Annotated in this window: 43 protein-coding genes, 2 tRNA genes and 1 pseudogene (1 of these 46 only partly in view); 33 read left to right on the top strand and 13 right to left on the bottom strand. The window is 73.3% G+C overall.

Translation table 11 applies throughout. The annotated features are described in order from the left end of the window. On the top strand, positions 1-507 hold the 3' portion of the coding sequence (locus tag KBZ10_RS06725; RefSeq protein ID WP_210986572.1) for a GNAT family N-acetyltransferase. 333 nt of this gene lie to the left of the window's left edge; 507 of the gene's 840 nt are visible here — the last part of the coding sequence; its start codon lies off the left edge, out of view; it ends in the stop codon at positions 505-507. Positions 508-778: 271 nt separating this feature from the next. Here KBZ10_RS06725 and KBZ10_RS06720 read toward each other — a convergent pair whose 3' ends face one another. Continuing rightward, the gene (locus tag KBZ10_RS06720; protein WP_210986571.1) at positions 779-1303 is read right to left on the bottom strand and encodes a DsbA family protein; all 525 of its coding nucleotides are present in this window, start codon (positions 1301-1303) and stop codon (positions 779-781) included. Between the two features lie 210 nt (positions 1304-1513). Between KBZ10_RS06720 and KBZ10_RS06715 the strand changes: the two genes are divergently transcribed. Together KBZ10_RS06715 and KBZ10_RS06710 are read left to right on the top strand one after the other, a co-directional pair. Next, the gene (locus KBZ10_RS06715) at positions 1514-2008 is read left to right on the top strand and encodes a hypothetical protein (protein ID WP_210986570.1); all 495 of its coding nucleotides are present in this window, start codon (positions 1514-1516) and stop codon (positions 2006-2008) included. 127 nt (positions 2009-2135) lie between these two features. Then, the gene (locus KBZ10_RS06710; RefSeq protein ID WP_210986701.1) at positions 2136-2321 is read left to right on the top strand and encodes a hypothetical protein; all 186 of its coding nucleotides are present in this window, start codon (positions 2136-2138) and stop codon (positions 2319-2321) included. Positions 2322-2386: 65 nt separating this feature from the next. On the opposite strand, the gene KBZ10_RS06705 is transcribed toward KBZ10_RS06710, so the two are convergent. Together KBZ10_RS06705 and KBZ10_RS06700 are read right to left on the bottom strand one after the other, a co-directional pair. Continuing rightward, positions 2387-2947: a CGNR zinc finger domain-containing protein gene (locus tag KBZ10_RS06705; protein WP_210986569.1), complete on the bottom strand. Its 561-nt coding sequence runs from the start codon at positions 2945-2947 to the stop codon at positions 2387-2389. 225 nt (positions 2948-3172) lie between these two features. Beyond that, entirely contained in the window at positions 3173-3586 is a 414-nt protein-coding gene (locus tag KBZ10_RS06700; RefSeq protein ID WP_003959770.1) for an SsgA family sporulation/cell division regulator, read from the bottom strand. Positions 3587-3892: 306 nt separating this feature from the next. Between KBZ10_RS06700 and KBZ10_RS06695 the strand changes: the two genes are divergently transcribed. The 7 genes from KBZ10_RS06695 (at position 3893) to KBZ10_RS06665 (ending at position 9828) form a co-directional block, all read left to right on the top strand. Then, a complete protein-coding gene (locus KBZ10_RS06695) occupies positions 3893-4324 on the top strand; it encodes a TIGR02611 family protein (protein ID WP_210986568.1) in 432 nt (143 codons plus the stop codon). 135 nt (positions 4325-4459) lie between these two features. Next, positions 4460-4534, top strand: a tRNA-Val gene (locus KBZ10_RS06690). A 204-nt stretch (positions 4535-4738) separates the two neighbouring features. Continuing rightward, complete coding sequence (locus tag KBZ10_RS06685) at positions 4739-5284, top strand: hypothetical protein (protein ID WP_210986567.1); 546 nt, start codon at positions 4739-4741, stop codon at positions 5282-5284. 330 nt (positions 5285-5614) lie between these two features. Then, positions 5615-6622, top strand: coding sequence for a Stk1 family PASTA domain-containing Ser/Thr kinase (locus KBZ10_RS06680; protein ID WP_210986566.1), 1008 nt, complete (start codon positions 5615-5617; stop codon positions 6620-6622). Between the two features lie 227 nt (positions 6623-6849). Then, positions 6850-7422 (top strand): dihydrofolate reductase family protein, encoded by a 573-nt coding sequence (locus KBZ10_RS06675; protein WP_210986565.1) that lies wholly within the window; start codon positions 6850-6852, stop codon positions 7420-7422. Between the two features lie 190 nt (positions 7423-7612). Beyond that, positions 7613-8833, top strand: coding sequence for an RNA-guided endonuclease TnpB family protein (locus tag KBZ10_RS06670; RefSeq protein ID WP_210986700.1), 1221 nt, complete (start codon positions 7613-7615; stop codon positions 8831-8833). Positions 8834-9366: 533 nt separating this feature from the next. Beyond that, on the top strand, positions 9367-9828 hold the full coding sequence (locus KBZ10_RS06665) for a peptidoglycan-binding protein (protein ID WP_210986564.1): 462 nt from the start codon (positions 9367-9369) through the stop codon (positions 9826-9828). Between the two features lie 415 nt (positions 9829-10243). On the opposite strand, the gene KBZ10_RS06660 is transcribed toward KBZ10_RS06665, so the two are convergent. Next, complete coding sequence (locus KBZ10_RS06660; protein WP_210986563.1) at positions 10244-22894, bottom strand: Ig-like domain repeat protein; 12651 nt, start codon at positions 22892-22894, stop codon at positions 10244-10246. 654 nt (positions 22895-23548) lie between these two features. Between KBZ10_RS06660 and KBZ10_RS06655 the strand changes: the two genes are divergently transcribed. Beyond that, complete coding sequence (locus KBZ10_RS06655) at positions 23549-24031, top strand: ATP-binding protein (RefSeq protein ID WP_210986562.1); 483 nt, start codon at positions 23549-23551, stop codon at positions 24029-24031. A 105-nt stretch (positions 24032-24136) separates the two neighbouring features. Here the strand turns inward: KBZ10_RS06655 and KBZ10_RS06650 are convergent, their stop codons facing one another. Next, entirely contained in the window at positions 24137-24355 is a 219-nt protein-coding gene (locus KBZ10_RS06650) for a DUF397 domain-containing protein (RefSeq protein WP_210986561.1), read from the bottom strand. Further along, the gene (locus KBZ10_RS06645) at positions 24352-25254 is read right to left on the bottom strand and encodes a helix-turn-helix transcriptional regulator (protein ID WP_210986560.1); all 903 of its coding nucleotides are present in this window, start codon (positions 25252-25254) and stop codon (positions 24352-24354) included. Before KBZ10_RS06645 ends, KBZ10_RS06650 begins: the two co-directional genes overlap by 4 nt. Before the next feature lie 313 nt (positions 25255-25567). Between KBZ10_RS06645 and KBZ10_RS06640 the strand changes: the two genes are divergently transcribed. Next, the gene (locus tag KBZ10_RS06640) at positions 25568-26809 is read left to right on the top strand and encodes a PP2C family protein-serine/threonine phosphatase (protein ID WP_210986699.1); all 1242 of its coding nucleotides are present in this window, start codon (positions 25568-25570) and stop codon (positions 26807-26809) included. A gap of 421 nt (positions 26810-27230) precedes the next feature. On the opposite strand, the gene KBZ10_RS06635 is transcribed toward KBZ10_RS06640, so the two are convergent. Beyond that, positions 27231-30365: an SCO7613 C-terminal domain-containing membrane protein gene (locus tag KBZ10_RS06635; protein WP_210986559.1), complete on the bottom strand. Its 3135-nt coding sequence runs from the start codon at positions 30363-30365 to the stop codon at positions 27231-27233. 379 nt (positions 30366-30744) lie between these two features. Here KBZ10_RS06635 and KBZ10_RS06630 point away from each other — a divergent pair, with 379 nt between their 5' ends. The 4 genes from KBZ10_RS06630 (at position 30745) to KBZ10_RS06615 (ending at position 34305) form a co-directional block, all read left to right on the top strand. Further along, positions 30745-31206: an SRPBCC family protein gene (locus KBZ10_RS06630; protein ID WP_210986558.1), complete on the top strand. Its 462-nt coding sequence runs from the start codon at positions 30745-30747 to the stop codon at positions 31204-31206. Between the two features lie 63 nt (positions 31207-31269). Beyond that, positions 31270-31341 (top strand) — tRNA-Val (locus tag KBZ10_RS06625). Between the two features lie 286 nt (positions 31342-31627). Next, the gene (gene thrS, locus KBZ10_RS06620) at positions 31628-33607 is read left to right on the top strand and encodes a threonine--tRNA ligase (protein WP_210986557.1); all 1980 of its coding nucleotides are present in this window, start codon (positions 31628-31630) and stop codon (positions 33605-33607) included. 140 nt (positions 33608-33747) lie between these two features. Further along, the gene (locus tag KBZ10_RS06615) at positions 33748-34305 is read left to right on the top strand and encodes an HIT domain-containing protein (protein WP_210986556.1); all 558 of its coding nucleotides are present in this window, start codon (positions 33748-33750) and stop codon (positions 34303-34305) included. A 79-nt stretch (positions 34306-34384) separates the two neighbouring features. Here KBZ10_RS06615 and rpsR read toward each other — a convergent pair whose 3' ends face one another. Genes rpsR through rpmG form a run of 4 tightly spaced genes read right to left on the bottom strand, consistent with a single transcriptional unit; the run spans position 34385 to position 36288 of the window. Beyond that, entirely contained in the window at positions 34385-34633 is a 249-nt protein-coding gene (gene rpsR / locus KBZ10_RS06610; protein ID WP_210986555.1) for a 30S ribosomal protein S18, read from the bottom strand. 56 nt (positions 34634-34689) lie between these two features. Beyond that, entirely contained in the window at positions 34690-35850 is a 1161-nt protein-coding gene (locus KBZ10_RS06605; protein ID WP_307847240.1) for a GTP-binding protein, read from the bottom strand. Beyond that, positions 35847-36113, bottom strand: coding sequence for a type B 50S ribosomal protein L31 (locus KBZ10_RS06600; RefSeq protein ID WP_210986554.1), 267 nt, complete (start codon positions 36111-36113; stop codon positions 35847-35849). Before KBZ10_RS06600 ends, KBZ10_RS06605 begins: the two co-directional genes overlap by 4 nt. Positions 36114-36123: 10 nt before the next feature. Then, positions 36124-36288, bottom strand: coding sequence for a 50S ribosomal protein L33 (gene rpmG / locus KBZ10_RS06595; RefSeq protein ID WP_210986553.1), 165 nt, complete (start codon positions 36286-36288; stop codon positions 36124-36126). A gap of 98 nt (positions 36289-36386) precedes the next feature. Here rpmG and rpmB point away from each other — a divergent pair, with 98 nt between their 5' ends. Continuing rightward, positions 36387-36623, top strand: coding sequence for a 50S ribosomal protein L28 (gene rpmB / locus KBZ10_RS06590; protein ID WP_210986552.1), 237 nt, complete (start codon positions 36387-36389; stop codon positions 36621-36623). Then, complete coding sequence (gene rpsN / locus KBZ10_RS06585; protein ID WP_210986551.1) at positions 36623-36928, top strand: 30S ribosomal protein S14; 306 nt, start codon at positions 36623-36625, stop codon at positions 36926-36928. The genes rpmB and rpsN overlap by 1 nt, the downstream gene beginning before the upstream one ends. A gap of 124 nt (positions 36929-37052) precedes the next feature. On the opposite strand, the gene KBZ10_RS06580 is transcribed toward rpsN, so the two are convergent. Then, entirely contained in the window at positions 37053-38699 is a 1647-nt protein-coding gene (locus tag KBZ10_RS06580) for a hypothetical protein (RefSeq protein WP_210986550.1), read from the bottom strand. Positions 38700-38853: 154 nt separating this feature from the next. Next, positions 38854-41082 (bottom strand): elongation factor G-like protein EF-G2, encoded by a 2229-nt coding sequence (locus KBZ10_RS06575; protein ID WP_307847239.1) that lies wholly within the window; start codon positions 41080-41082, stop codon positions 38854-38856. 209 nt (positions 41083-41291) lie between these two features. On the opposite strand from KBZ10_RS06575, the gene pgsA reads away from it, so the two are divergent. The 15 genes and pseudogenes from pgsA to KBZ10_RS06500 all read left to right on the top strand — a co-directional run bounded on the left by pgsA (position 41292) and on the right by KBZ10_RS06500 (position 57607). Next, positions 41292-41963, top strand: coding sequence for a phosphatidylinositol phosphate synthase (gene pgsA / locus KBZ10_RS06570; protein WP_210986548.1), 672 nt, complete (start codon positions 41292-41294; stop codon positions 41961-41963). Continuing rightward, positions 41960-42892 carry a phosphatidylinositol mannoside acyltransferase gene (locus KBZ10_RS06565; RefSeq protein ID WP_210986547.1) on the top strand — a complete coding sequence of 311 codons (933 nt, stop codon included), beginning with the start codon at positions 41960-41962 and terminating at the stop codon, positions 42890-42892. Before pgsA ends, KBZ10_RS06565 begins: the two co-directional genes overlap by 4 nt. After that, entirely contained in the window at positions 42889-44112 is a 1224-nt protein-coding gene (locus KBZ10_RS06560; RefSeq protein ID WP_210986546.1) for a glycosyltransferase family 4 protein, read from the top strand. The genes KBZ10_RS06565 and KBZ10_RS06560 overlap by 4 nt, the downstream gene beginning before the upstream one ends. Before the next feature lie 446 nt (positions 44113-44558). Further along, on the top strand, positions 44559-45104 hold the full coding sequence (locus KBZ10_RS06555; RefSeq protein ID WP_374223315.1) for a hypothetical protein: 546 nt from the start codon (positions 44559-44561) through the stop codon (positions 45102-45104). A gap of 306 nt (positions 45105-45410) precedes the next feature. Further along, the gene (gene pdxS, locus KBZ10_RS06550; protein ID WP_210986545.1) at positions 45411-46328 is read left to right on the top strand and encodes a pyridoxal 5'-phosphate synthase lyase subunit PdxS; all 918 of its coding nucleotides are present in this window, start codon (positions 45411-45413) and stop codon (positions 46326-46328) included. A gap of 236 nt (positions 46329-46564) precedes the next feature. Then, on the top strand, positions 46565-47167 hold the full coding sequence (gene pdxT, locus KBZ10_RS06545) for a pyridoxal 5'-phosphate synthase glutaminase subunit PdxT (protein WP_307847251.1): 603 nt from the start codon (positions 46565-46567) through the stop codon (positions 47165-47167). Positions 47168-47211: 44 nt separating this feature from the next. Next, positions 47212-47973 (top strand): YebC/PmpR family DNA-binding transcriptional regulator, encoded by a 762-nt coding sequence (locus KBZ10_RS06540; protein ID WP_210986543.1) that lies wholly within the window; start codon positions 47212-47214, stop codon positions 47971-47973. A gap of 109 nt (positions 47974-48082) precedes the next feature. After that, positions 48083-48652: pseudogene (gene ruvC / locus KBZ10_RS06535) on the top strand (crossover junction endodeoxyribonuclease RuvC); the annotation flags it as partial. A 110-nt stretch (positions 48653-48762) separates the two neighbouring features. After that, positions 48763-49386 carry a Holliday junction branch migration protein RuvA gene (gene ruvA / locus KBZ10_RS06530; RefSeq protein ID WP_210986541.1) on the top strand — a complete coding sequence of 208 codons (624 nt, stop codon included), beginning with the start codon at positions 48763-48765 and terminating at the stop codon, positions 49384-49386. A gap of 71 nt (positions 49387-49457) precedes the next feature. Further along, a complete protein-coding gene (gene ruvB, locus KBZ10_RS06525) occupies positions 49458-50537 on the top strand; it encodes a Holliday junction branch migration DNA helicase RuvB (protein ID WP_210986540.1) in 1080 nt (359 codons plus the stop codon). A gap of 165 nt (positions 50538-50702) precedes the next feature. Next, positions 50703-51164, top strand: coding sequence for a preprotein translocase subunit YajC (gene yajC, locus KBZ10_RS06520; protein ID WP_210986539.1), 462 nt, complete (start codon positions 50703-50705; stop codon positions 51162-51164). A gap of 189 nt (positions 51165-51353) precedes the next feature. Continuing rightward, entirely contained in the window at positions 51354-53138 is a 1785-nt protein-coding gene (gene secD, locus KBZ10_RS06515) for a protein translocase subunit SecD (protein ID WP_210986538.1), read from the top strand. Between the two features lies 1 nt (position 53139). Then, on the top strand, positions 53140-54318 hold the full coding sequence (gene secF / locus KBZ10_RS06510) for a protein translocase subunit SecF (RefSeq protein ID WP_210986537.1): 1179 nt from the start codon (positions 53140-53142) through the stop codon (positions 54316-54318). Positions 54319-54322: 4 nt separating this feature from the next. Beyond that, entirely contained in the window at positions 54323-54883 is a 561-nt protein-coding gene (locus KBZ10_RS06505; RefSeq protein ID WP_374223314.1) for an adenine phosphoribosyltransferase, read from the top strand. 216 nt (positions 54884-55099) lie between these two features. Beyond that, entirely contained in the window at positions 55100-57607 is a 2508-nt protein-coding gene (locus KBZ10_RS06500) for a bifunctional (p)ppGpp synthetase/guanosine-3',5'-bis(diphosphate) 3'-pyrophosphohydrolase (protein WP_210986536.1), read from the top strand. Positions 57608-57671: the final 64 nt, after the last annotated feature.

The raw sequence follows: 57671 nt of genomic DNA, 5'->3' as shown, positions 1-57671 counted from the left end.
CGCAAGCGGGTCCCCGCGGATCCGCCGCCTCTCCCGCCGGGAAGCGAGATCCGCCCCATGAACGCCACCGAGTTCACGGCCTGGCAGCGGCAGTCCGAGGAGGGCTACGCGCGCTTCTGGACCGGGCGCGGCATTCCGGCGGAACAGGCCCGCGCCACGGCCCGGGCGGACCACGCGCGGCTGCTCCCGGACGGGGTCCGCACCTCCGGAACCCGGCTGCGGATCCTCTCCCACGAGGGCACGGACACCGGCGTGCTCTGGCTCGCGCTGGGCGAGCGCGCCCCGGAGGGCGTCGACGCCCACGTCTACGAGGTCGAGGTGGCGGAGGAGTCCCGGGGACGCGGCCACGGCCGGTCGCTGATGCTCGTGGCCGAGCACGAGTGCCGGGCGGCCGGCGCGGAGACCCTCGGCCTGCGCGTCTTCACGGACAACACCCCGGCCGTGCGCCTCTACGCCTCCCTCGGCTACGCGACGGCCCTCCACATCCTCGCCAAGCCCCTGCTCTGACCCGGCCCGCCCCGGCCCCGGCGCCCCCCCCCGGGGAGCGCGGCGGACCGTACGGCCGGGAGCCGCCGGCGCGCGCGGTGACGGGCCTGCGGCGCCGTTCTGCCCGCACGACCCGTGGGGGTGGGGTGGGCCCCGTCGTACCCGTGCGTCCGCCCTGTTCCGGAGCGCCGGCGGACCGGGCCCGCCGGCGGCCCGGATCATCCCGGGGAGAGGGGAGCGACGACGCCCGGGACGCACCGGCCGGTCGGGAGACCGGGCCCGGCCCGGGCGGTCAGGGGGCGTCCGTGCCCGCCGCGAGCAGCCGGTCCGCGATCTCCTCGATGCGCTCCCGCAGCCCTTCCTGGCTCCGGCTGCCGTCCAGCCGCTCACCGCCGATCACATACGTCGGTGTGCCGGTCACCCCGATCGCCCTGCCCTCCGCCTGGTCGGCGTCCACGATCAGTGTGTGCCGGCCGTCGACCAGCGCGGTGTCCATCTCCTCGGCGTCCAGGCCGAGTTCGCGGGCGACCTCCACCAGCAGGGGCTCACCGCGCCGCCCCAGCTCCTCGGCACGCTCCAGAACCGCTTCGGCGTAGCGCTGGCCGTCACCCTGCGCGGCGGCCTCCTCGGCGGCCTGGGCCGCGGCGTGGGAGTGCCGGTGCTTGTCCAGCGGGAAGTGGCGCAGCCGGGTCTCGAGGGCGTCGCCGTAGCGGGCGCGCAGGACGCGGAGGTCCGCCAGGGCGGTGCGGCAGTCGGGGCACTGCAACTCGCACCAGACGTCGAGGACGACGGTACGGCCGGTGGTGGTGTCACTCATGGTGCCAGTCTTCCAGCCCGCCCGGACGGCCACGACCGGCACCTGAGGAGGACGCCACCCGGGAAAGTCCCCGACTCCGGTCCGCCGGCATGGCCGCGCCGGCCCGACCGGGTGCAGGATGGGGAAGGAACCACGAGAACCACGGAACGAACGGACGAACGTGCGGGGGATGGGAGTGGCAATGTCCGCGATCGCCGGTGGGGGGCCGCCATGCTGACCACGACCGTCTGCGTCGCACTGTCCGCGGCGGGCCTGGCCGTCGCCCTGCTGACGGCCTACCGGAGGCGCTTCCTGGCCGCGACCCGGATCGCCGCCCTGGCGCTGATCCCGGTCGGCCTGGCGATGGCCGGTCTGGCCGACCTGGCCGGGGACATCGCGGCTGCCACGGCGGACTGGGCCGCCGGTCTGGTACTGAAGCCGTCCGTCTGGGCCGGTTTCGCGGTCCTGGCGGTGTCCGCGGTGCTGCTCGTCGTCACCCGGATCGTGGGCAGACGCCGTGGTCCGTCCCGTAGGGAGCGCCGGGCGGCCCCCGCGGGGGAGCGGCGTGGGGCGGTGGCGCCGGGTGCGCCGGCGCCGGCCCTGGAGACGGGACGGGCGCCGGGCCGGGTGGAGCCGTCCGGCAGGAGCGGCGAGCGGGGCGGCGGGGACACCGGGCTGGAGGACTTCGAGGACATCGAGGCGATCCTCAAGAAGCACGGAATCTAGAAAGTAAACCCGAGAACATTTGAACTCCGGGTGAATTCCGGCGTCTTGGCGGTGTGCGCGACCACGGGTGCGTCATCATCTGCCCGAGATGAAAGACGACCTTGCCCTTCGGGCCACCGAACCACCCCTGACCTGCGCAGAGCCGAGCCCCCGGAGCCCCGTTCCGGTCGCCGTCGAGCCCGCGGCGCCCCCCGAGAGCCGCGGCTGTCTCTATGCGCTGTCACAGCCGCCGCTCATGCTCTTCCTCACGGTGATCGGCTCCCTGCTGCTTTTCGGCGCCGTCTACGACCTCTTCGGCCTCCACCGGTGGTGAGGCGCCCCGGTGTGTCCGCCCCCGGCGTCCGCCCCGCGCCCCGCCGCCCGGACGGGCCCCGGGGCTCACTGCTCCGCGGCCTCCCGGCGCCGGGCCCGGTACGCGGCCACATGCAGCCGGTTGCCGCAGGTGCGGCTGTCGCAGTAGCGCCGCGAACGGTTCCGGGAGAGATCGACGAAGGCCCGGCGGCAGTCCGGGGCCTCGCAGCGCCGCAGCCGCTCCCGTTCCCCGGCCACGACGAGGAAGGCCAGGGCCATGCCCCCGTCGGCGGCGAGATGGTCCGCTATCGAGGAGCCCGGCGCGAAGTAGTGGATGTGCCAGTCGTAGCCGTCGTGGTCGGTCAGCCGGGGCGTGGTGCCGGCGGCCGCCACCATGGCGTTGAGCAGCCGCGCGGCCTCCGCGGTGCCGCCGGCGGCGAAGACCTCGGCGAAGCGGGCGCGGACGCCCCGTACCGCGGCGAGGTCCTCCTCCCCGAGGGTGCCCACGTCGCTGATGGCGTGGCGGCGGACGAAGCGGTGGAGGTCCGCGAGGTCCTGGAGGGCGTCGGGCTCGTCGCCCTCCCCCGAGGTGTTCACGAGATCGATGACGCTGTCGAGCGCGCACCGGGTGTCGTGGTTGATCAGCACGGATCGCTCCCTGGCCGGTGGTCGGCGGCTTCCTCTTCGGATGCCGGCCGACTCTAGCGGCTCGCCGGGCGCGACGGCGCCCTCCACCGCGGAGCCACCGTGGTGGAGGGCGCCGTCCCCTTCGGTCCTGTGCTGGTCCGGGCCCGAGCCGTCGCCCCGAGTCGGACGGCTGCGAGCGGTGAGCGGTTGCGTTGCTGCGGGTGGCTGACCCGCGTTCCTGCCTCCTCAGCTCTCCGCGAGAATGTGGGAGAGTTCGGTGTCGAGGTCGAAGTGCCGGTGTTCGGTGCCGGGCGGCACCGCGGCGTCCGTCCGCTTGAGGAAGGATTCCAGCGCCCGCGCCGGGGCTTCGAGCAGTGCCTCGCCCTCCGGTGAGCTGAGAGCGATGCAGACGACCCCCTGTCCGTGGCTGCGGGACGGCCACACCCGGACGTCGCCGGTGCCGGTGGGCCGGTGCAGCCCCTCGGCGAGGAGGTCGCGGGCGAACACCCACTCGACGGTCTCCTCGGCTCCGGTGTGGAAGGTGGCGTGCACGGCGTAGGGATCGGCCGTGTCATACCGCAGGCCCGCCGGGACGGGCAGGGAGGATTCGCTCGACACAACGAGGCGCAGGTGCAGCTCGCAGCTGACCGTGGTGTTCATAAGCGCCATGGCCTTTCGCTCAGTGTGCGCTCGGGGATTCGCACGTCGGCGAAATCGACATGCCACCGAGAGTCCGGTTGTAAACCCCTCTGACCCTTTTACGGGCCTTTGCGTAACCCGTATGGAGGAGTCTTCGGTCATACTCGCGAGCGTTCCGGCCATCCCGGGGTGTCCGGTAGGTTGGCGCTCATGGATGCGGAGAGTGACGGGCGCCGGGGGGCCGCCGCTCCGGCGCCGGCCGGCGGGCCGGCGGGCGCCGCGGCCGCCGAGGTGCGGAGCGGGGCCCGGAGTGCGACGGTGGTCGGGATGAGGACGGAGTCCGGGCCGGAGGCGGAAGTGGGGTCTGATCCGGTGGATGAGGACGAGCCGCGGCTCGGCTCGCGGGCTCCGCGCTTCATCCGGGCCTCCCGGCCGCTCCATCTGAGCTGGCAGGTCGGGGTGTTCCTGGTGGGCCTCGCGGTCGTGGCCGCGGGAGCCGCCATGCTCGTGCTGCCCGGGCCCGGCTGGGTGGTGATATTCGCCGGTATGGCGATCTGGGCGACCGAGTTCGTCTGGGCCCAGCTGGTGCTGCGCTGGACGAAGCGCAAGGTCAAGGAGGCCGCCAAGAAGGCGCTCGACCCCGGGGTGCGGCGGCGGAACATCATCCTCACCGTCGTCGGCGGTGTGATCGCCGCGATCGGCTGCGGCTACTACGTCTGGGAGTTCGGCTTCCAGCTGCCGTGGAGCGTGGGCTCCTGAGGGCCGGGCCGGGCCGCCGTCGCCGCCCGGGCCCGGGGCCGGCCCCGGGCCCCGCGCCGGTACCGGTGGGACGGCCCCCCGGGCGGCGACGGTCCGGAGCAGGTGCTGACATGCGGTAATGTGGGGCCCGCGCCCGGGCGATTAGCTCAGCGGGAGAGCGCTTCGTTCACACCGAAGAGGTCACTGGTTCGAACCCAGTATCGCCCACCACCGGCCGCGGGCCGGGAGACGGACAGTCTCCCGGCCCGCGGCCTTTCGCGTGGGTGCGGGCCGCCCCGGGGCGCGGTCCCTCTGCTCGGTCCCGCGGCGCGGGTTCACCGGCCGCGGCAGATTGGCCGGTATGCCGGGCAACACTGCGCGGGAGTCACCCGTCTCACTGTATGCAGAGGTACAGCGAACTACTGGGGGGTAGTCATGCGACGACTGAGCAGCACGCTGGCCGTGCTGATCCTGGCGGTCGCCGGTCTGGCGGCCGCCACGGCACCGGCCGCCGGCGCGGCGCCGGCAGCGGCCGAGGAATGCGCCGTGACCTGGGGGAGCACGGTCAAGGCCAGGTGGGACTCCGACTACAAGCCGCTGGTGGGCATCAGGAGCGGACGGCACGACTGCTACGACCGTCTGGTCTTCGATGTCGACGGTACGGCGGCCGACGAGATCGGCTACTACGTCCACTACGTCAGCCAACTGCGCCAGGACGGATCGGGTGATCTGGTTCCGGTCAAGGGCGGCGCGATCCTGGAGGTCGTGGCGTTCGCGCCCGCCTACGACCCGGAGACGATGGAGCCGACCCTGCCGGAGACCGAGGTGAACGTCGACGGATACCGGACCTTCCGGGACGTCGTGGTCGCCGGCAGCTTCGAGGGCCAGACCCAGGTGGGACTGGGCGTCCGCGCCCGGCTGCCGTTCCGGGTCTTCCGGACGGCCAACCACCTGGTGGTCGACGTGGCGCACACCTGGTGAACCGGAGCCCGGTCCCGCCGCCACCGGGATACCCGGGCGGCGGGACCGGGCGCGCGGGGGGGGGGCACGGGCACCGCCCGGCCCCCGGCGCGGCCGCTTGCCCGCGCGGCGGCTGGGGGGTTGGCGTCGGCCCGCTGTCCGCCGCCGTGAACGGCCTCGCGCGCCGGTGGGCCGGCGGGCGCTTTCGCGGGCCGCCGCGCTGCTTCTCGCCCTGCGGCGGCAGGCGAAGGTTTGTTGACTTCACGCATATTGCCTCTTGACTGTGTCAACAGAGCTAAGCTGCACCGAAGTTCACTACAGCTGTGTTGAGGCATCAGGGGGGCATGCGTCATGACGGACCTTCACACCGGGCGGAACGCGACGCGCGAGGAGCGGGACCGCCAACTGCCTGGGGAAAGCCGCTTCTCGGAGCAGGCGCGGCACATAGCCGGCCGTGCCGCGAGCCGCGGGAGATCCGCCGCCCTCGGCGTACTGGCCGTCGCCCTGCTCGGGGCCTGCTCCGGGGGAGACCCCCGGGCCGAACCCCGGGAAACGGTCACCGCGACGGTCACCACCACCGTGACGGCCGAGCCGGAGCGGATGCCGTCCCAGAAGGGGACGGCGCTCGGGGATGCGCGGAAGGCGGCCGAGGCCGCCGGCTACACCGCGTCCGCGCACAACGCCAACAAGGGCGACGCCGAGCCGTCCGGGAGCTGGAAGGTCTGTTTCGAGGACATCGGCTACGGCACGGTCGACTACGGAGCGGTGGCGGAAGGCGCCCTCTGCCCGAAGAAGGACGGCGGCCCGCTGACGTGGCCCCAGGCCCCCGACGTCACGGGCACGGTCTACGCCAAGGCCGTCACAGCGCTCACCAAGGCCGGGTTGAGCGAGGACGACATCAGTGTCGACTCGGCCTACAAGGACGTCACCGTCGCCTCCTCCGACGCGGAGAGCGACCCGGACGGCTACAAGGTCTGCTTCCAGTCGCTCAAGGCGGGCAGCGACGTCAAGCCCGGCACCAAGGCCAAACTGAGTCTCGTCGAGGGCGGTTCCTGCCCGTCCTCGAAGGGCGCCTACAAGGACCGGGAGAACGACCCCGACCACACCCCGCCGGCCCCCGCCCGCGACAGCGGCACCGGCAGCTCGTCCGGCGGCGGCTCCGGCGGCGGTTCCGGGGGCTCCGGCACCGACGCCGGGCAGTGGAACGGCCAGTGCGAACTGACGTCCCCCGCGGGCAACTGCTACCGCGCCGGGCAGTTCTGCGCCAACCAGCACGTCGGCAGGCAGACGCACGACGCGGGCGGGCGGATCATCTACTGCAAGGAGCGCGCCGACGGGCAGCGCTGGAACTACTCGTAGCCGGTCGCGGCCCTGGCGCACGGACGGCAGCCCGCGCCCCCCGGGGCCCCTCGCCGGGACCCGGGGCGCCCGGTCCGCGAAAAGGTGGCGGCGGCCGATGAGTTTTCCCGCGACCGGCAGTCGGAAGACATGGTTGGCGTGCCGCGGCCGCACGTACGGCGGAGACCGCGCCGGCCGCGTCCGCCGACAGCGAACCCGCCCGATCCGAGACACACCGAGGAACTGAGATGCGCACCCTGATCAGCACGGCCTTCATGTCACTCGACGGCGTCGTGGAGGCCCCCGGCGGCGAGCCCGGGTACCGGAACGCCGGGTGGACCTTCAAGGATGTCGAGTTCCTCCCCGAGGCGTACGACATCAAGGGCCGTGAGCAGGAGGAAGCCACCGCGATGCTGCTGGGCCGGATCAGCTACCAGGCGTTCAGCCCGGTGTGGCCCGGCATGGAGGACTTCGCCGACTACAAGGGGATGCCGAAGTACGTCGTGTCCACCACCCTCGGCGAGGACGACCTGGTGACGAACTGGGGCGAGACGACGATCCTGCGCTCGCTCGGCGAGGTCGCCGCGCTGAAGGAGACCGAAGGCGGCCCGATCATCGTCCACGGCAGCGCCTCCCTGAACCGGGCCCTCTCGGACGCCGGCCTCATCGACCGCTACCACCTGCTCGTCTTCCCGCTCCTGCTCGGCGCGGGCAAGCGGCTCTTCAGCACCACGGACAAGGACGCGCAGCGGCTGAAGCTGGTCGAGCACGCCGTCTACGCCAACGGCCTGCAGCTCAACGTGTTCGACGTCGTCCGCTGACGGGGCTTCCGGGCTCGCCCGGGGGCCGCCATCAGACCTTCTTTCGAGGGGACCACCGGCTTCAGCCGGTGGGGGAATCGAATCCTTGGGCCGGAGCCGCGCAGCGGCGGAGCACGCTGCGTTGTCAGTGGGGGTCGGTAGCGTGCACACATCGGCGTTGGTCAGGGGAAACGGGGGAGGCCGGGTGGGTGTGAGGCGGGCGTACAAGTTTCTGCTGCGTCCCACGGTCCGGCAGGAGCGGGCGCTGGCGGAGATGCTGCGGGATCACTGCTCCCTGTACAACGGTGCGTTGCAGGAGCGTCGTGATGCCTACCGGCACAGTTCCCGGACGTCGGTGCGGTATGGGGATCAGTCGGCGCAGTTGAGGGAGATCCGGGCGTTCGATCCGGAGCGTCAGGGCCGGTGGTCCTTCTCCAGCCAGCAGGCGACCCTGCGCCGTCTGGACCGGGCCTTCCAGGCCTTCTTCCGGCGGGTGAAGGCCGGTGGCACCCCCGGATACCCGCGCTTCAAAGGGGTCGGGCACTTCGACACCGTGACGTTCCCGAGGGACGGGGACGGCTGCCGGTGGGATTCCACTCCCCACGACGCGCAGACGCGGGTCCGGCTGCAGGGTGTCGGGCATGTCCGCGTCCACCGGCACCGGAGCGTGAAGGGCCGGGCGAAGACGGTGAGCGTGAAGCGGGAGGGGCGTCACTGGTATGTGATCCTGGCCTGTGACGAGGCGCCCGCCGAGCCGCTGCCCCCCACGGGCAGCAGGGTGGGTATCGACCTGGGCACGGTCCACTTCCTCACCGACTCCAGCGGCCGCCACGTCGCCAACCCCGGGTTCCTGCAGGCCTCGGCCGGGGAGCTGGCCGCAGCGCAGCGGCACCTGGCGACGTTTCCCAAGCGCACGCGGCGTCGTACGAAGAAGCATCGTGCTGCGGCCCGCAAGGTCGCCCGGCTGCACGCGAAGATCCGGCGCCGGCGTCTGGATCACCACCACAAGGCCGCCCTCGCTCTCGTGCGCGAGCATGATGTGATCGGGCACGAGCGGCTGAACACCGCGGGCATGACGAGGGCGCCCGCACCCCGGCCCGACCCCGACCGCGATGCTGCGTTCCTGGCGAACGGCGCGGCGGCGAAGGCTGGGCTGAACCGCAGTATTCTCGATGCGGGTTGGGGGCAGTTCCTGCGGATCCTGGCGGACAAGGCTGAAAGCGCCGGCCGCCGTGTGATCCCGGTGGACGCCCGCAACACGTCCCGCACCTGCCCACCCGGCATCGGCGGGTGCGGGCACGTGGCGAAGGAGAACCGCGTCACCCAGGCGAAGTTCACGTGCGTCAACTGCGGCCTGGTCGCGAACGCCGACCACGTCGGCGCGCTGAACGTCCTGCACAGGGCCGGGCTGGTCCTCTGCGCCGGTGCCTAGCCACCGACACAGGAAGCCCGCGACATCAGTCGTGGGTGGAGTCACGAATGGGAATTCGTTATTCCGGGCCGCTCCGTGACCGAATGGCTGAGTCAGGGGTGGCGGGGTGTCCGCGATGGCGCGTGCGATCTTGTGGATTTCGGACATTCGGTGGAGGCCGGGTGCTGTCGCCGGCGCATGCCGGCGGGGAATTCGCCGGTGTGACGGCGGAGGCCATCCACCAGGGGAGTCCCTGGTCGGGGCCGCTCTGAATATCGCATTCCGTGGTAAGTGGAATTGTTCGCCGGTCGGCTCGATCCGGATCAATGGGAATCTCGTATCGGACAGTTGACACGGCAGTCCTGGCGGGGTGCGGAAGAAGCGGTAGTTTTTCCCCGCAGCGCGGCGACGCGGGGGTTCCCAATGACCCGGGGAACCTTTCGCGTGTCGCGGCCAAGAGCGACCAAGAGGGGGACACCGGTACGACGCGGCCGAGGACGTGGGCCCGTGCGCCGTGCCGGATGGAACCCGCCCAACGAATGGGGGAACACCACATGCGTGCTCTCGCAAGAACACTCGTCAGCCTCACCGCCGTCGCCGGGCTCGCCGCCGGCAGCCTGGCGGGTGCGGGCGCCGCCTTCGCGGCACCGGACTCGTCCGTGCAGCAGGTGGCGCCCGCCGAGGCCGCCGCGCCGCTCGCGGTGGTCAACCTCGGCCTGAACACCACGCAGGCCAAGGGTGTCCAGCGCTGGCTGCGGGCGTACTGGGGGTACACCGACTCGATCGACGGGCAGCTGGGGCCCAACAGCTGGAAGGCTTTCCAGCGTCACCTCAAGGCCCACCACGGCTACACCGGCCCGATCGACGGCATCGTCGGAAGCGGCACCATCAAGGCGCTGCAGCGCTTCCTGAAGAACAACGGCTGGGGCTACACCGGTGCCATCGACGGAATCGCCGGCCCGGGGACCAAGGCGGCGTTCAAGAACTTCGCCAACTGGTGCGTGAACAACTTCTGAAGCCGGGCCCGGCCCCCCGCTTGCGTGTTCGCCGGGTGCGGAGCGTGTGGAGGGCCGGGAACGGATCCGGGGAGCCCCGCGGGAAGCGCGGGGCTCCCGCAGCCGCGTCGGCGGGTCCGGTCGGATGACCGTGCCGACATCCCGGGCGGTGGTGGCGTCCATCGCCCGCTCGGCCACGGCGGCGCTGGTCATCGGGGGATTGCACGCGCCCGTGGCGCCAGGGACGAGGGCGCCGTCGAGGACGTACAGGCCGCGCCGGCTCCGCCCCCGGCCCTCCGGTGCCTGCCGCTCTGGCCGCGGACCTCGGGTGCGCCACCGGCCGCCGGGTCACCGGGGCGCAGGGTTGCCCTGGCGGGGACAGAGCGGAGGGGCCGCCCGGGGAGAACCCGGACGGCCCCTCTCTGCGACGGTCGTGTCAGTTCGACACCGTGTGGACGTGGGATCCGGTGGAGGGCTGGAAGTCCGCGTCGCCGCTGTAGGTGGTGGTGACGGTGTGCGGGCCGAGTGTCAGGCCCCGGTTGGTGGTGGTGGCCACGCCGCCGATCAGCGGTGCGGTGAAGGTCCCGCCGCCGCCACCGTCGATGACGAAGGTGACGGTGCCGGTGGGCGTCCCGGTTCCCGGGGGCACCGGTGTCACCGTCGCCGTGAAGGTCACCAGCCGGCCGGGCAAGGACGGGTTCGGGGACGAGGCGGAGACGGTCGTGGTCGGCGCCCGGTCCACGGTGTGGGTGTCGGCGCCGCTGGAGGTGGCGAACTGCGCGTCACCGTTGTAGGACGCCTGGACCGTGTGCGGGCCGATGGCCAGCGAACTGGTGGTGAAGGTGGCCACGCCGGAGACCAGCGGCTGGGTGACGCTGGTGGTGCCGTCGATGACGAAGGTGACGGTGCCGGTGGGTGTGCCCGCGCCCGGCACTGTCGCGGCCACGGTGGCGGTGAGGGTGACCGGTTCCCCGAAGATCGAGGGGTCCGGTGCGGAAGTCACCGTGGTCGTCGTCGGCGACAGGTCGACGATCTGCGTGGTGCTGCCCGTGGAGTCGTTGAAGTTGCCGCTGTCGCTCTCGTAGTCGGCGGTGACGGTGTGCGGGCCCACCTCCAGGGTGCTGAGGGTGAGTTGGGCGATGCCGTCGGAGTCCAGCGTCACCGTGAAGCTGCCCCCGCCCCCGCCCCCAATGGTGAAGACGACGTCCCCGGTGGGGGTGCCACTGCCGGGCAAGAGGGACTGGACGACGGCGATGAAGGTGACCTGCTCCCCGAAGAACGAGGGGTTCGGCGTGCCGGTGACCGAGGTCGCGGTGTCGGCCGCGTTCACCGTGTGGGTGTCCGTTCCGGTGGAGGTGTTGAAGCCGGTGTCGCCGCTGTAGGTGGCTGTGACCGTGTAGTTGCCGGTGGGGAGTACGGGCACGGTGAGGGTGGCGTGGCCGGTTTCGTCCACGGTGCGGGTGAATGTGCCTCCGCCGCCGCTGATGGCGAAGGTGACGGTTCCGGTCGGGATGCCGGCTCCCGGAGACGCCGGGAGGACTTGGGCGGTGAAGACGATGGGCTGGCCGTAGACGGAGGGGTCGGGGTTGCTGGTGACGGTGGTGGTGGTGTTGGCGGGGTTGACCTGGTGGGTGTCGGTGGCGGTGGAGGCGTTGAAGCCGGTGTCGCCGTTGTAGGTGGCGGTGATGGTGTGGGGGCCGGGGGTGAGGGTGTTGATGGTGGTGGTGGCGGTGCCGCTGGTGAGGGTGGCGGTGAGGGTGGTGGTGCCGTCGATGAGGAAGGTGACCTGGCCTTGGGGGGTGCCTGTGCCGGGTGCGACGGGTGCGACGGTGGCGGTGAGGGTTACCGGCTCGCCGAAGACCGACGGGTCCGGACCGGTGGTGACGGTGGTGGTGGTGTTGGCGGGGTTGACGAGGTGGGTGTCGGCGCCGGTGGAGGGGTCGTAGTTGGTGTCGCCGTTGTAGGTGGCGGTGACGGCGTGTTCGGTGACGCTGAGGGTGGTGAGGTTGAGGGTGGCGGTGCCGGTGCCGTCGAGGGGTTGGGTGAAGGTGCCGCCGCCGGTGCCGCCGCTGATGGTGAAGGTGACGGTGCCGGTGGGGGTGGGTCCGGCGGCGTTGGGGGTGACGGTGGCGGTGAAGGTGGCGGTCTGGCCGAAGACGGTGGGGTCGGGGGTGGAGGTGACGGTGGTGGTGGTCTGGGGGGCGAGTTCGACGGTGTGGGTGTCGGTGCCGGTGGAGGGGGTGTGGTCGGGGGTGTTGGGGGTGTAGTCGGCGGTGATGGTGTGGGGGTTGGGGGTGAGGCCGAGGGCGCTGGTGGTGAGGACGGCGTCGCCGTTGGGGTCGAGGGGGATGGGTGTTTGGGGGGTGCCGTCGATGGTGAAGGTGACGGTTCCGGTGGGGGTGCCGGTGGCGGGTGGGTTGGTGGTGACGGTGGCGCGGATGGTGACGGGGGAGCCGAGAGCTGAGGGGTCGGGGCTGGTGGTCACCGTGGTGGTGGTGAGGGCGGCGAGGACTTGCTGGGTGGTGGTGCCGGTGGAGGTGGTGTGGTTGGTGTCGCCGTTGTAGGTGGCGGTGGCGGTTTGGGCGCCGGCGGGGAGGGAGTTGACGGTGAGGGTGGCGGTTCCGTTGGTGTCGACGGGGACGGTGGTGGTTCCGTGTCCGGTGATGGTGAAGGTGACGGTGCCGGTGGGGGTGCCGCTGCCGGGTGTGTTGGTGGTGACGGCGGCGGTGAAGACGACGGGCTGGCCGACGTAGGAGGGGTCGGGGCCGGAGCTGACCGTGGTGGTGGTGCTGGCCTGGTTGACCTGGTGGGTGTCGGTGCCGCTGGAGCTGTTGAAGCTCGGGTCACTGGCGCCGACGTAGGTGGCGACGATGGTGTGCGGGCCTGTGGAGAGTGAGTTGGTGGTGACGGTGGCGGTCCCGCCCACGAGGGTGCCGACGAGTGTCGTGGTGCCGTCGATGACGAAGTTCACCGTGCCTTGCGGCGTCCCCGAGCCGGGCGGTACGGGCGCGACGACGGCTGTCAGGGTGACGGTCTGCCCGAAGACCGTCGGGTCGGGCGTGGACGTGACGGTGGTGGTGGTGTCCGCCGGAGTCACCACATGGGTGCCGGAACCCGCGGACGGAAGGTAGTTGGCGTCTCCCTGGTAGGCGGCGGTGCCGCTGTAGGAGCCCACCGCCAGCTCGGTCGTGCGGACCTCCGCGACACCGAACTCGTCCAGCTCCGCGATGAACAGCACACCGCTGGGCTCACTCATGACCACGATGCCGGTGGGAACACCCGCGCCGGGCGCCACCGGGGTGACCACGGCCCGCAGCAGGATCTCCTCGCCGAAGACCGACGGGCTGGGCGTGACGGTGATGGACGTCGTCGTCGCCGCCCGGTCGACCACATGGGTGTCCGCACCGCTGGACGGCGCGAAGTTCGCGTCCCCGTCGTAGAAGGCGTCGAGGGAGTAACTCCCCGCCGGGAAGGAGGCGTCGGTGAAGCTCGCCCGGCCGTTCGCGTCCAGCGTCAGGGGGATGGTGTCGCCCCGGCTGGTGAGGACGGTGACCGTGCCCGAGGGCACCCCGACGCCCAGGGAGATGGGCGTCACGACGACCTCGAAGAGGACCGGCTCGCCGGTGACCGACGGGTCCGGGGAAGAGGTGATCACGGTCTGGGTGGCGGCCCGGGTGACGGTGTGCGTGTCGGTGCCGGTGACCGGAGTGAAGTCGCCGCTACCGCTGTAGGTGGCGGTGACCGTGTACTCCCCGGCGGGCAGGAGAGCGGTGGCCACCTCCGCCACTCCGTTGGCGTCGAGTGTCGCGTTGAGCGTGACGGTGGTGGGCCCGCTGATGACGAAGCTCACCGTCCCGGTGGGGGTGCCACCGCCGGGGGAGACGGGCTGGACGACGGCCACGAAGAGGTCCGACGCCCCGTAGGCGGACGGGTCGGGAGTACTGGTGACCGTCATCTGCGTCGTCGCCTGGTTGACGGTCTGGGTGTCCGTTCCGGTGGAGGTGTTGAAGCCGGTGTCGCCGCTGTAGGTGGCTGTGACCGTGTAGTTGCCGGTGGGGAGTACGGGCACGGTGAGGGTGGCGTGGCCGGTTTCGTCCACGGTGCGGGTGAATGTGCCTCCGCCGCCGCTGATGGCGAAGGTGACGGTTCCGGTGGGGATGCCGGCTCCCGGAGACGCCGGGAGGACTTGGGCGGTGAAGACGATGGGCTGGCCGTAGACGGAGGGGTCGGGGTTGCTGGTGACGGTGGTGGTGGTGTTGGCGGGGTTGACCTGGTGGGTGTCGGTGGCGGTGGAGGCGTTGAAGCCGGTGTCGCCGTTGTAGGTGGCGGTGATGGTGTGGGGGCCGGGGGTGAGGGTGTTGATGGTGGTGGTGGCGGTGCCGCTGGTGAGGGTGGCGGTGAGGGTGGTGGTGCCGTCGATGAGGAAGGTGACCTGGCCTTGGGGGGTGCCTGTGCCGGGTGCGACGGGTGCGACGGTGGCGGTGAGGGTTACCGGCTCGCCGAAGACCGACGGGTCCGGACCGGTGGTGACGGTGGTGGTGGTGTTGGCGGGGTTGACGAGGTGGGTGTCGGCGCCGGTGGAGGGGTCGTAGTTGGTGTCGCCGTTGTAGGTGGCGGTGACGGCGTGTTCGGTGACGCTGAGGGTGGTGAGGTTGAGGGTGGCGGTGCCGGTGCCGTCGAGGGGTTGGGTGAAGGTGCCGCCGCCGGTGCCGCCGCTGATGGTGAAGGTGACGGTGCCGGTGGGGGTGGGTCCGGCGGCGTTGGGGGTGACGGTGGCGGTGAAGGTGGCGGTCTGGCCGAAGACGGTGGGGTCGGGGGTGGAGGTGACGGTGGTGGTGGTCTGGGGGGCGAGTTCGACGGTGTGGGTGTCGGTGCCGGTGGAGGGGGTGTGGTCGGGGGTGTTGGGGGTGTAGTCGGCGGTGATGGTGTGGGGGTTGGGGGTGAGGCCGAGGGCGCTGGTGGTGAGGACGGCGTCGCCGTTGGGGTCGAGGGGGATGGGTGTTTGGGGGGTGCCGTCGATGGTGAAGGTGACGGTTCCGGTGGGGGTGCCGGTGGCGGGTGGGTTGGTGGTGACGGTGGCGCGGATGGTGACGGGGGAGCCGAGAGCTGAGGGGTCGGGGCTGGTGGTCACCGTGGTGGTGGTGAGGGCGGCGAGGACTTGCTGGGTGGTGGTGCCGGTGGAGGTGGTGTGGTTGGTGTCGCCGTTGTAGGTGGCGGTGGCGGTTTGGGCGCCGGCGGGGAGGGAGTTGACGGTGAGGGTGGCGGTTCCGTTGGTGTCGACGGGGACGGTGGTGGTTCCGTGTCCGGTGATGGTGAAGGTGACGGTGCCGGTGGGGGTGCCGCTGCCGGGTGTGTTGGTGGTGACGGCGGCGGTGAAGACGACGGGCTGGCCGACGTAGGAGGGGTCGGGGCCGGAGCTGACCGTGGTGGTGGTGCTGGCCTGGTTGACCTGGTGGGTGTCGGTGCCGCTGGAGCTGTTGAAGCCCGGGTCGCCGGCGCCGACGTAGGTGGCGACGATGGTGTGCGGGCCTGTGGAGAGTGAGTTGGTGGTGACGGTGGCGGTCCCGCCCACGAGGGTGCCGACGAGTGTCGTGCTGCCGTCGATGACGAAGTTCACCGTGCCCTGCGGCGTCCCCGAGCCGGGCGGCACGGGCGCGACGACGGCTGTCAGGGTGACGGTCTGCCCGAAGACCGTCGGGTCGGGCGTGGACGTGACGGTGGTCGTGGTGTCCGCCGGAGTCACCACATGGGTGCCGGCGCCGCTGGAGGGGAGGAAGTTGGCATCGCCGAGATAGGCGGAGGTGCCGCTGTAGGAGCCCACCGCCAGCTCGGTCGTCCGGACCTCCGCGACACCGAACTCGTCCAGCTCTGCCGTGAAGAACACGCCGCTGGGCTCGGTCAGCACCACGGTGCCCGTCGGGATGCCCGCGCCCGGGGACACCGCCGTGACCACCGTCCGCAGCAGGATCTCCTCGCCGAAGACCGACGGGCTGGGCGTGACGGTGATGGACGTCGTCGTCGCCGCCCGGTCGACCACATGGGTGTCCGCACCGCTGGACGGCGCGAAGTTCGCGTCCCCGCTGTAGAAGGCGTCGGCCGAGTAACTCCCGGCCGGGAAGGTGCTGTCCGTGAACCGGGCGACACCGTTCGCGTCCAGTGGCAGGACGACGCTGTCCCCGCGGCTGCTGACGAGGGTGACCGTGCCGGTCGGTGTCCCCGCGCCGGGCGGGACCGCCGACACCACGGCCTCGAACAGTACCTCCTGCCCGTAGACGGACGGGTCGGGCGTGGACACCAGCACGGTCTGGGTGGCGGCCCGGGACACGGTGTGCGTGTCGCTGCCGGTGACCGGCAGGAAGCCGCTGTCACCGCTGTAGCCGGCGGTGACCGTGTACTCCCCGGCGTCGAGTTCGCCGGTGTCCACCTCCGCGACGCCGTTCGCGCCGACCGTGCCGGTGAGGGTCAGCGTCGTCGGCCCGGTGAACTCGAAGACCACCGTGCCGCCGGGCGTGCCCGCGCCCGGGGCCACCGGGGAGAGCGTCGCGAGGAAGACCACCGACTGCCCGTACGCCGAGGGGTCCGGGCTGCTGGTGACGTCGATCCGGGTGGCCGCCCGTTCGACGTTGTGGGTGTCCACGCCGAAGGACGGGGTGAAGGCCGCGTCGCCGTTGTAGGTGGCGGTGACGAGGTAGTGGCCGACGGGCAGTGCGCCGGTGGTCAGGGTGGCGGTGCCGGTGGGGTCCAGCGGCACCGTGACGGGCCCGGTGCCGCTGCCGGCGCCGAAGGTGAAGGTGACGGTCCCGGTGGGGACGCCGGCGCCGGGCGGCTGGGCGGTGACGGCGGCGGTGAACGTCACCGGCTGGCCGGACACCGACGGGTCGGGGCCGCTGGTGACGGTGGTGTCCGTTCCGGCCCGGTCGACCTGATGGGTGTCGGTGCCGGTGGAGGAGTTGAAGCTCTGGTCGCCGGAGTACTCGGCGGTGATGGAGTGCGGGCCGGGGGCCAGGGTGCTGATGGTGGTGGTGGCGGTGCCGCCGGTGAGGGGGGCGGTGAGGGTGGTGGTGCCGTCGATCGTGAACGTGATCTGGCCGGTCGGTGTGCCGGCGCCGGGGGCGAGGGGCACCACGGTCGCGGTGAGCGTGACCTCCTGGCCGGAGACGGAGGGGTCCGGGAAGCTCGTGGTCTCGACGCGGGTGGAAGCCCGGTTCACCAGATGGGTGTCCGAGCCGCTGGACGGATCGTAGGTCCCGTCGCCGCTGTAGGCGGCGGTCACCGCGTGGTCGGCGACGCTCAGCGTGTCCAGCGTGAGTGTCGCGGTGCCGCTCGCGTCCACCGGGACGGTGAACGTCCCGCCGCCCGTACCGCCGCTGACGGTGAAGGTCACCGTCCCGGTCGGGACCGGGCCCGCGCCGGCCGGGGTGATGGTGGCGGTGAAGGTCACCGTTTCGCCGAAGACGGACGGGTCGGGGGCGGAGGTGACCACCGTCGTGGTCTGCGGGGTGACCTCCACCCGGTGGGTGTCCGAGCCGGAGGAGCCGGCGAAGTCACCGGTGCCGGGCAGGTATTGGGCCTCGACGGTGTGCGGGTCGGGGGTCAGGCCGAGGGAGCTGGTGATGAGGACGGCGGTGCCGTTCGCGTCCAGCGCGACCGGGGCCTGCGGGGTGCCGTCGATGGTGAAGACCACGGTGCCGGTGGGGGTGCCCGAGCCGGGCGGGTCGGCGGTGACGACGGCGCGGATCGTGACGGGGTCGCCGAGCGCCGAGGGGTCGGGGCTGCTGGTGACGGTGGTGGTGGTCGCCGCCGGGGCGACGGTGTGGGTGTCGGTGCCGGTGGAGGTGGTGAAGTCCGGGTCGCCGCTGTAGACGGCGGTGACGGTGAGGGACCCGGCGGGCAGCGTGGCGGTGCTCAGGGTGGCGGTGCCCGAGGAGTCCAGCGGAACCGTGAACGTGCCGCCGCCGCTGATGGTGAAGGTGACCGTCCCGGTGGGGACGCCCGCGCCGGGGAACACCGGCTGCACCGCGGCGGTGAGGACGACCGGCTGGCCGAACACCGAGGGGTCCGGATCGCTGGTGACGGTCGTCGTGGTGGCGGCCTGGTCCACCTGGTGCGTGTCGGTGCCGGTGGAGCCGGTGAAGCTCGCGTCGCCGGCGTAGACGGCGGTGATGGTGTGGGGGCCGGTGTGCAGGGTGCTGATGACGGCGCTGGCGGTGCCGCCGGACAGGGCGGCGGTGAGCGTCGTGGTGCCGTCGACGGTGAAGGTGACCGTGCCGGTGGGCGTTCCGGCGCCCGGGGCGACCGGTGCCACCGTGGCGGTGAGGGTGACCTCCTGCCCGAAGACGGACGGATCGGGGCCGGTGGTGACCGTGGTCGTGGTGCCGGCGCGGCCCACGGTGTGGGTGCCGGCACCGGTGGAGGGCAGGAAGTTGGCGTCACCCTGGTAGGTGGCGGTGCCGCTGTAGGAGCCCACCGCGAGCTCCGTGGTGCGGACCTCGGCGACACCGCTCGCGTCGAGCGGCACGAGGAAGGTCACGCCGCCGGGTTCCGTCATGAGGACGAAGCCGGTCGGCACCCCGGCGCCCGGGGCGATGGGCGTCACCACGGCCCGCAGCAGGACTTCCTCGCCGAAGACGGACGGGGAGGGGCTGACGGTGATGACCGTCCGCGTGGCGGCCTTGTCCACCTGGTGGGTGTCCGCGCCGCTCGACGGGGCGAAGTCCGCGCTGCCGCCGTAGAAGGCGTCCACGAGGTAACTGCCCGCCGGGAGCGTGCTGGTGGTGGTCCGGGCGACGCCGTTGGCGTCCAGCGGGACGGTGACGGAGCCGCCGCCGCTGTCGACGAAGGTGACCGACCCGGTGGGAATCCCCTGCCCCGGGGCGATGGGGGCGACCACGGCCTCGAAGAGCACGTCCTGGCCGGAGACCGAGGGGTCGGGTGCGGTGAGCACCGTGGTCTGCGTGAGGGCCCGGGCCACGGTGTGGGTGTCGGTGCCGGTGGAGCCGGTGAAGTCCGGGCTTCCGCTGTACGTGGCGGTGACGGTGTAGTCCCCGGTGGGCAGCGTGCCGGTGCTGACCACGGCGATCCCGCCCGGATTCAGGGTGCCGGTGAGCGTCGTGGTCGTCGGTCCGGTGATCTGGAACTCCACCGTGCCGGTGGGCGTGCCGGAGCCGGGGGCCACGGGGGAGACGGCGGCGCTGAACAGGACGGGCTGCCCGAAGACCGAGGGGGCGGGGCTGCTGGTGACGGTCGTCGTGGTGTCCGCGGCGGTGACGGTGTGGGTGTCGCTGCCGGCGGAGGGGTTGTGGCCGGGGTCGCCGCTGTAGACGGCGTCGATGGTCCGGACCCCGGCCGGCAGGGAGGTGAGAACCAGGGTGGCCGTGCCGTCCGGGCCGAGCGGGACGGTGGTGGCACTGCCCCCACCGGGGGTGAAGGTGACGGTGCCGGTGGGGGTGCCCGCGCCGGGGGCGACCGGCGCGACCACGGCGGTCACGGTGACCGGCTGCCCGAAGACCGAGGGGTCGGGCGAGGTGGCGACCGTCGTGGTGGTGTCCGCCCGGACGACCTGGTGGCTGTCGGAGCCGGTGGAGCCGGTGAAGTTCTCGTCGCCGACGTACTCGGCGATCACGGTGTGCGGTCCGGCGGGAAGCGTGGCGTCGGTGACGGTGACGGTGCCGCCGGAGAGGATGCCGGTGAGCGTGACGGTGCCGTCGATGGTGAAGACCACTTCGCCGGTGGGGGTGCCGGCGCCGGGGGCGATCGGCACCACGGTGGCGGTGAAGGCGACGGTCTCGCCGAAGACCGACGGGTCGGGGGCGCTGCCGGCCGTGACGAGCGTGGCCGCGCGGTCCACGACGTGGGTGTCGGTGCCGCTGGACGGCTCGGTGTAGACGGCGTCGCCGCTGTAGGTGGCCGTCACCGCGTGGGTGGCGACGCTGAGGGTGTCCAGGGTGAGGGTGGCGGTGCCGGTGCCGTCCAGGGGCCGGGTGAACGTACCGCCGCCGCTGCCGCCCGAGACGACGAAGGTGACCGTGCCGGTGGGCACCGGGCCGGGCCCCGAGGGCGTCACGGTGGCGGTGAAGGTGACGGTCTCGCCGAAGACCGACGGGTCGGGCGAGGAGCCGACGGTGGTGGCGGTCTGCGGGTTCACCACCACCCGGTGGGTGTCGGAGCCCGAGGAGCCGGTGAAGTTCGCGGTGTCGCTGGTGTAGTCGGCGGTGATGAGGTGCGGGTCCGGGGTCAGCCCCAGCGAGGAGGTGACGAGGACCGCCGTGCCGTCCGGGTTCAGCGGGACGGGGGTCTGCGGGACGCCGTCGATGGTGAAGAGCACCGTACCGGTGGGGGTCCCGGAGCCGGGCGGGTCGGCCGTCACCGTGGCGCTGATGGTCACGGGCGTGCCCGACGCGGAGGGGTCGGGCGCGGTGGTGACCGTGGTGGTGGTGTCCGCGGCGGTGACGGTGTGGGTGTCGGTGCCCGTGGAGCCGGTGAAGCTCGCGTCGCCGCTGTAGACCGCGGTGATCTCGTGCGGGCCGGCGGGCAGCGCGTGCAGGGTGAAGGTGGCGGCGCCGCCGGTGTCCACGGGGACGGTGGTGGTGCCGCCCCCGCCGGAGACGGTGAAGGTGACGGTGCCGCCGGGCACGAGCCCCGTCGGCGTCACCGGCAGGACCTGGGCCGTGACGAGCACGGGCTGGCCGAACACCGACGGGTCGGGGCTGCTGGTGACGGTGGTGGTGGTGTCCGCGGCGGTGACGGTGTGGGTGTCGGTGCCGGTGGAGCCGGTGAAGCTCGCGTCACCGGCGTACACCGCGGTCACGGTGTAGGTCCCCACGGGCAGGGTGCTGTCGGTGACGGTGACGGTGCCGCCGGTCAGCGTGCCGGCCAGTTCCCTGCCGTCGACAAGGAAGACGACGGTGCCGGCCGGGGTGCCCGCGCCGGGGGCAGTGGGGGTGACGGTGGCGGTGAAGGTGACGGTCTCGCCGAGGACGGACGGGTCGGGGCCGGTGGTGACGGCGAGGGTGGTCCCCGCTCGGTCGACCCGGTGGCTGTCGCTGCCCGACGAGGGCGCGAAGTTGCCGTCGCCGAGGTAATCGGCCGTCGCGCTGTACGTGCCCACCGGCAGGCCCGCGGTGCGCACCTCGGCCGAGCCGGTCTCGTCCAGTTCCAGGGTGAAGGTGTCGCCGGCGCTGTCGGTGACGGTGACGGAGCCGGTGGGGACGCCCGCCCCGGGGCCGACCGCGCTCACCGTCACCCGGAAGACGACCTCCTCGCCGAAGACGGAGGGATCGGGGACGGAGGTGAGGACGGTGCGGGTCGGGGCCCGGTCCACGGTGTGCGGGTCGGTGCCGCTGGACGGTTCGTGGTTCTCGTCGCCGCTGTAGGCGGCGGTGGCGGTGTAACTGCCCGCGGGCAGGGTGGCGGTGGTGAACCGCGCGGTCCCGGTCGCGTCCAGGCTGAGGACCACGGTGTTGCCGCCCACGGTGAGGGTGACGGTGCCGGTCGGCACCGGCCCGCCGGGCACGGTGGAGGACACCAGGGCCTCGAAGGTGACGTTCTGGCCGTACTCGGAGGGGTCGGGGGAGGAGACCAGCAGGGTGCTGGTGGCGGCCCGGGTGACGGTGTGGGTGTCGGTCCCGGAGGAGCCGGCGAAGGTCGCGTCGCCCTGGTAGACCGCGGTGACCGTGTACTCCTCGGCCTCCAGGTCCTGGAGGAGGACCACGGCCTGCCCGGAGACGTCCAGTTCGCCGGTCCGCACGATCGTGCCGGAGGGCCCGGTGATCTCGAAGCGGACGGTGCCGGTCGGCGTGCCCGTACCGGGGACGACGGGAGTGACGGTGGCGGTGAAGGTGACCGGCTCGCCGTAGGCGGACGGGTCGGGGCTGCTGGTGACGGTGGTGGTGGTCGTCGCCCGCCCGACGGTGTGGGTGTCGAAGCCCTGCGAGCCGGCGTAGCCCGGATCGCCGGGGTAGGTGGCGGTGACGTCGTACTCGCCGATCGGCAGGGCGTCGGTGCTGACGGCCGCCACACCGTTCACCAGGGTGCCGGTGAGCGTCAGCCCGTCGATCTCGAAGACCACGTGGCCGGTCGGGGTGCCGCTGCCCGGCGGCACCGGGGTGACGGTCGCGGTGAAGGTGACGGTCTCGCCGAAGGCGGAGGGGTCGGGGGCGGAGACGACGGTGGTCGTGGTCGTGGCCTGGCCGACGGTGTGCGTGTCGGTGCCCGCCGAACCGAGGTAGCAGGCGTCGCCGTTGTAGGTCGCCGTGATGTCGTGGCTGCCGGGGCCCAGGGTGGACAGGGTCAGGGTGGCCGTGCCGCCGGCCCCCACACTCCGGACGAAGGTGCCCCCGCCGTCGCCGCTGACGACGAATGTCACCGTGCCGGTCGGCGGCCCGGGGCAGTCGGCGCCGGGATCCGGGGTGACGGTGGCGGTGATGGTCACCGGCTGCCCGACCGCCGACGGGTCGGGAGCCGAGACCACCGTGGTGGTGGTCGGATACCGCACCGGCTCGACGCTGTGGGTGCCGGTGCCCGAGGACGGCAGGAAGTTGTGGTCGCCCTTGTAGATGGCCGTGACGCCGCTGGTGCCGGTGGGCAGGCGGCTCACGGTGACCCGGGCGACGCCGTTCGCGTCCAGCCGCGCGGTGAACGCCCCCAGGGCGCCGATGACGAACACCACCTCCCCCGTGGGGGTTCCGGCCCCGGGCGGCACGGCCTCCACCCGGGCGGTGAACGTGACGGGCTGACCGGGAGCGGAGGGGTCCGGGGAGGAACTCACCCGGGTGGCCGTCGAGGCCCGGGTCACGCCGTAGAGGAAGAAGCCCTGGGAGCGGAGGTAGACGGGCGAGCCGTTGTAGGTGGCGGTGATCGAGTGCGTCCCGGCGTCCAGCGTGCTGAGGGTGACCCGGGCCCGGCCCAGGGAGTCCAGCGCCGCGGTGAAGGTGCCGCCGCCCGGGCCGTCGATCCGGAAGGTGACGGTGCCGGTCGGTGTTCCGGCGGGCGGGTAGAGGGAGCGCACCGTGGCGGTGAAGGTGACCGGCTGTCCGTACACCGTTGTCGTGGGCGAGGCGGTGATGGTCGTCAGCGTGGAATAGGGCATGACACGGCCTTTCGCGTTACGGGGCCGGTCCGCTCCCCACCGCACTCCGCCGCCCGCCGGTGACGGGGCCCCGGTTCCGACGCCCCGTCACCTGCGGTCCCCGGACACGGAATCCCCGGACACGGGGATCACCGAGCCGGAAACGGGGTCCTCCGGGCGTACCGGGCCCGAGCGGCGGGGCACGATGCGGAGCAGGGCGCGCCGCGCCGCACCGTGCCGTCCGGTGCCGGTCATGCTGTGAGAGCGGCCAGCCGGCCAATACCACCCATGGACCCACGGTCCCGCCCGCCACTCCAGAGCTGCAGCGGATAAATGCCACGAACGGAGCAGCGCGCACGGAATCGGGCGGGAGGTGAACGGAACGACGGGAGGCGCGCAGTGCTCCGCCATGCCACCACCGGGCCCGTGAATGACGCTCCCCGCCGCGCACCGGGGGTTTGCGGTCCGCCGGACGCCGGGGAACCCCGCCGCGTCCGGGCCGGAACCGTCACACCGGACGAAGACCGGGGGCCGGGACACCGGCCGCGACCCGGGCCGGACCCGGGCCGGGACTGCGTACCCCCGCCGTACCGGCCCCGCGCCCCGCGCGTACCGTCCTCCCGCGACACCCGTCCGCCCTGGTGGGGGCCGTCGCAGGGGCGGGATGGTCACCGCATGGGAACGCACAGCCCCACCACCGCACAACCAACCACCCCCGCCCGGCGGTTCACCATCCGCCTCAGCGCCACCAGGCGTGGCGCCCGGGTGGCCCGCCACCTCGCCGTACAGCAGCTCGCCGAGTGGCGTATCCCGTACGACTCGGCCGTCTCGCGGGCCGTGGCCGCCGTCGTCGGGGAACTGGCCGCCAACGCGGTGACGCACGGCCGCCTGCCGGGACGGGACTTCCGCTTGACGCTGCTGCTGCGGCCCGTCGTCGTGCGGGTCGAGGTGACCGACGCCCGCCCGGAGCGCGTACCGCCGGCGACGGCCCCGGACGTCCCGGGCCCGGAGGCGGACGGCGGCCGCGGCCTGCTGATCGTCGCGGCCCACGCGGAACGCTGGGGCTGTGAAGCACACGATCCGTACACGAAGACGGTCTGGGCCGAGGTGGCCGCACCCCGGGCAGCGGGCCGCCGCCGGGCGCCGGCCGGCACCTGACGGCCGGACGGGGAGCGGCGGCGCGGGCATCACGCGGCGGGGGACGGCTGTGCCCCGCGTGCCGGAGCCCGGGACGCGGGGCACAGGGGCGGAAACCCGCCTGGATCAGGCGCCGGTATCGGTGCCCGTGATGTAGGCGAGGAAGGCCGGCCAGGTGTGGCGGTGGACGCCGATCGCGGGGCCCTCCGCCCGCTTCGAATCCCGGACGTGTACGGCTCCGGCAGCCATGGCCACCTCCACGCAGTCCCCGCCGTTCGTTCCGCTGTAGCTGCTCTTGACCCAAGTCAGCTCGTCCGGCGGGATGTTGTGCCGGTCAGTGCTCATCTCTTCCCTGCCTCTCGCTCGATGAGACGGGCAGACTCCGCGGCGTTGAGAGCCTGTGTGCGCAGCATCCCATACTGCATCCAGAATTCACTGACCTCGTGCTCATCGGACCGGACGCTCACGATCCCCTGCGATTCGATGGCCACGAACCGCCTGCGCTCGATGGTTTCCAGCAGCACCATTTGACCGTTGACTCCGCTGTGCGCGGCCTGCGAGGTGGACATGACCTGGATTTCGACGTTGCGCATCCGGGTGCACTCCAGCAGCCTTTCCATCTGGCCGCGCATCACCTCCGGACCGCCGACCATGCGGTGCAGGGCGCCCTCCTCCAGGATGAAGACGAAGACCACGGTCGGGTTCTTCTTGGTGAGGAGAGCTTGCCGGGCCATGCGGGCGGCGAGGTGCTGTTCGATCGTCTCCTCATCCATCGGTGGGAAGTGGGCCTCCAGCAGCGCTCGCGCGTACGCCTCGGTCTGCAGCAACCCGGGGATCAGCATGGGGTCGTAGGAGAAGCGGCTGAGGGCTTCGGCTTCCAGCAGCGCGAAGTCGCGGAAGAACTCCGGGAGTTTGGCGCGGTCCACGTCGTCCTGGAGGACGAACAGGGCCCCGCCCGCGCCGAGGACTCGTTCGGCGGCCTTGGTGAAGGTGTCCTTCGCGGGGCGGCGGCCCTGTTCGACGGAGGCGACCTGTTCCAGGGAGTAGCCGATGGCCTCGGCGAGGGTCTGCTGGGTGTGCCCGGCGCGTTCGCGGAAGAGGCGGACGAGTTTTCCGTAGGCGCGCCAGATGGGCGGGTGGTCCTTCTCCCTGCGCTGGTCGCGTTTGATGACACCGCCGGTGGTCACAGTGGTGACGGCGGTGTCCGGTGTGGTGGTGGCCGGCCGGCCGGTTCCCGTGCTCATGATGCCCCCCCTTGTCCGTTCTGCGGTGAGCTGGTCGTCTCATCGGCCAACCGCCCGTACGGCGCACCGGTCACGGCCCGGAGCCGTACACGTCCCGTACAGGGAGTGGCCGGTGCCGTACCGGAGCGGAGCCGACGGTGCGCCACCGGGGCGGGGCAGTGCGGACTCCGGCGGCCCGCGTCGGGATCGGGTGGCCGGGCCCGGCGCCACCGGCGTGAACACACGGGGTATCCGTAGGTCAACACGCCGATCCGCCGATCCGCCGGTCCACCGGCTCCCATATCGTGGGCGCACTATGACGGAGCGCGATCACGTGACGGAAACGGGTATCGACTATGCGGCGGTCTTCCACGCCCTCCCCGGCGCGGTCGCGCTGCTGACCCCGGAGCTCGTATTCGCCGACGTCAACGCCGCATACCTGAGCCTGTCCGGGAGGCCCCGCGAACAGGTGGTCGGCCGCTATCTGTTCGATGTCTTCCCCGACAACCCCAACGATCCGGCCGCGAGCGGCATGCGCAACCTCAGGGCGTCGCTGCGCAGGGTCGCGTCCACCGGGGAGCGCGACAGCATGGCGCTCCAGCGCTACGACGTGGAGCGTCCGGACCGTCCCGGAGTGTGGGAGGAACGGTTCTGGAGCCCCGTGAACGCCCCCGTGATCGGGCCCGACGGACAGGTCGCGCTGCTGCTGCACCGGGTCGAGGAGGTCACCGAGCTGATCCGGGCCCGCGGCGGCCCGAACGGCGAGGGCGGGAGCAGCGACCGGGTGCGCGTGCTGGAGGCCGAGCTGTACACCCGCGCCCGGGAGTTGCAGGAGATCAACGAATCCCTGCGCCGGGCGCGGGCGCGCGAGCGGGAGGTCGCCCTGACCCTGCAGGACGCGATGCTGCCCCAGCCGCGGCCGGTCGGGCACCACGACGCGGCCGTGCGCTACCGGCCCGCCATAGAGGGCCTGAACGTGTGCGGTGACTGGTACGACCTGGTCGGCCTCTCCGGCGACCGCATGGCGGTGGCGGTCGGCGACGTCGTCGGCCACGGTCTGCGCGCCGCCGGCGTGATGGGACAGCTCCGCAGCGCGCTCAGCGCCGCCTCCCGCGTCGCCGACGGTCCGGCCCGGGCCCTGGAGGCCCTGGGGCTGTACGCCCGGTCGGTCGCCGGAGCGGAGACGACGACGGCGGCCGCCGCGTACATCGACTGGGAGACCCACCGCATCACCTACAGCAGCGCGGGCCATCTGCCGCCCGTGCTCCGCCGTTCCGACGGCACGGTCCAGTTCCTCGACCAGGCGACCGACCCCCCGCTGGGCGCCCGCGTCGCCCCCGCGCCCCGCCCCCAGGCCGACACGGCGTTCACCGAGGACTCCATGCTCGTGCTCTACACCGACGGCCTGGTCGAACGCCGCCGGGAGGACCTCGCCGTGGGCCTGGGCCGGCTCGCCGCCTCGCTGGCCCGGCACCGGACGACGGATCCCGAGGCTCTCGCCGACGCCCTGCTCGCCGATCTGCTCCCGCCGGGCGGCGCCACCGACGACACCGCCCTGGTCGTCCTCCGCCTCTGAACGGCGGTCGGGCACCGTCCCGTGACGGCCGGGCCGCAAACGCTTTCCGCCATGTTCGAGGACCCGGACGGGGCGGTGCGGCCGGCCTCCGCGAGCGGGCCCGGGGGCTCTCACCCGGGGCATCCGCCGGAACCGCGAGCGGAGAAGCCGTTCGAACAGCCGGACCGATTGCCCGACTCGGCCCCCTGCACAGAGAGCAGCCGGCCCACCACGCACAACGGGGCCCGCAGCGGAACCGTCCGCTGCGGGCCCCGCCCACTGCGGCCGCCGGTGACACCCGGCGGCGGGAACCGCGTCCACCGTCCGGGTGGCGGGTGCACCGGCTGCCCCGACTCCATCCCCGCCCGGTGCGGCGGCCGCCGTCGGCGGAAGCCGCGCGCCGCGGCCGTTCAGCATGATCTGGCGAGGAGCCCCGGCCCCTTCAGCGCATGCGGCCCAGCAGTTCGCGGAGTCTGCGGGCGTCGCGCAGCCGCTGTTCGTAGGTCGCACCGATGCCGAGCAGCAGGAGTCCGGCCAGCGCGGGCGGGACCCAGCGCGGCAGCGCGTCCGCCATCTGCACAAGGTACGGGGCGAGTTCGTGCAGGGCGACGAGGGCCAGCGCCCCGCCGCCCAGCAGCAGCGGCGCCTGCAACCGCGCGCGGGCACCGAGCAGGGTCAGGCCGAGCGCCGCGAGGCCGAGGAGCAGCGGACGCGTCCAGCCGCTGTCCGTCCACACCGCTGCCAGGCCCGGCAGCAGCGTCACCGACAACCCGGGGCCGTACGCCGCCCAGGAGGAGGCCGCCGCGTCCGCGCGGCGCCGCAACACCCCCACCACCAGCGCCGGGACGGTCACCGGAAGGGTGTACGCCTCCGGAGCCTCCACCCCCGCGGCGCCGAGCCGCACCCACGTGGCCAGGACGAACAGCACGGTGGCCGTGTAACCGGCGGTGCGGCGGCGGTCGGCGCGGAGCGCGCAGCCCGCGGCCACCACACCGGCCAGGGCCAGCACGGTGGCGAGGACGGCCGCCGGGCCGGTGACGGCGAGGGCCACGGCGAGCAGTCCCGTGGCCGCGCCCGTCACCTCCAGTGGCGGCCCGGCCGGACGCCCGCGCAGCCGGGAAGCGAGCAGTTCCACGGCCGCCGCCGCGGCGAGGACCGCGAACGCCGTGCGGTGCGCCGGGACGCCGGCGCCCGCGCACAGCGCCACCACCAGCCCGACGGCGCTTGCGACCGCCGCGCACGCCGTCACGGGCTGCCGTACGCGGCTGTCCGCCGGGGAGGTGGCGGCGGCCACCGCGAACGCCACCACCAGCGCCGCCAACGCCCCCTGCGTCACCGGCCGTTCGGCCAGGCTCCAGCCCGCGGCCGTGCCCGCCACGGCCAGGGCGCAGGCGAGCGCCGTGCGCGAGACCACCACGGAGCCCGAGGTCCCGGCCGCCACCAGCAGCACCGCCGCCTGCGCGGCCAGCAGCAGGACCGCCACCGGGTACAGGAGATCGAGGGTCACCGGCAGCACCGCCGCCGCGGCGGCGGCGAGGACGAGAGCCCCGGCGGGGGCGGCCCCGTGTCCGGGCGACGGAGCCGTCACCGTCCCCGCGTCCGCCACCGTCCCCGCGTCATCCGCCGCCGCTCCGGGGTCCTGCGCCGTCCCGTGCCGCCCGGCGCGGAGCCGGGACGCCGCGCACAGGGAGACGGCCAGCATCGCCAGGACGACGGGCACGACGGCGCCGCCCGCCCACAGCACGCCGGGTGCCACGGCGGCGCGCGCCCCCCGCGGGGCGCCCTCCCACACCGCGTCCACCCAGCCGAGCGGCCCCAGCAGGGCGGAGACCGTGTCCGGCAGGACCCACAGCAGGGCCAGGACATGAACGACGCCCGCGGCCACCGCCGTACCGCGCCCCGCCGCACGCTCCGGCGCGCGGCGCACGGCCGCGCCCACGGCGTACGGCAGCAGCACGGCGCCCAGCAGATAACCCGCCACACCGAACCCGGCGGGCAGGGCCATGCGCAGCAGACCCCCGGCCGCCGTGACGGCGGCCAGCCCGGCGACCGCGGCGGGAACGGCCGGGGAGAGGAGACGGGCCCGCGGTCCCCGGTGCGGCCGGAGGACGGGGGAGAGCAGCGCGGGGCCGCGGCCGGGCGCGGACGACGGGACGGAGCCCGGAGCCGCCCCCGAGACCGCTCCCGTGACCGGCCGGGCGCTCGTGGCCCTTCCGGGAGTGGTGCCGGCCCTGCCGGACGCGGGGCCGCGACCCGATGCGGACGACCGGGCGGTGGCCGGAGCCGCGCCCGAGGTCGCTTCCGTCACCGCTGGGGCGTCCGGAGCCGTCCCGGGCGGGGTGGCGACCGCGCCGGGCGCGGGGAGGCGGGCTGCGAGGGACCACAGGACCACGGCAGCGCCGCACAGCAGGAGGGCTCCCCGCGCCGCCTCCGCGAGCTCCCCTGCGGTCGCCGACATCCACACCGCCGGCAGGAGACCGGCGGCGCCCGCGAGCATGCCCAGGGCCGCCGCCGTGCGACGTATCGCGGGCTGCGCGAACCGCAGGGCGATCCCGGCGTCGAGCGTGGCCGTGGCCAGCAGCGCGGCGCCGGAGCCGAAGGCGTCCGCCTCCACCGCGATCGACCAGAACAGCAGCGGCAGTTGGGCCGGCAGCACGGCCAGGGCGGGGATCAGGCGCGGCACCCTGCCGCCGCCCGGAACACCGGCCCCCGGCACACCCCCGGCCGAACCCCCGGCTGCGGAGCCCGCCCCGCCACCGTCCGCTGCCCCAGCCGCGTCGCCGCCCGGCGTGTCACCGCCTGGCGCGCCGGCCGCACCCCCGTCCGCCGTGCCGGCGCCCGTCGGGGCCCCGCCGTGCGGGACAGCGGCCGCCGTGTCACCGGAGGACGTGCCACCCGCCGCCGGTCCTCCGGCGGCCTCCGCCGGGCCCCCGGCGACACCGGCGCCGCTCCGTCGTCCCCCGCCGGCCGCCGGGGAGGAACTCCCCGCCACGGGCGGCGACACGAGCCGGGGCAACAGCCGGCTGTACCCGGCCCACACCACGGCCAGTACCGCGCTGACGACGGCCGTGTACGCCGTGCCGCGGACGTCCGGGAGCGCCACCCGGTGCAGGGCGTAGGCGTCCAGCACCAGCAGGAGCAGCCCCAGGCAGCCGATCACCTCCGCCGTGGCCCCCAGCCCCCGCCGCAGCAGCGGCACGGGTACCGCCAGCGCGCAGACGGTCAGCACGCCGAGGACCGCCGCTCGGCCGCCGATGCCCATCCGGCCCCAGCTGAGCACGGTGAAGGCGATCACGGCGACGGCCAGGAGGATCCCGCCGAGGGTCAGCAGCACGTTCCGCACCGCCGGCGCCCCCGCCTCCCGCCGGTCCGCCGGGCGCGGATGCCCACTCGGGGGCGCGCCGCTCGCGGCCCGCGCCGGGGCTTGCCGCCCCCACAACCGCACGAGCAGCTCGGACCGGCGCGCGAGCAGCCGGGCACGCTCGGCGTCGATCCGGGCCAGTGCGCGGTCGATCTCCCGCAGTTCGGCTTCCGCGTCCCCCTCGGGCGCGGGCACGGGCGGTGGCTCGTTGTCCATGGGCGGGAGTCTGTCGCCCTCAGCGGTCCCGGGCATGGGTACCCCTACTCAGTCGAACGTGAGTACCGTCCCGGACAGGGCGGTGCGCACCGGAGCGCCTCTTCCCCGCGGCGGTGAACGCCCCGCCCCGGCACTGCGGTTCGGGGTCGTGCCCGGAGGCGCCCGGGTCCGTCCGAGGAGGGGGAGCCGTTGGTGTGGCCGTACTCTACGCGGCCGTGAGCTGCGATCCCATGCCCCCGAGGTCCCCGTTCGGTGCCGTCCGCGCCCGCGGAAGACAGCGGCGGAGGGAAGCCGGCCGCGACAGCCGGTACGGCCGGTCCCGCCGGGGAAGTCGACCCGGGGGGAACGGAACATCCGGCCGGCAGGCGAGGAGACGCCCGTGGACGTGCACCGCTACCGCTTTCGCAGTCTCTGGACGCTCGACGCCCCGCCCGGGGCGGTGTACGCGGTGCTGGAGCGGCCCGAGGAGTATCCGCTGTGGTGGCCGCAGGTCCGGGAGGCCGAGCGCACCCCGTCCGGCACCGGCCGGGCCCGCTTCCGCTCCGTGCTCCCGTACGACCTGGTCGTCACCGCGCGCGAGAGCCGGCGCGATCCCGCGGCGGGGGTGCTGGAGACCGCCCTGGCCGGCGATCTGGAGGGCTGGGCGCGCTGGACGGTGACGGCCCGCGGCGGTGACAGCAGCGCCGGGAGCCACGCGCTCTTCGAGCAGGAGGTGACCGTGCGCCGCGGGCTGCTGCGCGCGCTCGCCGTGCCCGGCCGCCCGCTGTTCCGGGCCAACCACCGGCTGATGATGCGGGGCGGGCGGCGCGGCCTGCGGGCCCGGCTCGCCGAAGCCGTTTGAAGGAACTCCTCCGCGCCCTGTATTGTCTGGCCCGAGCCGCAGGGGGAAACCCCGGCACTCCAAGGGCGATTAGCTCAGTGGGAGAGCGCTTCGTTCACACCGAAGAGGTCACTGGTTCGAACCCAGTATCGCCCACACCCTTGACGCAGCACGTGGTCCGCACAGCGCGGGCCGGGCGGGCCCCTCCCGGACGGGAGGGGCCTTTTCGCCGTTCGGGGCCCCGCTGCCGTCCGCGCCTCCCGGGCGGCCGCCGCCCGGACGCGTCCCGGGCCGTACCCGCCCGGTGCCGTGCGGCTGTGCGACGGCGCGGCCGTGCCGCCCGGTCCCGGTCCCGGGCTTTTCGCGGGGAGGCCGCCCGGCTCGGTACGATTCGCATGCGCAGCGTCCGCTGCGGCGCGAACCCATCAGTCAGGAGAGACCGGTGTCAGACGTCCGTGTGATCATCCATCGCGATTCCGAGCGGGAAGAGCGCGTGGTGACGACGGGCACCACGGCGGCCGATCTCTTCGCCGGCGACCGCTCGATCGTCGCCGCGCGCGTGGCCGGCGAGCTGAAGGACCTGGCGTACGAGCTCGCCGAGGGCGACGAGGTCGAGCCGGTCGGCATCGCCACCGAGGACGGCCTGAACATCCTGCGCCACTCCACCGCGCACGTCATGGCCCAGGCCGTGCAGGAGCTCTTCCCGGAGGCCCGGCTCGGCATCGGCCCGCCGGTCAAGGACGGCTTCTACTACGACTTCGACGTCGAGCGCCCCTTCACCCCCGACGACCTCAAGGCCGTCGAGAAGAAGATGCAGGAGATCATCAAGCGCGGCCAGCGCTTCTCCCGCCGCGTCGTCACCGACGAGGCCGCCCGCGAGGAGCTGGCCTCGGAGCCGTACAAGCTGGAGCTGATCGGCCTCAAGGGCTCCTCCGCCACCGCGGGCGAGGGCGCGGACGTCGAGGTCGGCGCCGGCGAGCTGACCATCTACGACAACCTCGACGCCAAGACCGGCGAGCTGTGCTGGAAGGACCTCTGCCGCGGCCCGCACCTGCCGACCACCCGCACCATCCCCGCCTTCAAGCTGATGCGGAACGCCGCCGCGTACTGGCGCGGCAGCGAGAAGAACCCGATGCTCCAGCGCATCTACGGCACCGCCTGGCCGACCAAGGACGAGCTGAAGGCGCACCTCGCCTTCCTGGCGGAGGCCGAGAAGCGCGACCACCGCAAGCTCGGCACCGAGCTGGACCTCTTCTCGATCCCCGAGGAGATCGGCTCCGGCCTGGCGGTCTTCCACCCCAAGGGCGGCGTCGTCCGCCGGGTCATGGAGGACTACTCGCGCCGGCGGCACGAGGAGGCGGACTACGAGTTCGTCTACACCCCGCACGCCACCAAGGGCGCGCTCTTCCAGAAGTCGGGCCACCTGGACTGGTACGCCGACGGCATGTACCCGCCCATGCAGCTCGACGAGGGCCAGGACTACTACCTCAAGCCCATGAACTGCCCCATGCACCACCTGATCTTCGACGCCCGGGGCCGCTCGTACCGCGAACTGCCGCTGCGGCTCTTCGAGTTCGGGACGGTCTACCGGTACGAGAAGTCCGGGGTGGTGCACGGCCTGACCCGCGCCCGCGGCTTCACCCAGGACGACTCGCACATCTACTGCACCCGTGAGCAGATGGCGGCCGAGCTGGACTCGCTGCTGACCTTCGTGCTCAACCTGCTCCGCGACTACGGCCTGGAGGACTTCTACCTGGAGCTGTCCACCAAGGACCCGGAGAAGTTCGTCGGCAGCGACGAGGTGTGGGAGGAGTCCACCGAGGCGCTGCGGCAGGCGGCCGAGAAGCAGGGCCTGGAACTCGTCCTGGACCCGGCCGGGGCCGCGTTCTACGGGCCGAAGATCTCGGTGCAGGCCAAGGACGCCATCGGCCGGACCTGGCAGATGTCCACGATCCAGGTGGACTTCAACATGCCGGAGCGCTTCGACCTCCAGTACACCGCGGCCGACGGCTCCCGGCAGCGCCCGGTCGTCCTGCACCGCGCGCTGTTCGGCTCCATCGAGCGGTTCTTCGCGGTGCTGCTGGAGCACTACGCGGGCGCGTTCCCGGCCTGGCTGGCGCCGGTGCAGGCGGTCGGCATCCCGATCGGCGACGCGCACGTCCCCTACCTCCAGGACTTCGCCGCGGAGGCGAAGAAGCGGGGGCTGCGCTTCCAGGTGGACGCCTCCTCGGACCGGATGCAGAAGAAGATCCGCAACGCCCAGCGCGAGAAGGTCCCCTTCATGGTGATCGCCGGTGACGAGGACGTGGCGAACGGCGCGGTGTCCTTCCGCTACCGCGACGGCTCACAGAAGAACGGCATCCCGCGGGACGAGGCGCTGCGGGAGATCGCCGACGCGGTGGCCCGCCGTATCCAGGTCTGAGCCCGGTCGCCCGGGCTGAGCGTCCGGGTCCGGGCCTCCGGCCGTACGCGATCCCGCCGGCCCCGCGCGGGCGGCGGGGGAGGGGGTGGTTCCCGCCGGGAGCCACCCCCTCGCCGCGTTGCCGCCCGCTCCGGGCGAATATGCTGGCCGTCATGACGAGTGAGCCGGAGCAGCAGATCGGAGTCGGTTCCCAGGACGCCTTCCAGCGCCTGTGGACGCCCCACCGGATGGCGTACATCCAGGGCGAGAACAAGCCGGCCGGGCCCGGCTCCGAAGGCTGCCCGTTCTGCACCATCCCGGCCAAGTCCGACGAGGACGGTCTGATCATCACCCGCGGCGAGCACGTCTACGCGGTGCTCAACCTCTACCCGTACAACGGCGGGCACCTGATGGTCGTACCGTTCCGGCACGTCGCCGACTACACCGAGCTGGACGAGGCCGAGACGGCCGAGCTGGCCGCGCTCACCAAGCAGGCCATGACGGCGCTCCGCACCGCCTCCGGCGCGCACGGTTTCAACATCGGCATGAACCAGGGCGTCACCGCCGGGGCGGGTATCGCCGCGCATCTGCACCAGCACGTGGTGCCCCGCTGGGGCGGGGACACCAATTTCATGCCGGTCGTCGGCCACACCAAGGTGCTGCCGCAGCTCCTGGCCGACACCCGCCGCCTGCTCGCGGCGGCCTGGCCGGAGAGCTGACTCCCGGGCGGTCACCGGGGCCGGGCCGGGCGGGCCCGGCTCCCCCGGGCCCCGGCGGCGGGGCGGATGAGAGCCGCGGCTACCGGGAGCCGTAGGGCAGCAGGGCCATCTCCCGGGCGTTCTGCACGGCTTGGGCGAGCCTGCGCTGCTGCTGCCGGGTCAACCGGGTCACCCGGCGGCTGCGGATCTTGCCGCGGTCGGAGATGAACCGCCGCAGCAGATCGGTGTCCTTGTAGTCGATGTAGGTGATCCCCGCGGCGTCGAGCGGATTGGGGCGTTCGGAACGCCCGCGTCCGGATTTCTGCCGGGGACTGCGGGGGTGCGGCACGGTGGCGCGTCCTTTCGAGGTGAGGGTGGGGCCGGGGCGGCGGGGCCGGGGGAGAGTCAGCGGACCGGGTTCAGCAGCTCGTCGAAGGCCGGGTGGAGACTCCGCCAGTCCGCGGGCCCGGTTCCGTACTCCGCGTCGGTGAGCAGGCAGGACTCCAGGAGGGCGAGCAGTCCCTCGCGGTCCAGCTCGGGGGAGACGAACGAGAGGCACTGGGACCGGTCGCCGTGCACGGGATGCCAGTCCAGCGCGGCGGCGACCCGGCGGCCGGCCGGCACCAGTTCCCAGGCGGCGTCGGGCAGCGCGGCCAGCCAGGGCCCGGACTCCTCCACACAGAGCGCGCCGCCCGCGGCGTCCCAGGACAGCAGGGTGTCCGGGCGGTCCGCCAGCCAGAACCGGCCCCGGCTGCGCAGCGCGGCGCAGGTCAGATCTTCCAGGGCGGCGTGGAGGCGGCCCGGATGGAACGGCCGCCTCCGCTGCCAGAGGAGGGTGGAGACGCCGTGCCTCTCCGCCTCCTGTGGCAGCAGTGCGCAGGCCGGGTGCTGCCGGGCCGCGGCGGCGCCGGCGTCGAACCCAGCGAGGACCGCCCGCGCGAGTTCGTCCGACCCGGCGGGGAGCCGGCGGGTGGCGGGGGTGAGCTGCCGCAGCAGTTCGGCGTCGGCCGGGTCCGGCCTCTCCTCCCCCTCCGATACGGCCACCAGCGGGGGGTATTCGAGCTGGCGGGCGAAGGTGTCGGCCACGGTCCGCCGGTCGCCCGGGGCGGCGGCCAGCCCGGCCTCGGCGAGGTCGTCGCCGCAGGCCGCGTAGGGCAGAACGAGGGCCGGGTCGACGGCGGTGACGACGGCCGTCAGGACGAACGTCTCACCGGCGTGCCCGGCCAGCACCTCCGCCATGCCCTGCGGCTCCACCGAGTCCCACAGCTCCACGACGCCCAGCCGGTGTTCGCCGCTCTCCGCCAGCCGGTTCAGCGCTGGTACGAGGTCCTCGCGCAGCGCGCAGCAGGCGCAGTCGTTCACCAGCGGGGTGCGGCCGCTCTCCAGCACGCCGTCGGCGTCGCGCACGGTACGGAGCACGGTGCCGTCCGCGGCCTCGGCGAGGTCGTGGGGGAGCACCACGGTCCCGGGGACGCGCAGCAGCGTCTCCACGGTGCGCCGACGGGCGTCGGAGTGGAGCCCGGCGACCACCGTCACGGGCAGCCGGGAGCGGTGTGCGCCGGTCACCGGCCGCTCTCCGGCGCGGACTTGCGGCCGTAGCGGCGTTCGAAGCGCTCGACGCGGCCCGCGGTGTCCATCACGCGCGCGGTGCCGGTGTAGAAGGGGTGGCTCGCCGAGGAGACCTCGACGTCGACCACGGGGTAGGCGTTGCCGTCCTCCCACACGACGGTCTTCTCGCTGGTGAGGGTGGAGCGGGTGAGGAAGGCGAAGTCCGCCGCGCGGTCGCGGAAGACGACGGGCCGGTAGGGCGGGTGGATTCCGGGTTTCACGGGCTTCTCCTCAGCGTTCTTCGCGGAACGTGACGTGGCGGCGGGCTATCGGGTCGTACTTGCGCAGCTCCATCCGGTCCGGGTCGTTCCGGCGGTTTTTGCGGGTCACGTAGGTGTGGCCGGTCCCGGCGGTGGAGCGGAGCTTCACCACCGGGCGCAGGTCGTTGTGTGCCATGGCTCCAGACTATAACGGAAGTGAATATCGTTTTCATGTAGCCTGTGTGGCGGTGGTCGTCACCGCCCGAGAAACCGACCGCGAAGGAGGATGACGCCTTGTCAGCCCACTGCCAGATGACCGGCCGCAAGCCGGGCTTCGGCAACTCCGTCTCCCACTCCCACCGGCGCACCAAGCGCCGGTTCGACCCCAACATCCAGCGCAGGCGCTACTGGCTGCCGAGCGAGAACCGCCACATTCGGCTCACGCTCAGCGCCAAGGGCATCAAGACCGTGGACACCCTGGGCATCGAACGGGCCGTTGCCGTGATGCGCGCCCGGGGGGAGAGGATCTGATGGCCAAGAAGAGCAAGATCGCCGCGGACGAGCGCCGCCGCCGCGTGGCCGCCCGGTACGCCGCACGCCGGGCCGAGCTGAAGGAGATCATCCGTCGGCCCTCCACGCCGCCCGCCGAACACCGCGCCGCGCAGCGGGAGTTGCGGGCCCAGCCGCGGGACGCGAGCGCCACCCGGATCCGCAACCGGGACTCCGTCGACGGGCGGCCGCGCGGGTATCTGCGGACCTTCGGGCTGTCCCGGGTGCGGCTGCGGGAGCAGGCCCACGCCGGCTACCTGCCGGGGGTGCGCAAGGCGAGCTGGTAACCGCTTCGCGGAGCACCCGGCCGGGGCGGTATGCGTACGGCCGGTGGCCCGCGCCCCTTGCGGGGCCGGTCACCGGCCGTTTCGCCGGTCTCGCCGCGCCGTACACGCCGGTGCGGCGCGGGCGTCAGGCGTTGTAGACGTCCGCCTTGCCCGGCTCCGCGCCCTGGACCGCGCCGCTGAGGAAACCGGCGCGGTTGCCGAAGCGCTCGGTGTCCACGTCGTGCTCCTCCAGGACGCGTATGGCGGCCTGGTGCACCACGCGCAGCACCGGCGTTGCCGCGCGCAGGGCGTCGTCCGCCATGAAGCGGTGGCGCCAGGGCTGGTCGGCCCAGGCGTGCCGGAGACCGAACGGCTCCGGCAGGCCGAGCTTGCCGCCCATGTGGTCGAGGACCGGCGGGAACCACGTCAGCGGGGCGCGCGCGGCGAGCCGCACCACCTCCTTGGCGTCCACCAGCGGCAGGGTGCGCTCCTTGGTCTCCCAGAACCTGACGGTCTTGGAGATCGTCTCGGTCTTGGGCGAGGGCTTGGTGGTGAAGAGACCGTGCACCGGGCCCAGCGCGTGCCCGGTGACCTCGATGCGCAGGGTGTGGTGGAGCACCGTGACATTGACCAGCAGGGTGATCACCAACTGGCCGTCCCAGAGCACGAACTGGACGCCCAGGTAGTGCCGGTTGCCGCTGCCGAACTGCTGCTGGTCGCAGATGCGCTGTATCTCGCCCGGCCGGATCTGATAGCCGTCGTCCCCGGGCCGGGACACCTCTCCGGCGCCCTCGCCGACCGGGGCGACGATCCAGTGCGTGACCGAGGGGGTGGGGAAGCCACCGGTGTGCAGCGGAGTGCGCTCCAGCAGCTTCAGCTGGTCGTGCACCGCGCGGACGATGTCCCAGCTGCGGAACGGGTCGATGTCCTTGTCCGGGTCCTTGGGGACGAGCTCCTCGGCGAGCTGCCAGCTGCCCCAGCGGGTGCCCATGCCGAGAATGCCCTTGGGGCCCGCGTAGAAGACCAGGTTGCTGTTCTGCTCGGCGGTGAGCTTGGCCAGATTCTGCCGGAGCTGCTCGGCCGCGGTCTCGTTCGGGTTCTTCGGGACCGCCTCCGGGATCTTCGCCCCGACCACACCGCCGGAGAGCAGCCCGTTCCAGCGCTCCCGCAGATCGGCGGCCGTGCGCTCGCAGACCTGCTTGGCCCAGAGCCAGCCGACGACCGGGGCGACGATCATGGCCCGCAGGTAGATGCCCCAGAAGCCGGTGAACGGCAGCTTGACCAGGAAGACCACGGCCAGCACCCCGAAGGCCACCAGCACCGCCATCCCGAAGGCGCCGGCCCGCTTGTTCGACGCGCCGGCGAGCGTGCGGCGCAGCTGGAACATGACGAGCCAGAGCAGCAGCCCGGGCAGGAAGAGCAGCCCGAACACCGCCATCAGCACCGTCAGCCGCGTATCGCGCTCCTTGCGGATGCGGCTGGCGGCCAGGCAGTGCTCGACGACCGTCTGCGGCTCCATTCCGAAGGACTGGACGAGCGCCTTGCGGGCGCCGCCGAGCATCCGGACCTGGACCGCCCGGGAGAACGCCTCACCGAGATTGGGCTCGAACAGCGACAGCTTCGGCGGCGTGATGGCCGACTTGTGCCATTCGTTGTCGGCCTTGAGGATCTCCGCGACCGGGCTGTCCCGGTAGGCGGCCGAGGCCAGGGCGGCGGTCGCCGCCGTCTGCCCGGCCCCGCCGGTGAGCGGCACCTGTGCCCCGGGCCTGAAGTCGAAATCGTCGCTCGCCACTAATGCCCCCACCGCTCGTCCGCTGCGTGGCCTCTTCCCGGGTTCCGTCCCCGGCACACCTGCCGGCCCGCGCCCCAGCGTAGCGAGCGACGACCGCCCGGCGCAGGGGAGTTGGCCCGCGCCGGGCGCTTACCGGCCTTTTCCGCCCCGCCCGCTATCCGCTCCCCCCGTCTCCGGCGCGGATCTTCTCCGCGAGCTGCGGCGGCATCGGCTCGTGGCGGACGTACGAGCGGCTGAACCGGCCGGTGCCGTGCGACAGCGAGCGCAGGTCCACCGCGTAGCGGCCGATCTCCAGTTCGGGCACCTCGGCACGGACGAGCGTGCGCCCGGGGCCCGCCTGTTCGGTGCCGACGACCCGGCCGCGGCGCCCGGAGAGATCGCTCATCACCGGTCCCACGCAGTCGTCCGACACCATGATCCGCACCTCGGCCACCGGCTCCAGCAGATCCACCCGGCACCCGCGCGCGGCCTCGCGGAGCGCCAGCGCGCCCGCCGTCTGGAAAGCGGCGTCGGAGGAGTCCACCGAGTGCGCCCTGCCGTCGAGGAGGGTGACCCGGACGTCGGTCAGCGGATACCCGGCGGCGACCCCGCGCCCGGCCTGGGCGCGCACTCCCTTCTCCACCGACGGGATGAACTGCCGGGGGACGGCGCCGCCCACCACCCGGTCCGAGAACTCGATGCCCGAACCGGCCGGCAGCGGTTCCACCTCGATCTCGCAGATCGCGAACTGCCCGTGCCCGCCGGACTGCTTGACGTGCCGGCCGCGCCCGGCCGCCTTCCCGCCGAAGGTCTCCCGGAGCGGCACCCGGTGCTCCTCGGCGTCGACCCGGACGCCGTAGCGGCTGCGGAGCCGCTCCAGCGCGACGTCGCGGTGCGCCTCGCCCAGGCACCAGAGGACCACCTGGTGGGTCTCCGGATTCTGCTCCAGCCGCATGGTCGGGTCCTCGGCGACGAGCCGCGACAGGCCCAGCGACAGCTTGTCCTCATCGGCCTTGCTGTGCGCCCGCACCGCCACCGGCAGCAGCGGGTCCGGCATCACCCAGGGCTCCAGCAGCAGCGGGTGGTCCTTGGCGGAGAGGGTGTCACCGGTCTCCGCCCGGCCGAGCTTGGCCACGCAGGCCAGATCCCCGGCGACGGCCCGTTCCAGCGGGCGCTGCTGCGCGCCGAAGGGCGCGGACAGGGCGCCGACGCGTTCGTCCACGTCGTGGTCCTCGTGCCCGCGGTCGGCCAGGCCGTGGCCGGAGACGTGCACGGTCTCGTCGGGCCGCAGCGTTCCGGAGAAGACCCGTACCAGGCTCACCCGGCCCACGTACGGATCGGAGGAGGTCTTGACGACCTCGGCGGCCAGCGGGCCCTCCGGATCGCAGGTGAGCGGTGGCCGGGGCTCCCCCTCCGGGGTGGTGACGGCCAGCGGCTCGCGCTCGGGCGGGGTCGGGAAGCCGCCGGTGATCAGCTCCAGCAGTTCCACCGTGCCGAGGCCCTGCCGGGCGCCCGCCGCGGCGGGGGCGGCGGCCAGGACGGGATGGAACGTACCGCGCGCGACGGCCCGTTCCAGGTCCTCGGTCAGGATGCCCGGGTCGATGTCCTCACCCGCCAGATAGCGGTCCATGAGGGTCTCGTCCTCGCTCTCCGCGATGATCCCCTCGATGAGCCGGTTGCGGGCCTCCTCGATCAGCGGGAGCTGCCCCGGCCCGGGATCGGCCGCCACCCGGGTGCCGGAGGAGTAGTCGTACACCTGCTGGGTGAGCAGGCCGATCAGCCCGGTGACGGGGGAACTCCCGTTCCCCGGGCCGGCGAAGCCGCCGGAGGCGTCCGGCGGGCCGTCGCGCAGTGGCAGGTAGAGGGGGAGCACGGCGTCGGGGTCGTCACCGCCGAACGCGTCCCGGCAGACGGCCGTCATCTCCTCGAAGCCGGCCCGCCCGGACTCCAGATGGGTCACCACCAGGGCCCGCGGCATCCGCACGGCGGCGCACTCGTCCCACACCATGCGGGTGGCGCCGTCCACGCCGTCCGCCGCCGAGACGACGAAAAGGGCCGCGTCCGCTGCCCGCAGACCGGCCCTGAGCTCCCCGACGAAGTCCGCCCTGCCGGGGGTGTCCAGCACATTGATCTTGATTCCGCCCCATTCCACGGGGACGAGGGACAACTGCACCGACCGGCCCTGCCGGTGCTCGATCCCGTCGTGGTCGGAGAGCGTGCTGCCCTCCTCGACCCGGCCGGCCCGGTTCACCGCTCCCGCGGTGAGGGCCAGCGCCTCCACCAGAGTCGTCTTGCCCGAGCCGCTGTGGCCGACCAGCACCACATTCCGTATCGCGGTGGGCCGGTCGGCCGCGACGGCCCTGCCCGCGGCTCCGGGGTGTGTCCTGACGCCTGAAGTGCCCACGTGTACCGCCTCCCGGTCCGCACGTGTTGCGGTCATTCGAGCTTTGCACCGCGGCCACCCCCCGTCCATAGGCTCATCGGCACCCCCGGGACGGGCCGTCCGGTCCCCCGCCCCCCGGGTACCGGGGCGGCGGGTGAGGCGGACGTGGCTACGATGGGCCACCCGGCGGCCCCCCGGCCGCCCGGCTCCAGCGACCCTCCGGGAAGGCCATGCTGAACAAGTACGCGCGTGCTTTCTTCACGCGTGTTCTCACACCGTTCGCCGCCCTGCTGCTCCGGCTCGGCATCAGCCCCGACGCGGTCACCCTCGTCGGCACCGGCGGAGTGGTGGCGGGGGCCCTGGTCTTCTTCCCCCTGGGAGAGTTCTTCTGGGGCACGATCGTGATCACCCTCTTCGTCTTCTCCGACCTGGTCGACGGCAACATGGCCCGCCAGGCCGGCCGGTCCAGCCGCTGGGGCGCCTTCCTCGACTCCACCCTCGACCGGGTCGCGGACGCCGCGGTCTTCGGCGGGCTCGCCCTCTGGTACGCGGGCCGCGGCGACGACCTGCTGCTGTCTGCGATCGCCATCTTCTGCCTGGCCAGCGGCCAGGTCGTCTCGTACACCAAGGCGCGCGGCGAGAGCATCGGCCTCCCGGTGAACGTCAACGGGCTCGTGGAGCGCGCCGAGCGGCTGGTCATCACCCTGGTGGCGGCCGGCCTCGCCGGACTGCACGCCTTCGGCGTCCCCGGCATCGACATCCTGCTGCCCATAGCGCTGTGGATCGTCGCCCTCGGCAGCGCCGTCACCCTCGGACAGCGCATGGTGACCGTGCGCCGGGAGGCCGCCGAGGCCGACGCCGCGTCCGCGCCGGGCGGCGCCGCCGAGGGCGGTGCCGCATGAGGGAGCGGCTGACCGACGCGCTGTACGGACTGGGCTGGAGCGCCGTCCGGAGACTCCCCGAACCCGCGGCCGTGCGGCTCGGCCGGACCATCGCCGACACCGCGTGGAAGCGGCGCGGCACGAGCGTCCTGCGGCTGGAGTCCAACCTCGCCCGGGTCGTCCCGGGGGCCTCCCCGGAACGGCTGGCCGAGCTCTCCCGGGCCGGCATGCGCTCGTACATGCGCTACTGGATCGAGTCCTTCCGGCTGCCCGTCTGGAGCCCGGACCGCATCCGGGCCGGCCTGGAGGTCAAGGACATCCACCTGGTGGAGGACGCCCTGGAGAGCGGCCGGGGTGTCATCGCGGCACTGCCGCACCTCGCCAACTGGGACCTCGCCGGCGCCTGGATCACCACCCGGCTCGGCCGGCCCTTCACCACCGTCGCCGAACGCCTCAAGCCCGAATCGCTGTACGACCGGTTCGTCGCCTACCGCGAGAGCCTCGGCATGGAGGTGCTGCCGCACGCCGGTGGCAGCGCGTTCGGCACCCTGGCCCGCCGGCTGCGCGAGGGCGGGCTCGTCTGTCTCGTGGCCGACCGCGATCTGTCCGCCTCCGGCGTCGAGGTGTCCTTCTTCGGCGAGCCCGCGCGGATGCCCGCCGGGCCCGCCCTGCTCGCCCAGCAGACCGGCGCGCTGCTGCTGCCCGTCACCCTCTGGTACGACAGCCCCACGACGATGCGCGGGCAGATCCACCCCGCGGTCGCGGTGCCGGAGACCGGTTCCCGCCCGGAGCGGACGGCCGCCATGACCCAGCAGGTCGCCGACGCCTTCGCCGCCGGGATCGCCGAGCACCCGGAGGACTGGCACATGCTGCAGCGCCTGTGGACCGCCGACCTCCGGCCGCGCACGGCGAGCGGCGGCGGCCGGGCACCGGAAACGGAGCAGCCGTGAGGATCGGCATCGTCTGCCCCTACGCCTGGGACGTCCCCGGCGGCGTCCAGTTCCACATCCGCGACCTGGCCGAGCACCTCATCGGGCTCGGTCACGCCGTCTCCGTGCTCGCCCCCGCGGACGACGACACCCCGCTGCCGCCCTACGTCGTCTCGGCCGGCCGCGCCGTGCCCGTCCCGTACAACGGTTCGGTGGCCCGGCTCAACTTCGGCTTCCTGTCGGCCGCGCGCGTGCGCCGCTGGGTGCACGACGGCGACTTCGAGGTCCTCCACATCCACGAACCGGCCTCCCCGTCCCTCGGCCTGCTCGCCTGCTGGACGGCGCAGGGCCCGATCGTCGCCACCTTCCACACCTCCAACCCCCGCTCCCGGGCGATGATCGCCGCGTACCCGATCCTCCAGCCCGCGCTGGAGAAGATCAGCGCGCGCATCGCGGTCAGCGAGTACGCGCGGCGCACCCTCGTCGAACACCTCGGCGGGGACGCCGTCGTGATTCCCAACGGCGTCGACGTCGGATTCTTCGACCGGGCCGAACCCCGGCACGAGTGGCTGGGCGGCGTCCTCCACGCCGACGCCGACGCCGACGCCGACGGCGGGGGCGGGGGCGGGGGACGGGGACCCACGCTGGGCTTCATCGGCCGCATCGACGAGCCCCGCAAGGGTCTGCCGGTCCTGATGAAGGCCCTCCCGGCGATCCTCGCGGAGCACCCGGAGGCCCGGCTGCTCGTCGCGGGGCGGGGCGACGAGAAGGAGGCCGTCGCCGGACTGCCCGCCGGGATGCGCGACCGCGTCGCATTCCTCGGCATGGTCAGCGACGAGGAGAAGGCACGGCTGCTGCGCAGCGTCGACCTGTACGTGGCCCCCAACACCGGCGGCGAGAGCTTCGGCATCATCCTGGTCGAGGCGATGTCGGCCGGCGCCCCGGTGCTCGCCAGCGACCTCGACGCCTTCGTCCAGGTGCTCGACGGCGGCCGGGCGGGGGAGATCTACCCGAACGAGGACGCCGCGGCCCTGGCCGGGGCCGCGAACCGGCTGCTGCGCGACCCGGCGCGGCTGCGGGAGCTCCGCGAGCGGGGCGGCCGCCATGTGCGCCGCTTCGACTGGTCGACGGTCGGCGCGGACATCCTGGCCGTCTACGAGACGGTCACCGACGGCACGGCCTCCGTCGCCCCCGACGAACGCCCGGGCCTCAGGGCCCGCTGGGGCCTGGCCCGCGACTGACGCCCGCCGGGATACCGGCGGCAGGCGCCCCGGGCCGGACTGCCGGGTGCCGGGGCCGCGTGCGGTGGCGGCGCCCGGGGCTCCGGCGTCCAGGGGCGGCCGGCGTCCGGGACGGCGCTCCGGGCCTTCGTCCGGGGGTGGGGCCGGACCGACGCGTGCCGGGCCGCGTGCGGGGGCGCCGTCCGGGGCTCCGGCGTTCTGGGGCAGGGCGGACTGACGGGTGCGTTCCGGCGGTGGCCGGAAGTGTCGTCCGGGGCCGCCGTCGGGGGCCGGGGGCGTTCAGGGGCCGGGCCCGCGGTGAACGGCAACCGGGCGGGCCGGAGGGAGGAAAACCCCCGCGCGCAGCGCGAAAAGCCCCCGCGCGCAGCGCGAACACCCGCACCGGGAGAGCCCGGTGGGACCGGGCGGCGCCGCGGGCGCCCGACCGGCCGGTACTGTGGCCCGCCGTGAGCACACTCATCTGGGCGGCGGTGGCCCTCGCCCTCATCGGCGTCTATCTCAGCTGGACCGCAGGGCGGCTGGACCGCCTGCACGCCCGTATCGACGCGGCCCGCGCCGCGCTCGACGCGCAACTGCTGCGACGGACCTCGGTCGCCCAGGAACTCGCCACCGCGGGAGTGCTCGACCCGGCCGCGTCCATGGTCCTCTACCAGGCCGCGCACGCCGCCCGGCAGGCCGAGGAGGAACACCGCGAGGTCGCCGAGAGCGAACTCAGCCAGGCGCTGCGGGCCGTCTTCGCGGAACCGGGCCAGGTGGTGGCCGTACGGGAGGCACCCGGCGGTGACGCGGCGGCGGACGAACTGGCCGCCGCGGTGCGCCGGGTGCCGATGGCACGGCGCTTCCACAACGACTCCGTGCGCGCGGCGCGCGCCCTGCGCGAGCACCGCACGGTGCGCTGGTTCCGGCTGGCCGGCCACGCCCCCTTCCCGCTGGCGTTCGAGATGGACGACGAGCCGCCGGAGGCGCTGACGGACCGCACGGCCGGCCACTGAGGCGCCCGGCGCGGGGAGACCGGCCGGCCCGTCCGGCGGGCACACCGCCCGGCCCTGCGGGGCGGTGCACGGAGTCCGCACCGTCACCGCTGCCCCCGCTCCCGCCTCGGGGCCCGCCTCGGGGCCCGCGACGCGGCCCGGCCCGAACCCGATTGGCCCCTCCGCTCGGGCCACCGTCCGCAAATTGGCCCTTTCCGTACGACACCGCCACGCGGTTTCCTCGAAGCTGTCCCACACAGGTGTCCCCGCCCCGGCCCACCGGGCCGGACCGGACCGCCGCCATCCGCAGCGAATGAGGTCGAAACCGTGTCCACCACGCCCCCCAGCTCCGCTCCGTCCGCCCCCGAGACCGGCACCGCGCGCGTCAAGCGCGGCATGGCCGAGCAGCTCAAGGGCGGCGTCATCATGGACGTGGTCACCCCGGAGCAGGCGAAGATCGCCGAGGACGCCGGTGCCGTCGCGGTGATGGCCCTGGAGCGGGTCCCCGCCGACATCCGCAAGGACGGCGGCGTCGCCCGCATGTCCGACCCCGACATGATCGAGGGCATCATCGACGCGGTGTCGATCCCCGTCATGGCCAAGTCCCGGATCGGCCACTTCGTCGAGGCCCAGCTGCTCCAGTCCCTCGGGGTGGACTACATCGACGAGTCCGAGGTCCTCACCCCGGCCGACGAGGCCAACCACAGCGACAAGTGGGCCTTCACCACCCCCTTCGTCTGCGGTGCCACCAATCTCGGTGAGGCGCTGCGCCGGATCGCCGAGGGCGCGGCCATGATCCGCTCCAAGGGCGAGGCCGGCACCGGCAACGTCGTCGAGGCCGTCCGCCACCTCCGCCAGATCAAGGCCGAGATCGGCCGGCTGCGCGCCTGCGACAACAACGAGCTGTACGCCGCGGCCAAGGAGCTCCGGGCCCCGTACGAGCTGGTCAAGGAGGTCGCCGAGCTGGGCAAGCTGCCCGTGGTGCTGTTCTCCGCGGGCGGCGTCGCCACCCCGGCCGATGCCGCGCTGATGCGCCAGCTCGGTGCGGAGGGCGTCTTCGTCGGCTCGGGCATCTTCAAGTCCGGCGACCCCGCGAAGCGCGCCGCCGCCATCGTGAAGGCCACCACCTTCTACGACGACCCCAAGGTGATCGCCGACGCCTCGCGCGGACTCGGCGAGGCCATGGTCGGCATCAACTGCGACACCCTCCCGGAGAGCGAGCGCTACGCGAACCGCGGCTGGTAACCGCGCGTTCCCGCCGCCGCGGAATCCCGGACCGCGGCGGCGCGGGACGGCGCGGACGACCCGCGCCCTCCGGCCGGGCAGCCCGCAGCCTCCGGCCCGGCGACCGGGCCGGAGAGCGGCCGGCGGCTCCGCCCCGTCCCATGCTCCGCCTTCCCGTGTCGCCGCCTCCCCGCATGACGCGACCCGCGCCCCGAACACCACCCGCCCCGAAGAGGTATCCCTCCGTGCCCGTGCCCGTGCCCACCCCCGCCATCGGCGTCCTCGCCCTGCAGGGCGACGTCCGCGAGCATCTCGCCGCCCTCGCCGCGGCCGGCGCGCCCGCCCGCGCGGTCCGCCGCCCCGCGGAGCTGGACGCGGTGGACGCCCTGGTGATCCCCGGCGGCGAGTCCACCACCATGGTCAAACTGGCCGGTCTCTTCGGCCTGCTGGAGCCGCTGCGGGCCCGGGTGCGGGCCGGCATGCCGGCGTACGGATCCTGCGCCGGCATGATCCTGCTCGCCGACAAGATCCTGGACGGCCGGGCCGGGCAGGAGACCGTCGGCGGCATCGACATGACCGTGCGCCGCAACGCCTTCGGCCGCCAGAACGAGTCCTTCGAGGCGGCCGTCGACGTGTCCGGCGTCGAGGGCGGCCCGGTCGAGGGCGTCTTCATCCGGGCCCCCTGGGTGGAGTCCACGGGCGTCGCGGTGGAGGTGCTGGCGGTGCACGACGGCCACACCGTCGCCGTACGCCAGGGCAACCTGCTGGCCACCTCCTTCCACCCGGAACTGACCGGAGACCACCGGGTGCACGCGCTCTTCGCGGAGATGGCGCGCGGGGCGGCGGCCGGGCACCGGTAGGATCGCGGAGTTCGTATTCGTCGGGTCGTTGAAGGAGCGAGGCTGTGTCCGGCCACTCCAAGTGGGCAACCACCAAGCACAAGAAGGCCGTGATCGATGCCAAGCGCGGCAAGCTCTTCGCCAAGCTGATCAAGAACATCGAGGTCGCGGCCCGTACGGGGGGCGGTGACCCGGACGGCAACCCCACGCTCTACGACGCCATCCAGAAGGCGAAGAAGAGCTCGGTTCCCAACAAGAACATCGAGAGCGCCGTCAAGCGCGGCGCGGGCCTGGAGGCCGGCGGCGCCGACTACCAGACCATCATGTACGAGGGATACGGGCCGAACGGTGTCGCGGTGCTCATCGAGTGCCTCACCGACAACCGCAACCGCGCCGCCTCGGACGTCCGGGTGGCGATGACCCGCAACGGCGGTTCCATGGCGGACCCCGGCTCCGTGGCGTACCTCTTCAACCGCAAGGGCGTCGTCCTCGTCCCCAAGGGCGAGGACGGCGAGCTGACGGAGGACGACGTCCTCGGCGCCGTCCTCGAAGCGGGCGCGGAGGAGGTCAACGACCTCGGTGAGTCCTTCGAGGTCATCAGCGAGGCCACCGACCTCGTCGCGGTCCGCTCGGCGCTCGTCGACGCGGGCATCGACTACGACTCGGCCGAGGCCAGCTTCGTCCCCACCATGCAGGTGCAGCTGGACGAGGAGGGCGCGCGGAAGATCTTCAAGCTGATCGACGCGCTCGACGACAGCGACGACGTGCAGAACGTCTTCGCGAACTTCGACGTCCCGGACGAGGTCATGGCGAAGGTCGAGGCCTGATCCGCAGCAGCCACGGGCCGACGGGACACCCCCCGTCGGCCCGTCGCGCTGTCAGCGGCAGCCGATAGCCTGCAGGAACACCTGACCGAAGCGAGGGGAGGGGCACCGCGTGCGCGTACTGGGCGTGGACCCGGGGCTGACCCGGTGCGGTGTCGGCGTCGTCGACGGCGTGGCCGGACGCCCGCTGACGATGCTCGGTGCCGGAGTGGTCCGCACCCCCGCCGACGCCGACGTCCCCGACCGGCTGGTCCTCGTCGAACGGGGCATCGAGCAGTGGCTGGACGAGCACCGCCCCGACTGCGTCGCCGTGGAACGGGTGTTCAGCCAGCACAACGTCCGTACGGTCATGGGCACCGCCCAGGCCGCCGCCGTCGCGATGCTCTGCGCGGCCCGCCGGGGCCTGCCCGTCGCGCTGCACACCCCCAGCGAGGTCAAGGCCGCCGTCACCGGCAGCGGCCGGGCCGACAAGGCGCAGGTCGGCGCGATGGTCACCCGCCTGCTGCGGCTGAGCGCCCCGCCCAGGCCGGCCGACGCGGCCGATGCCCTCGCGCTCGCCATCTGCCACATCTGGCGCGCACCCGCCACGAACCGCCTCCAGCAGGCACAGACCCGCGCCCGCGCCCGGCACGCGGCGCTCCGCCCCGGGCCCGGCCGCGGACCGGCCGCCTCCCGCGCCGCGCGCCCGGCGGGCGTCCCCGCCCCGGCCCCGTCCTCCGCGGCCGCCCCCGCGCGGCCCGCCGCGAGCCCCGCCGCCGCGCGGCCCGAGAACACCCCCGGAGAGGGACCATCGTGATCGCCTTCGTCAGCGGCCCCGTCGCCGCGATCGCCCCGGACAGCGCCGTCGTCGAGGTCGGCGGCATCGGCATCGCCGTCCAGTGCACCCCGGACACCCTCTCCGGGCTGCGCCCCGGCGAACCGGCCCGGCTCGCCACCTCCCTGGTGGTCCGCGAGGACTCCCTCACCCTCTACGGCTTCGCCGATGAGGACGAGCGGCAGGTGTTCGAGCTGCTCCAGACCGCCAGCGGCGTCGGCCCCCGGCTGGCGCAGGCCATGCTCGCCGTGCACAGCCCCGACGCCCTGCGGACGGCGGTCGCCACCGGGGACGAGAAGGCCCTCACGGCCGTACCGGGCATCGGGAAGAAGGGCGCACAGAAGCTGCTCCTGGAACTCAGGGACCGGCTCGGCGAACCCCTGGGCACGGGCACCGCCGCACGGGCGAGGGCGGCCGGGCCGGCCGCCTGGAGCGAGCAGCTGCACGCCGCGCTGATCGGCCTCGGCTACGCGCCCCGCGAGGCCGAGGAGGCCGTGGCCGCCGTCGGTCCCCAGGCCGAGGAGGCCCTTGCCGCGGGCGGCACCCCGCCCGTGCCGCAGTTGCTGCGCGCCGCCCTGCAGACCCTGAACCGCACCCGCTGACCCGGGCCGGGCCGGAACCGGAACCCGTGAGCCCGACCCGGCCCCCGGAACCCGCCGAGCTGAGAGAGACCATGAACTGGGACGACACCCCCACCGGCACCGCGGCCGAGACCGGGGAGCGGCTGGTGGACGCCGGCGCCGCCGGCGAGGACCAGGCCGTCGAGGCGGCGCTGCGCCCGAAGAACCTCGGTGAGTTCGTCGGCCAGGAGCGGGTCCGCGAACAGCTCGACCTGGTCCTGCGCGCCGCCCGCCAGCGCGGCGCCACCGCCGACCACGTCCTGCTCTCCGGCGCCCCCGGCCTCGGCAAGACGACCCTCTCGATGATCATCGCGGCGGAGATGGGCGCCCCGATCCGCATCACCTCCGGCCCCGCCATCCAGCACGCCGGCGACCTCGCCGCGATCCTCTCCTCCCTCGCCGAGGGAGAGGTCCTCTTCCTCGACGAGATCCACCGGATGTCCCGGCCCGCCGAGGAGATGCTCTACATGGCGATGGAGGACTTCCGGGTCGACGTGGTCGTGGGCAAGGGCCCCGGCGCCACCGCCATCCCCCTGGAACTCCCGCCCTTCACCCTGGTGGGTGCCACCACCCGGGCCGGACTGCTGCCGCCCCCGCTGCGCGACCGCTTCGGCTTCACCGGGCACATGGACTTCTACGAGCCCGCCGAGCTGGAGCGGGTGCTGCACCGCTCCGCCCGCCTGCTGGACGTCGAGATCGAGCCCGACGGCGCCGCGGAGATCGCCGGCCGCTCCCGCGGCACACCGCGGATCGCCAACCGGCTGCTCCGCCGCGTCCGGGACTACGCCCAGGTCAAGGCGGACGGGGTGGTCACCCGCGGCGTCGCGGAGACCGCCCTCGGCGTCTACGAGGTGGACGGCCGGGGCCTGGACCGGCTGGACCGCGCCGTGCTCGGCGCACTGCTCAAGCTGTTCGGCGGCGGACCGGTCGGCCTGTCCACGCTCTCCGTCGCGGTGGGCGAGGAGCGCGAGACGGTCGAGGAGGTGGCCGAGCCCTTCCTGGTCCGGGAGGGGCTGCTGGCCCGCACCCCCCGCGGCCGGGTCGCCACCCCGGCGGCGTGGGAGCACCTGGGGCTGCGGCCGCCGCAGAGCACGGACGGCTCCGGGGGGCAGCAGGGACTCTTCGGGGGCTGACGGCGCGGTCCCCTCGCCCGCCCCGGAACCCCGGTGCCATGCTGGGCGTTGTTCCATCGGCGCGAACTCGCTTAGACTCCGCCGATGCCATCCCTGACGGATGGCACACCCACCCCCGAATACCAGGCCGCATCCCCTGCGGTCGTGCGAAGGAAACCCCGTCCCGTGAATATCGTCACTCTCCTCCCCTTCATCGTGCTCATCGGGGCCATGGTCCTCATGACCCGCTCGGCGAAGAAGAAGCAGCAGCAGGCCGCCGAGATGCGCGACCAGATGCAGCCGGGCACCGGTATCCGCACGATCGGGGGCATGTACGCGACCGTCAAGGAGGTCGGCGACGACACGGTCCTCCTGGAGGTCGCTCCCGGGGTCCACGCCGTCTACGCCAAGAACGCCGTCGCCGCGGTCCTCGAGGACGCGGAGTACAACCGCATCGTGCACGGCGCCGAGCCCGACGGCGGAGAGCTCGCGTCCGGCACCGCGGTCGTTCCGGACGACGCGTCCTCGCTGACCGCGGAGGACCGCCCGGCGGCCGGTGAGGAGCCCGCGGTCGACCTCGGCAAGGACGGCGCCGCCGAGGGCGGCGAGGCCGACAAGAAGGACGACGGCGGCACCGACGCGAAGTAGGCACGACCCCGGGCCGTGCGCCCGTGCCGGGTGCCGTCGTCCGAGACCGGGACACGGCTCCGCCGCACGGCGCGGGACCGCCCGCCGGACGTCCGCACCCGCGGAGCACCGGAGCACCGTCCTCCATTACACTTCGTGGCCGCCCGCTCACGACCGATGCGGTGCGGTTGGACAGGGAGAATCGAGAAGGTGGCAGCACCGAAGAAGGGCCGGCGCCCCTCGGGGGCCCAGGGCAGGCCGGGGCGCACCCTGGTCCTGTTCCTGATCGCCGTGGTGGCGCTGACCGGGGGGATGTTCCTCTCCGGGCACACCACGCCGCGGCTGGGAATCGACCTCGCGGGCGGGACGACCATCACGCTCACCGCCAAGAACCAGCCGGGTGAGCAGAACGCGATCAACCCGACGAACATGAACACGGCAGTCGGCATCATCGACCGCCGTGTCAACGGGCTGGGCGTCACCGAGGCCGAGGTGACGACGCAGGGCGACCGCAACATCATCGTCAACCTCCCCAAGGGCACCGACGAGAAGCAGGCGCGGGAGCAGGTCGGCACGACCGCCCAGCTGCAGTTCCGCCCGGTCCTGGGGGTCGCGCAGGGCGCGCCCGCCCCGGAGCCCAGCGGGAGCCCCTCGGCCGGTGAGGGCGAGGGCAAGAACGGCGACAAGGACGACAAGGACAAGGCCGGGGAGAAGCCCGGGGGCTCCGGCGAGAAGGACAGCCCGGAGTCCGGGCAGCCCTCCGCCTCCCCCACCACCCAGGGCCGTGCCCTGACCGGCGCGCTCGCCGCCGACGCCTCGGAGAAGCCCGAGGCCGCGCCCACGCAGACCCCCGGCGCGAGTGAGACCCCCCAGGCCCCCGAGCCGCAGTCCGGGATCCCCGCGGAGCTCCAGAAGCGGCTCGACGAGCTGGACTGCTCGAAGCCCGAGGAGCGCGCCAAGGCCGGTGAGGGCGACAAGCCCGGTGAGAACACCGTCGCCTGCGACCAGGAGGGCCTCGCCAAGTACGCGCTTGGCCCGACGGACGTCGCCGGTACGGAGGTCGACGGTGCCAAGGCGTTGTTCGACTCCCAGACCGGCAAGGGCTGGGTCGTCACCCTCGACTTCAACAGCAAGGGTGCCGAGCAGTTCGCGGACGCCACCGAGCGGATCTCGCAGCAGCAGCCGAACCAGTTCGCCATCGTCCTGGACGGCGAGGTCGTCTCCGCGCCCTCCGTCGACACCCGCATCGGCGGCGGCAACGCCGAGATCTCCGGCAGTTTCACCCAGCAGTCCGCCGAGGACCTGGCCAACGTCCTCTCCTACGGCGCCCTGCCGCTCTCCTTCGAGGAGAGCAACGTGACCACGATCTCGCCCACCCTCGGCTCCGAGCAGCTGCAGGCCGGTCTGATCGCCGGAGCCATCGGACTGGCCCTGGTCGTCCTCTACCTGATCTTCTACTACCGGGTCCTGGGTCTCGTGGCGATCTCCAGCCTGGTGGCCGCCGCCGTCCTGACCTACGTGATCATGACGCTGCTCGGCCCGGCCATCGGCTTCGCGCTGAGCCTCCCGGCCGTCTGCGGCGCCATCGTGGCGATCGGCATCACGGCGGACTCCTTCATCGTCTACTTCGAACGCATCAGGGACGAGATCCGCGAGGGCCGCACCGTCCGGTCGGCCTTCTTCCGCGCCTGGCCGAGCGCCCGGCGGACCATCCTCGTCTCCGACGTCGTCTCGATCATCGCCGCCGTCGTGCTCTTCATCGTCTCGGTCGGCACGGTGCAGGGCTTCGCCTTCGTGCTGGGACTGACGACGGCCGTGGACATCGCCATCGTGTTCTTCCTGACCAAGCCGCTGATGACGATCCTGTCCGGCCGGAAGTTCTTCACCAGCGGGCACCCCCAGTCCGGCCTCGACCCGAAACGGCTGGGCGCCCGCCCGCCGCTGCGCGGGCGGCGCCGCCCGGCCGTGGCCACCACCGAACCGAAGGAGGCATGAGATGTCACGACTCGGCACCCTCGGTGGCAAGCTGTACCGCGGCGAGTTGAGCTACGACTTCGTCGGCCGGCGCAAGTTCTGGTACGGCATCACGCTGGCCGTCCTCATCACGGCCCTCGCCGGTCTGGGCGTCCGCGGGCTGTACCTGGGCATCGAGTTCCAGGGCGGCGCCGTCTTCACCACCCAGCCCTCCGCCCCGATCTCCGTAGAGCAGGCGCGGGAGACGGTCCGTGAGGCCTCCGGGCGCGACGCCCGGGTCCAGGAGCTGGGCAGCGGAGCCCTCCGCATCCAGGTCACGGAGCTGACCACCGAGCAGTCCGGCGAAACCCGGGAAGCCCTCGCCGAGGAGCTCGGCATCAAGGCGCAGGACCTCAACGTCGAGCTGGTGGGGCCGAGCTGGGGCGAGCAGATGACCTCCAAGGCCCTGCAGGGCCTGGTGGTCTTCCTCATCCTGGTGAGCGTCTATCTCGCCATCGCCTTCGAATGGCGGATGTCCGTGGCGGCCCTCGTCGCCCTGCTGCACGACCTGATCATCACCGTCGGGGTCTACGCGATCGTCGGCTTCGAGGTGACCCCGGGCACCGTGGTCGGCGTGCTGACGATCCTCGGCTACTCGCTGTACGACACCGTGGTCGTCTTCGACAAGGTCAAGGAGAAGACCCAGAACTACACCAAGCAGACCCGCTACACCTACGGGGAGCTGGCCAACCTCGGCATCAACGCCACGGTGGTCCGCTCGGTCAACACCTCGGTGGTGGCCCTGCTGCCGGTGGCCGCGCTGCTCTTCATCGGCAGCGGCCTGCTCGGCGGCGGCATGCTGAAGGACATCGCGCTGTCCCTCTTCGTCGGCCTCGCCGCGGGGACGTATTCCTCGATCATGATCGCCACCCCGGTCTCCGTGGACCTGCGCCTGCGCCAGCCGGACGTGAAGGCCCACGACCGCCGCATCCTGGGCAAGCGCGCCCGGCGGGAGGCGGCCGGCGAACAGGACGGCGACGGCTCCGCCGGGAACGGGACCGGCCGGGAGGACGAGGACTGGGACACCGCGCCCGACGACGAGGACGGCGCCGCTCCGGAGCCGCGGGCCGCGGCCCCGGCCGGTGCCCCGGCCGAGGTTCCCCGCCCGCCCGCCGCCCGCGGTGGCCGCGGCCGGGGCCGCGCGTCCGGCAGGCGGAGGTGATCGCGTGACCGCCGCGACCCCGGTGTCCGCGGAACTGCGCAGCCGGCTCCTCGGCTGCATCCGGGACGTGCCGGACCACCCGAAGCCCGGAGTGACGTTCAAGGACATCACCCCGCTGCTGGCCGACCCGTCCGCCTTCGGAGCGCTCACCGACACCCTCGCCGAGCTGTGCCTGCGGCACGGTGCGACCAAGGTCGTGGGCCTGGAGGCGCGCGGGTTCATCCTCGCCGCCCCCGCCGCCGTCCGTGCCGGGCTGGGCTTCGTGCCCGTCCGGAAGGCCGGCAAGCTGCCCGGGGCGACGCTGGGCCAGGCGTACGACCTGGAGTACGGCAGCGCCGAGATCGAGATCCACGCCGAGGACCTGCTGCCCGGCGACCGCGTGATGGTGATCGACGACGTGCTGGCCACCGGCGGGACCGCCGAGGCCTCCCTGTCGCTCATCCGGCGGGCCGGAGCCGGCATCGCCGGGGTGGCCATGCTCATGGAGCTGGGCTTCCTCGACGGCCGGGAGCGGCTGGAGAAGGCCCTCTCCGGAGCCCCGCTGGAGATCATCCTCACCGTCTGAGCTGCTGAGACGCGGATCACAGCATGACCGAGGGCGGGCGTCACCTGGGCGTCCGCCCTCCGCCATGTCTCCGTCATGCCCCCTCACGGGCCGCGGCGGGAGCCGGGCCGCGCTGATGCACCCGGGGCCGATACCATGGATGTCCGGATCTCCACGGGAGTCCGGACCCGTCTCCCCGGCTGCCCGCGGGGAGAGGCCACCCCCTGAGGAGTGCTCTTGCCGGACAAGGCCAAGCCGCTCACCGCCGCGACGCAGCCGGAGAAGCCCGCCGAGACCACGGCGGTGCGGGACACGACCGCGCGCCGGAACGGGAGCGCGGCCGACCCGGCGACGCCACTCTCCGCACCCAAGCCGAAGCCCCCCGCCACCGGGAACCGGTCGAACGGCGCGAGCCCGGCGGCGCGCCCCGCGCCGGGCGGTGTCGCGCGCTCCGGCTCCTCCAACCGGGTGCGCGCCCGGCTGGCCCGGCTGGGGGTCCAGCGGTCCAGCCCGTACAACCCGGTGCTCGAACCGCTGCTGCGCATCGTCCGCAGTAACGACTCCAAGATCGAGAGCGCCACGCTCCGCCAGATCGAGCGGGCCTACCAGGTGGCGGAGCGCTGGCACCGCGGCCAGAAGCGCAAGAGCGGCGACCCGTACATCACCCATCCGCTCGCGGTGACGACCATCCTCGCCGAGCTGGGCATGGACCCGGCGACGCTCATGGCGGGCCTGCTGCACGACACCGTCGAGGACACCGAGTACGGCCTGGACACCCTCCGCCGCGACTTCGGCGACCAGGTCGCCCTGCTGGTCGACGGCGTCACCAAGCTGGACAAGGTCAAGTTCGGTGAGGCCGCCCAGGCGGAGACCGTGCGGAAGATGGTCGTCGCCATGGCCAAGGACCCGCGGGTCCTGGTCATCAAGCTCGCCGACCGGCTGCACAACATGCGCACCATGCGCTACCTCAAGCGGGAGAAGCAGGAGCAGAAGGCCCGCGAGACCCTGGAGATCTACGCCCCGCTCGCGCACCGGCTGGGCATGAACACCATCAAGTGGGAGCTGGAGGACCTCGCCTTCGCGATCCTCTACCCCAAGATGTACGACGAGATCGTGCGGCTCGTCGCCGAACGGGCGCCCAAGCGCGACGAGTACCTGGCGATCGTCACCGACGAGGTCCAGGCCGATCTGCGCGGCGCCCGCATCAAGGCCACCGTCACCGGCCGCCCCAAGCACTACTACAGCGTCTACCAGAAGATGATCGTCCGCGGCCGCGACTTCGCGGAGATCTACGACCTGGTGGGCATCCGCGTCCTGGTGGACACCGTCCGTGACTGCTATGCGGCGCTCGGCACCATCCACGCCCGGTGGAACCCGGTGCCGGGGCGGTTCAAGGACTACATCGCGATGCCCAAGTTCAACATGTACCAGTCGCTGCACACGACGGTCATCGGGCCCAACGGCAAACCGGTCGAGCTGCAGATCCGCACCTTCGACATGCACCGCCGCGCCGAGTACGGCATCGCCGCGCACTGGAAGTACAAGCAGGAGGCCGTCGCGGGCGCCTCCAAGGTCCGCACCGACGCCCCCCGCGGAGCCGGCGGCAAGGACGACGCCATCAACGACATGGCGTGGCTGCGGCAACTGCTGGACTGGCAGAAGGAGACGGAGGACCCGGGGGAGTTCCTGGAGTCCCTGCGCTTCGACCTCTCCCGCAACGAGGTCTTCGTCTTCACCCCCAAGGGCGACGTCATAGCGCTGCCCGCCGGCGCCACCCCCGTCGACTTCGCCTACGCCGTGCACACCGAGGTCGGCCACCGCACCATCGGCGCCCGCGTCAACGGCCGCCTCGTACCGCTGGAATCGACCCTGGACAACGGCGACCTGGTCGAGGTCTTCACCTCCAAGGCACCCGGCGCCGGCCCGTCCCGGGACTGGCTCGGCTTCGTCAAGTCCCCCCGGGCCCGCAACAAGATCCGCGCCTGGTTCTCCAAGGAGCGCCGCGACGAGGCCATCGAGCACGGCAAGGACGCCATCGCCCGGGCCATGCGCAAGCAGAACCTGCCCATCCAGCGCATCCTCACCGGGGACTCGCTGGTCACGCTGGCGCACGAGCTGCGCTACCCGGACATCTCCTCGCTCTACGCCGCCATCGGCGAGGGCCATGTCACCGCGCAGAACATCGTGCAGAAGCTGGTCCACGCCCTGGGCGGGGAGGACGAGGCCAACGAGGACCTCGCCGAGTCCACGCCGCTGCGCCCCCGGACCAAGCGGCGGGCGAAGGGCGACCCGGGCGTGGTGGTCAAGGGCGTCGACGACGTCTGGGTGAAGCTGGCCCGCTGCTGCACCCCGGTGCCGGGGGATCCGATCATCGGCTTCGTCACCCGCGGCAGCGGCGTCTCGGTGCACCGCGCGGACTGCGTCAACGTGGACTCGCTCTCCCAGCAGCCGGAGCGCATCCTGGAGGTGGAGTGGGCGCCGACCCAGTCCTCCGTCTTCCTGGTGGCCATCCAGGTCGAGGCGCTGGACCGGTCGCGGCTGCTGTCGGACGTCACCCGCGTCCTCTCCGACCAGCACGTCAACATCCTCTCCGCGGCCGTGCAGACCTCCCGGGACCGGGTGGCGACCTCGCGGTTCACCTTCGAGATGGGCGACCCGAAGCATCTCGGCCATGTGCTGCGGGCGGTCCGCACGGTGGAGGGCGTCTACGACGTCTACCGCATCACCTCGGCCCGCCGGCCGTGAGCCGCCGGCCGTGAGCCGCCCGCCGTGAGCCGCCCGCCGGGGCCGGCCCGGCGGGACGGGAACC

Origin of the sequence: Streptomyces sp. F63, assembly GCF_018070345.1 — a bacterium.
In the GTDB taxonomy this organism is placed as follows: Bacteria; Actinomycetota; Actinomycetes; order Streptomycetales; family Streptomycetaceae; genus Streptomyces.
The sequence above is the reverse complement of the archived record's forward strand: the minus strand, read 5'-3'. Positions and strand labels throughout refer to the sequence as shown.

Coding starts and splice junctions, on each gene's coding strand:
- KBZ10_RS06720 (WP_210986571.1), bottom strand. CDS start 1,303: ATGAGTGACACCACCACCGGCCGTACCGTCGTCCTCGACGTCTGGTGC.
- KBZ10_RS06715 (WP_210986570.1), top strand. CDS start 1,514: ATGCTGACCACGACCGTCTGCGTCGCACTGTCCGCGGCGGGCCTGGCC.
- KBZ10_RS06700 (WP_003959770.1), bottom strand. CDS start 3,586: ATGAACACCACGGTCAGCTGCGAGCTGCACCTGCGCCTCGTTGTGTCG.
- KBZ10_RS06695 (WP_210986568.1), top strand. CDS start 3,893: ATGAGGACGGAGTCCGGGCCGGAGGCGGAAGTGGGGTCTGATCCGGTG.
- KBZ10_RS06685 (WP_210986567.1), top strand. CDS start 4,739: ATGCGACGACTGAGCAGCACGCTGGCCGTGCTGATCCTGGCGGTCGCC.
- KBZ10_RS06680 (WP_210986566.1), top strand. CDS start 5,615: ATGACGGACCTTCACACCGGGCGGAACGCGACGCGCGAGGAGCGGGAC.
- KBZ10_RS06675 (WP_210986565.1), top strand. CDS start 6,850: ATGCGCACCCTGATCAGCACGGCCTTCATGTCACTCGACGGCGTCGTG.
- KBZ10_RS06665 (WP_210986564.1), top strand. CDS start 9,367: ATGCGTGCTCTCGCAAGAACACTCGTCAGCCTCACCGCCGTCGCCGGG.
- KBZ10_RS06660 (WP_210986563.1), bottom strand. CDS start 22,894: ATGCCCTATTCCACGCTGACGACCATCACCGCCTCGCCCACGACAACG.
- KBZ10_RS06655 (WP_210986562.1), top strand. CDS start 23,549: ATGGGAACGCACAGCCCCACCACCGCACAACCAACCACCCCCGCCCGG.
- KBZ10_RS06650 (WP_210986561.1), bottom strand. CDS start 24,355: ATGAGCACTGACCGGCACAACATCCCGCCGGACGAGCTGACTTGGGTC.
- KBZ10_RS06645 (WP_210986560.1), bottom strand. CDS start 25,254: ATGAGCACGGGAACCGGCCGGCCGGCCACCACCACACCGGACACCGCC.
- KBZ10_RS06635 (WP_210986559.1), bottom strand. CDS start 30,365: ATGGACAACGAGCCACCGCCCGTGCCCGCGCCCGAGGGGGACGCGGAA.
- KBZ10_RS06615 (WP_210986556.1), top strand. CDS start 33,748: ATGCTGGCCGTCATGACGAGTGAGCCGGAGCAGCAGATCGGAGTCGGT.
- rpmG (WP_210986553.1), bottom strand. CDS start 36,288: ATGGCACACAACGACCTGCGCCCGGTGGTGAAGCTCCGCTCCACCGCC.
- rpsN (WP_210986551.1), top strand. CDS start 36,623: ATGGCCAAGAAGAGCAAGATCGCCGCGGACGAGCGCCGCCGCCGCGTG.
- pgsA (WP_210986548.1), top strand. CDS start 41,292: ATGCTGAACAAGTACGCGCGTGCTTTCTTCACGCGTGTTCTCACACCG.
- KBZ10_RS06565 (WP_210986547.1), top strand. CDS start 41,960: ATGAGGGAGCGGCTGACCGACGCGCTGTACGGACTGGGCTGGAGCGCC.
- ruvB (WP_210986540.1), top strand. CDS start 49,458: ATGAACTGGGACGACACCCCCACCGGCACCGCGGCCGAGACCGGGGAG.
- secF (WP_210986537.1), top strand. CDS start 53,140: ATGTCACGACTCGGCACCCTCGGTGGCAAGCTGTACCGCGGCGAGTTG.